Below are 56,907 nucleotides of genomic sequence, written 5' to 3' on the forward strand. Positions count from 1 at the left end.
CTTGAAGTCAACAATTATGCTCGGGAACTCAAAGAAGATTTAGTATTCACACACGGTGACTACAGCCTGCCAAACATCATCATTGCTGATGATTCTATAAGTGGATTTATTGATCTGGGGAATTGCGGGATCGCGGACCGTTATTACGATTTGGCAGTAGCGGAGAAGAGCATTGTCAGAAACTTCGGCGAGCAGTGGGTCAAGTTATTTTTTTCATCCTATGGAGTATCAGAGATTGATTATGCAAAAATAAGATTCTACCAAGTTGTAGAGCATCTGGTTTGGGCCTGATCACACAAGGAGGATACAGGGATGAGAATGCCAAGCGACAGCGAGCTGACATTGCTACTCGAAGGAGATGAGCAACAGCTTGAGCAATTTGCTTTTGCGTACAGCGTCATTGTAGATTGGAGAGAGGAGGACGAGGAGATCGTCCGGTTATTCGGTAAACGGCTTCCAGATGAAACGGTTGAGGTGATGTCTACGGACAAAGGACTGGATGTTACCTACAATGGACAACTGCATTCGATTGCGCTTACCTTTAGCGGAGATGATCGCTACATCACGATTCGCGGCTTTCAGGAGCTGATCCGGGACAAATACGAAATCCGGCTGTTTGAGGCCTCATATTTTTCGGATACGCACGAATTTTTGATTTTACCGAAGCGGCAGTGGGAAGAGCTGGATGCCCGGTATCCGGTGCGGAGTAGGGAGATATTCCGTGTCATCGATGTCGAGCTGGATTTTCCGTAAATTTTCGCCGATAGACTCGGTAAGCTGAACCGTAACGTTAATAAAGACAAGTTATTAGCGAGGATGGTAGAGACGGATATGGACATGGCAAACTGTTGTATATCAGTTACTTCAAAAAAAAATTCGTGTTGAGTCAAAAACACTGACCGTAACTGTCAGTGTTTTTTTTGTATGCTTGTCGTGTGTAAGCCAATAATGGACTGGAGGAATAGAAAATGTTTATAAGAATTGAAGACTTTGCTGCGGAATGGACTAGCGAGGCGGAATTAACCGCTACCTTACTGGATGCACTTACGCATGATTCTCTTGGACAGGAGGTTATCGAAGGCCGACGAACGCTTGGACAAATTGCCTGGCATCTGGTTCAATCGCCGCACTACATGACAGCTTTGGGGCTCACGTTCGAAGGTCCCTCGAGAGGCGAAGAGGCTCCGGATTCTGCTGCATTTATAGCTTCGGAGTATCGGCGGATCAGCAAGAATTTGCTGGATGCGGTTCGAACGCAGTGGAGTGACGAATCTTTGCGCGAGTCGGTCATGATTCACGAGGAAGCTTGGCAGAACGGAGGTTCCCTTCGTTATACGATCATGCACCAAGCGCATCATCGCGGACAGATGACCGTTCTCATGCGCCAGGCCGGACTTCGAATACCTGATGTTTACGGTCCGAATTACGATACTTGGGTCGAGAAAGGGATAGCGCCTTTAATCTAAGTTCCTTTACAATGAAATAAATGGTCTAGGGAGTGAAGAACGGTTTGTCAAAAGCAGATAATATGCTGTCCATCCTATGGTTGCTTCGTTCGGGAAAGCGGGTGACGGCAGAGCAGCTTGCAGACGAATTGGAGATTCATGTTCGCACCGTATACCGGTGCATTGATTCACTGTGTGCGAGCGGAGCCCCGATTATTGCCGATTCCGGTCCGAACGGCGGTTACTGGCTTCTCGGTGATTTCGTCGATGCTCCGCTGCTCTTCGATTCCGAAGAGCAGAAGGCACTCGTACATGCATCCGTCTTCGCACGGGAAGCGGGCTATCCGTTCACGGATGCGCTCTCTCGAGCGGTCGATAAGCTGAAGCGATACACGAATGAAGAGCAACTTGAGTGGATTAATAGACATAGCAGCGGGCTTGCCGTCATCCAGACACCCACGGACGCGAGAGAACTTGAATTGCTCAAACGGTTAGAGGAGGCCACAGCCCGGGGAGAGTCGCTGAACATGGACTATGCCAAAGGACCGGAGCTTACTCCCAGCCATCGGGTCCTCGACCCCTACGGCATCGTGCATTGGAAAGGGATATGGTACGTTGCAGGGTTTTGCCGGCTGCGGCAAGAGATCCGAAGCTTCCGGGTGGATTGCATCGTCCGCTTGGCGGCGGGGGATACCCGCTTCGAACGTCCGGCTGCCTTTTCCGCGAGGGATTTCCTCTTGCATTCTTTATTTCCGGATTCGCTCGAAGCCGAGACGCTAGTCATCGTAAGGATTCAGGGACACGAACACGCGCTTAACGAGCTGTGTAAGCATTGGCTGTTTGGTCATGCGCTGATCGAACGCAGGCAGCCCGGCGAAGCTCTTTTTAAGCTAGGAGAACCGTCGCTGCGGACATATGTTCCATACTTTCTTCTTCCGTACGGGAAGTCTCTCAAGATACTTGAGCCGCAAATACTAATCGACCGAATGGCTGGGGTCAGCCTCGAAATGTTTAAATACTACGAAGCGATGCAAATAAAATCAGAGGATAAGAAGGGATGAGGAGTAGATATGAACAAATTTGCGATGTACGGAAAATTGACGGCCAGCCCCGGGAAACGGGATGAACTCGTTTCATTACTGCTGGAAGCTTCTCGTAGCTTGAAGGATATGGTGGGCTGTGAGCTCTATATTATCAATGAATCCGAAGACGACCCCGATACGATCTGGGTTACTGAGCTGTGGAGCAATGCCGAGGCTCATGCCGACTCTCTTAAGAACGAAGACGTGCTGGCCGTCATTCAACGCGCCCGTCCTTTAATCGCAGGCGTAGAACCGGTTCGACTTCGCCCCGTTGGCGGCAAGGGGTTAGACGTATAAAGAGGCTGAATTCAGCCTCAACCCTTGCCGTTACAGACAGCGCGGTGAACCGTATCATAAGTAGTGGTAAAACGACTAGTGGAATTTATCATTAATTCAAAGTACACGATAAGACTTTGTCTCCAAATGCCTTAATATCCTCCAAGTAGTCGTACCCTGGCGGATTTGGGCCTACTTGGTTATACATTCTAACCGCGACTATCCGATGTTCAGGAATAATCAAACAGGCACAGCCAGTTAGGCCTAGCATTTGGTAAGATCCGGGTGGGACGGTGTTTCCTATTTCAGAAATAGCTCTAGGCTTATCCTGAATCCACCAAGCGAAGCCATTCCTAGGCAATGTATCATCAAGATTTGCTGGGCTCTGATTAGTTGTAGCTTGTTCTATAACCTATTTCGGAACAATTTGTTGTCCATTAACGAGTCCACGGTTCAGGTGAAGGTAACCCCAAAAAGCCAATTCACGGGCACTTACAAAAAGATTGGCGTCTCCCCCTTGGTCATCAGCATATTCTTCATTTAACCATACTAAATTGGCTTCTCTATTCTTACACCAGCCTGTCTCAATGAATTTGCAAGGTTTAAAAACATATTGTTGAAGGACCTCTGACAGGGGCGCTTCAAATAACTTTCGTATTAATCTAATGAGCATATTGATCCCTATATTGTTATATTTCCAATTCGTTCCCGGCGGAAAAAGTTTTTCATGGTTATTTTTGAGCCCGTGAGTATGCGTTAATAAATGTCTTACTCTCACCCCCTTTACAGCAGCTAGGTTTAGATCCTCTAAGTAATCTGAAATATAATCATCAATGCTTGAGAGCTTATTTTGGTATAAGGCCAAGCTGATCGCAAAGCCAATATATGACTTTCTTACTGAAGCAACATTAAACCGGGTTGACGGCATTACAGATTGTATCTTTGAATGATACTCATATGAGCCAAAGTAGCTTTCATTAACAATACTGTCATTATGGATGATAAATGTAGCGGCTGAAAAAAATCGAACGAAATATTCTCTATTGACCAATATATAGTGTAAGTCCGAAGGAGGGGGAAGGATGGAGCATCCAAAAGATTACTCTCAGCTCATTATACTTACGCTAGCCGGAAGTAGTGAAGCTTTCAATGAGCTATATGAGGCTACGATCAAGGATGTATATCAAACCGTGCATTTCCTCGTTCGCCAAAAATCCGAGGTGGATGATATTGTTCAGGAGATTTATATTCAAATGCGCAGATCCCTTGAACAATTTGACGTCAGTCGTCCCTTTAGACCTTGGCTTATGGGGATAGCAATGCGGCAGATTCATGCCTATCGAAGAAAGAGGTGGACGCAGCTCAGAATTCTCAAAAAGGCAGAGCAGGTCAACTTGGGAATGAAACCTGAATTCACAAGTGAGGTTGTGGATGGGATTTCCAATAAATCCTTACTTGCCAGTGTAGAAAGTCTCCCATATAAGCTGAAGCAGGTGATCATTCTACATTATTTAAATGAATTATCACAGGAAGAAAGTGCCGCGATCCTGGGTATCCCTCTCGGTACCGTGAAATCCCGTATTCATGCTGCACTACGCAAGTTACGTCACAAGCCAGAGAATCAATCCCTTTATAAGGGAAAGGTGGAGGATCTGCATGAATTTTAATGAAAAGTTACGAATAGTCCTGCAGGAAGAGGCAAGAAATATAAAAGCGCCACCGGAACTGAAGGAAAAAATACTAAATCAGATCATAACCGTACAAGGGGGAAGACGAATGAAAAGGAAGTGGCTCGTGGCAGTTGTTTTGGCAGCTACATTAATCATTCCAACTGGAGCTTTTGCTGGCTATCATTATTTGGCAGATGGTGTATATGGTTCTAGAGAAGCAGCAGCTACCATTGGAGTGACCCAGCAAAAATATGAGGAGTTCGAGACCAAACTGCAAAGTATGAAGCACGTTTTTAGCGAGAAAGAAATGACCAGCGCGATGTTACTATTGAAGGAATTGGGCAGTTACAATCTGTTAGCGACAGATGCCGCGGGCGTTTTTCACTTGGAACAGCTTGATCCAGAAGAACAGAAGGCATATAAGAAATTACAGACGGAGCTTGAACCCTATTTCAATAAATTGAACGAAATGGAAGTCCCCAAGGCAAGGGCATCTGATGTAGATCGGGTTGCCTTCTGGGATAACTTGCTTGAAAAAGCTGAACAGAAGCTTACTAAACAGGAGTTTAGGGAGATTAAACCAATAATCGTTGAGCTGCAAGGCTATGATGCCAAGGCAACTGATTCTGATGGAAGTGTCCATATGGACCGGCTTTCCACTGAAGAGATACAGAATCAAGAAAAGTTATTGAAGGCGCTCACCCCTTATGTTAATAAGCTGGACTTAATGATAAAATCAGGATCTTAGCACTTATGTTTCGATCACAGTGATTTAGAATGCTCGCAAATTGAGATATAACGTTTATAGATCGGGTACCTTCGTAATTTTATAAGGAAATAAGCCTGGAGTGATTAGAACATGATGAATTTATATGGAGCGGAGCATCACTTGATGGTGGTGTCTGATTCGATTGATGCGGAAGAGCACCGGCATTCTTTTTTACAGGTGACGATCTCATTAACGGGCGAATTTGACATTGAGGTGGCGGGGCAAAGCTTGAGTTGTCCAGGCATCATTATTAATTCGAACGTCGTTCATCGGTTAAAAGAGGCAGGACACCCGTTGATGCTCCTTCTGATCGACAGCACCTCTGAGCTGGCTGCGAGCTTTAAGCGGGTTCTGGAGGGGCAGAAGTACCATGTGTTTACGCAAGGAATGATGAACAGCATCCGCGAATTTGTGCAAGAAGAGTATGCCGGCGTTAAGGACCCGGACAGCTATCGTTCTTTTCTGGGACAACTCCTGATGCTATTGGGCGTACAGCAGATGAACACCGCTATTGTTGATCCGAGGATAAAAGAGTTTATTCAGCTCATCAAAGATTGCACCGACTCCGAACACTCCGTCAGTCAATACGCCCGGCAGTTAGGTTTGTCCAACAGCAGATTGTCGCATCTTTTCAAAGAAAATACGGGCATTTCCCTTAGCGGATACATGGTGCTGCACAAGCTGCAAAAGGCAACCTACTTCATTTTTGGAGGGCTCACCATTACGGATGCGGCGATGGCTGCAGGGTTTGACAGTCCGTCCCATTTCGCTGCCACCAGCAAGCAGTTGTTGGGTATGACGGCGAAGGATATCCGTAAAGATAGCGTCTTTTTAAAAGTTTCCAGCCTTCATTAACCGTAAAATGGGTGCAGGAGGTGTGTTCCATGAGTGCATACTTGAAGGAAACTGAATTGCTGAACTATTCTCACTCATTGATCCGGCAAATTGTTCACAGCCGCCAGTGGGATTCGATGTCCAGGAAGGACCAAATTCTCGGCATCTATAACTACGTCCGTGATGAAATCCGGTTCGGCTATAACCGGGCGGATGATATTCCGGCATCGGAAGTATTGCAGGATGGCTACGGTCAGTGTAATACAAAGGGTGTGCTGTTTATGGCGTTGTTAAGGGCTGTGGGCGTGCCTTGCCGTATGCATGGATTTGCCATTGACAAGAAGCTGCAAAAGGGGGCAATGAAAGGGTGGTATTACAAATTGTCCCCCCGGGAGATTATTCATAGCTGGGTTGAAGTGCTATATGAAGGCAAGTGGTTGAACATCGAAGGGTTTATACTGGATATTCCCTATTTGACCAAGCTTCAGCAGAAATTTGAACAGTGTACGGGTTCATTTTGCGGGTATGGCGTTGCCACCGATAATTTTCAAAAGCCGGATATCTATTGGAACGAAAATGATACCTACGTGCAAAAAGAAGGAATTGTGCAGGATTTCGGGATCTACGACAGCCCCGATGCCTTCTTCAGTGGTCATCCGCAAGGGCTCAGCCCGTTCAAGAAAATAATCTATAGCAGGGTGGTCCGGCATCTGATGAACCGGAACGTCGATCACATCAGGCAGGGGTAGCATGGCGAGAGTTCATACTAAGTAATATCAGATGACCATAATGTAGTTTAACTTTTGAGATTAAAGGGCAAGATACAACCGCAGGATTCAGAATTCTTTAATGAAGGAGAAGACTATGGTTGAAACATGGCTTGATGAATTAAAACAGAAATTAAACCAGATGGATGATGCCGAAATTGTTGAGCTCAGAATGGGCCCCAGTGCGTCAGTCCATCTTTTATACATAAAAACGTTAATCGATTCAGAGCGTTTAAACGAGACAATTATTCAGCCGCTTCAGCGTTCTGCTTGCAGTTCGCTTTCTTCATGCATAACCAATGCCAAAGTTTCGGAAGTTCTATCTGTCGAAGATGCTGAGCAAAAGATAATGCAAGGATGTATTCTTCTAAACGATTCCGTCAACGATCAGTGGTTAGGCGTCCAACTGGAAAACCCTCTTGGCCGGGCAGTTGAACCTTCCCAAACGGAAACCGTTATATATGGAGCGAAAGACAGCTTCAGTGAACAACTCGATAAAAACATTACAATGTTGCGCAGACGTTTGCCTATAACGACATTAAAAACGGAAAGCTTTACTATCGGTTCACTGAGTAAAACGAAAGTTGTGTTAATGTACATAGACGGATTAACTAATCCAGAATTTGTTATTCTTGCAAGAAAGAAAATTGAAAGTGTGGATTTTGATCAATTTTTAGACTCCTCTCAGCTTGCAGCTTTTATTGAAGATCATAACCATACGGTCTTTCCGCAGTTTCTACAAACGGATCGGCCGGATGCCTGTGCCTACGCCTTAGGTGAGGGAAAGCTGACGCTATTGGTTGCCAATTCACCGTTTGCTTTAATTGCTCCCATTACTTTTTTCCATCTGCTCCAATCTCCGGAAGACTACTTCCTTCGTTGGCCGGTAGCCAGTTTTTTACGTTTAATCCGGTACGGAAGTTTTATTGTTTCTTTGACGATGATCCCTTTTTATGTTGCGTTAACGACATTTCATTACCAAATGGTTCCGCTGCCGCTTCTTTACGTATTATTGGAATCGAGAAGCAAATTGCCATTTACTCCGTTTGCGGAAGGATTTTTCATGATCATAACGCTGGAAATCATCAAAGAAGCAAGTTTGCGGATGCCGACCAAAACCAGTCAAACATTGGGGGTTATCGGTGGTATCGTCATTGGACAAGCTGCAGTAGAAGCAGGCTTTGCAAGTAAAGTACTGATCGTGTTGATGGGCATATCCGCTATTGCTTTCTTTTTAGTTCCCAATTATCAAGTGACAAAATCAATGGTGCTGCTGCAAATTCTTCTTCTTATTCTTGCATCGTTTCTTGGGTTGCCGGGAATCGTGATCGGGCTAATCGGGATTCTTGCACATCTTCATGCATTAACGTCATTAGGTCAACCTTATTTAGCACCGATCGCTCCATTTTATGGGAAGGATTGGAATGACCTCTTTATCCGCGGCCCATTAATTTGGATGAAAACGCGTCCGAAATATCTAAAACCGCTACGGAAATGGCGACAGGAGATGAAGAAGTGAAAAGTATATCCTTATTTAATCGAACTTCCACTCTTGGCGGTATCTATTTCCTTCTCTTAGTGAATCGCATGCAAATGCATTATTTTATTTTGATCATGCCGGTTTATTTGGTTCATCCGTATATGGTTTGGGGAATTGTCGTGATGGGCCTACTGTCCCAGCTTAACTTGATGATGATGTCCAAATGGTTTACTTCCAGTTATGCAGCGAAAGGCTATCAAGGATTTTTACAGCTTTTCGGGAAACGGACAGTTCAAGTTTTTGCATTACTTGGATTTTTGATAATTTTGTTGAAAATTTCAATCGTCACTCTGGGATACGTTGAAATGCTTCATAATTTTATTTTTCCATCTATGGATAAAAGATGGCTGATCTTAATCATTCTTTTGATCAGCTTATATGTGGCTTCACATGGAATGGAGAATACATTGCGTTTTGTCGTCATCGCCTTTCTTTGCGGGGCTTGGATCTCAGTTATGTTTATTCCTTTTTTCTTTCAACCGGATGCAAATTACCGCGATTTGTATCCTCTCATACCCACCGAATGGTCAGGACAATCATGGCAAAGTTTGTTGTTTATTTGGTCGGCATTTTCCAGTCCGGTATATTTGGTTTTTATGGTTCCATGGTTAAGCTCCAAAAAAAAAATATCGAAATACCTGGTCATTGGAAATATGATGTCGATCATGGAATATGTATTATTGTTCGTTGCTTCGGTATTGTTTTACGGTTCGTACTACTTACGCAAGATCGATTTTCCGATAGGATATATGGGAAGCTACATTCAAACGAACGGTTTAGAACGAATCGATTACATCCTTATCTCGTTCCATATGTTTAATTATGTGTTTGACATTTCAATTCTTCTATTATGTTTTTATGGAGCCGGAAGAATCTTTATGAGAAAAATGAAAGAACGCACGACTCGGTTCGGATTATTATCGAGCTGGTTCGTCATTTTGATAAGCATCATCTTAATGGATCAGTGGTTATGGCAAACGGTTCCGGGTCAAAAGATGTTACTGAACCTTCAAATCTGGATCGGCTCATGCATTTATTTACTTATTCCTACGATCCTTTTCATTGCAGTTAAACGAAAGGAGAGTATGTAGGCATGGTACCATACAAGCACTATGGTTTATTGGCGATTGTAAGCCTTATGTGGATGGCCGGCTGTTCTTCTCCATATGTTGAGAACAATAAGATCGAAGAGATTGCTCCGGTAGTTTTCTGGTCGATTGACAAGGGGACGGAAGGAAAGTTGAAAATCAGCACTTTAGTACCACCGCTCATCCAAGAAAAAAAACGTCTTCTCTCCAAGGAAGTCAATCTGTTAAAGCAGGGAGACCAGAAGTTTAATTTGATTTATTACCGGGAATTAAAGCAGGGGCAGCTGCGAATGTTATTAATTAATGAGGAGCTGGCAAAAAAGGGAGGCATTGAAAAGCTGATCAATACCATACTGGTTGATCCCGATATTTCAATGCGTGTCTATTTGTTGATTGTCAGAGGTGATTTTGATGAATACATAAAAAATCAATTGACGAAGCAAGACAACCAAGATTATTTTCTGTATCGGATGTTAAAGCATTACGAGGAGCATAATCAAGGTGAAATGAGCATCGTCAATATTCATAAATTTATGAAGAAGGTATATTCCCCTTTTAAGGATCCGATCCTGCCGGTTTTTCATTCGGATAAGAACAATTTCGATTACGTAGGAACCGCCCTCTTCCAAAACGATAAAGAAGTAATGGTCATTCAAGACGTGGACGATAATATTTTTCAACTTCTGGATAACAATCATTTCCTAAAAGTCTTGGCCATTCCAAAGTTATCAATCAGTTTAGGACGTATTCGATCCAACGTTCGCATGAAACTATCAAGGGACTATTCATCCTTGTCTTTACATGTCGGATTGAAAGGAAGAATTGAGGAATACCAGGGAGAATTGAATATTCAAAGTGAGGAACAATTGGAACATTTAATCCATGAAATTGAGGTCTACCTTGAGGAACAAACGTCAGATTTATTAAAAAGAATGCAACGTTGGAAAGTCGATCCCTTAGAGGTCGGAACCCATTCGCTTAAGGCGTTTTCTAAAGAAATAACAGATGAGCAATGGATGAAGCATTGGGAAAATATGAAGATTAATGTTGACTACGACATTAAAGTACATCCTTTGATTAATGGAGCGGTTGATGTGTTTCAAAACAAGTAAATCGAGTACATCCCGGAATCCGATTAAAGGGATCTTCGACTTCGGCGAGGAAGCCGGTTCGGCTGTAATGGTCAAACTGATCGGCAACTTCCTTATTGTCTCCGCCGCACGCTCCATGGAAGAAGCACTAGGAATAGCTGAGCGCAGCGGTGTTGATCCCATTGCGGCGGTAAATATGCTTACCAGCACACTGTTTACCGCCCCAATCTATCAAAGCTACGGCAAAATGATTGCCGAAAAGTCAGCATCCGTATCCGCAAGCAAAATTCCGCAGAAGGATGTCGGTCTGTTGCTGTCAGAGGCGCAAAGCGTGCAATTTCCGGCTCCGCTTGCCAGTCTGTTGCTGGATATGCTGGAGAACGGAGATCAGGGCAGAGCCTAAAGCTGAGTCGCTCGGATTCATAAATGCGCCACAGCCCAAACCTCTACCCACTGTTCCGGAAAGGCCAGGTAAGTCACCCCAATCATGCTCCCGTACTTTATGCTTAGATACATTACGGTGAACAACGCGTGAGAATGGCATCTAAATTGGGTTCCTCAATGTTCTTTGGGGCGCGAGATACGCGGAGTACGTCTTCGGCCAGGCAAGGGGTTGATTCCCGCATGTTCAGGCTGAAGCCGGTGTCTGCGTGATTTGATGAATTCCCCCAATGCGGATGAAAAGTCATGGTTCTCCATACAGGCGCTGCCTCCTCTAGCGTTCCATCTTTACTGTGATATACATAGAGTATACCCGCTCAAGTAAGGGCAATGATAAGGAAAGTTTCATCAATAAACAACGGGTGTAGCTACTCTTTTACCATCCGAGAAAGTGGGCAATACAAAAGTTCATAAAATTAATTTCGACATGGGGAGAGTACCTGAAGGTATAACAAAAATAGATGTAACTCTGACAGAGGATAGTAGCACGGGATTTTCGAATGTAAAGAATTTAACCCTCAGTTGACAGAATTCTCCCATCTTCTTTAAGTGGGGGATGAATGGAAACGGTCTAATCTACATGGATTCTAACCGCCTAAGATGCTATAATAAAAGTATTCAGTCGTATCTTGGAAAGGTCAGTGAAATCAATGAAATTAGATTCGAATAACCATTCAGTGTTCTCCCTTCACTTTCACCTTATTCTAGTCATCCAGTATCGTAGGAAAGTCATTACAGATCCCATATCCGAACGTCTGAAAGAGATATTTGCATCCATTCAGACTACTTACAATGTGACTTTGCAGGAATGGAATCATGACAGGGATCACGTTCAGATCCTAATGAAAACTCATCCTAATACCGACATTTCTAAATTTCTCAACGCTTATAAGAGTGCATCATCCAGGCTGATCAAGAAGGAGTTTCCTACCCTCCGAACATCACTTTGGAAAGAGGCTTTTTGGTCACGCTCCTATTGCTTGCTTACAACGGGTGAAGCGCCAATAGACGTCATTCAAAAATACATCGAAAACCAAGGGGTGAAAGGGTGATCGCCATTGCTGAAAGCCTACAAATACCGTATCTATCCAAGCCATGCGCAACAACACTACTTCGCTAAAGTGTTCGGATGCGTTCGCTTCATCTACAACAGAATGCTTGCAGATAAAATTGAACATTACAAGCAAACGGAAACGATGCTGAGGAATACACCCGCACAATACAAAAAGGAATTCGACTGGCTGAAAGAAGTCGATAGCCTTGCCTTAGCGAATACCCAACTGAATTTAGACAAGGCTTATAAGAATTTTTTTCGGGATAAGAAAACGGGATTTCCTAAATTCAAGAGCAAGAAGACGAATAATCATAGCTTCACAACGAATAACCAAAATGGAACAGTGGCTATAGAGGATGGATATCTCAAGATTCCAAAGCTGAAAACTGGCATTAAAATCAAGCTGCACCGCCCATTCGTGGGGCTGATCAAATCATGCACAATTTCAAAAACACCAACGGGAAAGTATTATGCTTCCGTATTGGTTGAAACGGATATCGTCCAGTTGCCCAAAATACATACGAAGATTGGCGTTGATCTTGGGCTGAAAGACTTTGCTATGACTTCAAATGGCGAAATCATATCCAATCCTAAATACTTGCGTACGTCTGAAAAGCGATTAGCGAAGCTGCAAAAGGATGTATCGCGGAAGAAGAAGGGAAGCCATAACCGTCATAAGGCTAGGCTGAAAGCTGCCAAGCTACATGAAAAAATAGCGAATCAGCGTAAAGACTTCTTGCATAAAACGTCTGCCAAAATGATAAACGAAAACCAAGTTATCGTGATGGAAGACTTACGTGTAAAGAATATGATGCAGAATCACAAACTTGCAAAAGCGATTAGCGAGGTATCTTGGAGTATGTTCCGTTCGATGCTTGAATATAAGGCTCAATGGTATGGCAGAGAACTTATTATTGCCCCTAAGCACTATGCAAGCAGTCAGCTTTGCTCCTGTTGCGGTTATAAGAACGCAGAGGTGAAGAATCTCGCCTTGCGAGAGTGGACTTGTCCAGAATGTAACGTGCATCATGATCGCGATGTAAACGCTGCTCAAAACCTACTGAAACTAGCCATGTGATATTGCAATGATTGGGCTAGGGACTAGCCTTTGAGCTTGGGTAAACTTGGAGCAGTAGCTTCATTGACCAAGAAGCCGCCACCTCTTAGGTGGATGGTAGTTCACCAGCAGAGATATGTACCGAAAATACGATTATTCTTTAATTTGCCGTCTTATTGACAAAATCAATCTCATTTCTGATCCCTTTATGGGCGTCATTCCACAGGCCCTTGGTCAGGCGGATGCGCAGCAGGCATGTGTTAGGGTCCTCATCGTTATTGGCTTCGTTATACCAATCGGCGAATATTGTGCGCAGCTTGGTCATCATCCCGGCGTTTTTCTCGTCACATACCCAGCCCAGGTTTTCACCGATACCATCTGCCGTAAAGTTCTCGACGATGATACATACGGCGACTTCGGGGTTTTGGGCGATCTGCTGCATCTTGCCTGAGGTCGCGTAAGTGACGGTGTAGAACGCGCCGTCCTCATAATAGGCATCCACAATGCGGGCGGCGGGACGGCTTGTGCCATTGGCCCCCGGTTCCAGCGTGATGGTGGACAAAGAGATTAGGCCGTCCTTGTTCCCCACTTGTTCTTCCAGCAGCTTCATGGCTTCGTCGTATTTGCTCATTATATTCCCTCCCATAGTGCCATAAGGCATATTAACAAGTTTATCATTGTAAAGTCTTAGAGCATGTGAAGAATAATACGATAAAAAAATTAAATCGCCGCTTGAAGTTAATTTGGTTCAGCTGTTTTCATATCAGAATGAAGAGTTTTTGGTCACCTCAGCAGAGAGCGATATTCAGGATATCGTAAGTATGCTAATGCGGAGAAATCTTAAAATTTCCATAATCTTCTTTGCAGAGGCAGTTTTATGCATTTATCTGTCTTGGTACAATTTCGAACTCGCTAGGCTGTAAACTAACGGGATACGATATTTTAATAATAAGGAAGTTCTGTTTGAAAGCCTCACTAAAACGCTACTGACAAACCGCTGTCAGTAGCGTTTTAGTATACTGGATTCAGCTTAAGTAAAAAGGAGTTGCGTTCGGCAATGGATACGAAAGAAACGTTGCGTAAATTCGAGGATACGGAAAATGGAAGTCCTTCATATTGGATAGGGGTCGTCTCAGCGAACCACGCGCAGGGGGGCGTTAGTGGCGGCTTTGCCCAGATGTGTCACGGTAAAGCAGCGCCGTTACGCAGGATGCAGCCTGGGGATTGGCTTGTGTATTATTCTCCCCGCATGGAGATAGGAGAAGGCGAGCCGCTGCAAGCGTTCACCGCCATTGGCCGGGTTATGGACGACCGTGTATACGAATATGCGATGTCCGCGACGTTCGTACCTTACCGCAGGAATATTGCATATGTTCCCTGCCAGGAGGCGAGAATCAAGGGCTTACTTGATCGGTTGGCCTTCACACGCGGCCAGCGGAATTGGGGCTACCCCTTCCGTACCGGCCACTTCGGGATAAGCCGTGAAGATTTCTTGATTATCGCGGAAGCAATGCATGTGGCCATCCCAGTGGTGATAACTGGTATGTATCAGCAGCAATAGATCATTTAATGATATCTCTGAGTCAAACTCTGTCTGATATTCAGGATATAGTAGGCATGCTAATTAGAAACAAAAGCGCAAGCCATTGGTTTGTGCTATTTGCCGTAGCTTAAGTGTAGTTCATATTTTATGATTAATGGTGCTGAATTTGAGCGGTTATTGAAGTAGGAGGTAAGGATAATTTATGACTGAATGATTAGCTCCAGCAGGAAAAATGGATGTATATGGCAGGGCTCCTTTGATGTTTACCAAATATTGTCCGATGAAAAAATGAATCAATGCAGAATTTGCAAAACGAAGAACTAGGAGTTAAAAGATGAGCACGGAACGTTCCCTATTGTTTCCCATGATGATTGCACAATTGCACAACGACTCTCCTTAATGGGAAGACGCTTAATCTTTTAGAGGATGGTTGCAGGATGGCTACGGCCAGTGTAATACAAAAGGTACTGTCGTAAATTCCGAAATCCTGAACGATTCCTTCTTTTTGCACGTTGGTATCATTTTCGTTCCACTATAAATCCTTCAACATTCTACCATTTATCTTCATATAGCATTTCAACCCAGCTATGAATGATCTCCTGGTAGGGTGGTTCGGCATCTGATGAACCGGAACGTCGATCACATAAGGCAGGGGTAATAGATGCACTAAAGAAGACCAATAGGAGGGGAAGTCATGCAAGATCAAAAAGAAATGCTTGAGATCAACAAAGCAGGATGGGATGAAGTAGCTGATCAATATTTTGGAATACATGCTTTGCCGCAATATGGGCCATATGCACCTACAGAGGATGAATTGCATCTTCTAGGTGATGTTACTGGCAAGACAGTACTTGAGATAGGCTGTGGCAGTGGACACTCGCTCTTGTACATGGCAAGCAGAGGCGCAGGGGATATCTGGGGAATTGATTTATCGACGACTCAGGTTAATTACGCTAAGGAACTGCTCCAGGAGAACAGATTGACCGGGAACATACAACAAATGTCTATGGAAAACATAGATGACTTGCCCAGTGAATATTTTGATATCGTATTCTCTGTTTATGCATTAGGCTGGACAGTCGATATGGCACGGACAATATCTAACATCTACAAAAGACTAAAAAACGGCGGGGTATTGTTATTTAGTTGGGAACATCCCATACAAAGCAGACTGATGTATGAGGATGACAAAATAACCTATACTCAATCCTATCATTCCGAAGGACCTTATAAGGTAACTTGGCGTGGAGTACCCGTGATCATGCACCATCGAAAAGTCAGCACAATATTAAATGAACTTTCAAATGCTGGCTTTTTTATAGAACGGGTAATTGAAGAATCACGAGTTCCTGAGACAGACGAAAGTTCACCGACTACATGGTATTCGGGGATGAAGGCACGTTTAAGTCCTCCAACCATTATCATCAAATGTATAAAGAAATAAGCTAACTATTTCAATTTTATATCAATTCAATCAACTGAATGTGAATCCATCCAAAAGTGAAATATACCCCTTTTTAGGTATGTATGTGTGGACTGGAATGTAATAAAATGTCGAAGTAAGCAATGAGTATCTGAAAAGAGGAAAGGAGTGACATATATGTTTCCACCAAGAAGCGGATTTAATAACAAAGGTGGCAGGGGACCGCTACAAATTGTAGTGAACCTACTTGTGAACAGCGAGCAAGTGAGAACAGCGCCTGCGAAATAAGCATTCGGTACGGGAAGAGCTGCACCTAAGTCTTTGGACTTTCGGGCAGCTTTTTCTTGTGGGACAACATTCATCCGATAAGTAAGAAAAAGAACAGATCTACATAATGCAAGGAGTTGGAATTAATCAGATGAGCTATTACTTTCAAGTCTGCAGTTCAGAGAGCTATCAGGATAAATACATGATATTTCTATTGGAACATTACAATGAACTAAATCTGCCTTATCCTTTTTCAATCTCGCTGAGTTTTCTGGCAAGCTCTGTTCTAATGCAAAAAGAAGCTATCTTGTGCTTCAACGATGAGGATGAAGTTGTCGGGGCGATTGGTTACATTTCCGGGACTGCGGAGAACCAATACAAGGATACGCATGTGGCACAAATCCAGATTGTTTTCTTTATTGAAACGTATCGCCGAAGCCGGCTGTTCCTAGAGAGTCTGCAATTTCTGGTGCAATATATATCACAACTACCTGAGCCTATTGTTGAGCTCCGTTTTTGGGTCCCGGTCCATCTCCGGCTGCAAAGACTTCTAACCAAGCTTGCAGAGAAAACAGCGACATGGGATACACAGCAAGGTGGGATTGATGAATATCATGCCGATTTCAAGGAATGGCAAGCATACGTAATGAAGTTCAGAAATGAAGACTATTTCATTTCTCAGTGCTTGCTCTGTTGTGATTCTTGAGATAGCTAAGCTCATATGAACGATTAGGAGGTGGGGCGGTTTATGCTTGCCCATTACCGGAATTGTCAAAATGATGAAGATTATGCGCAGTTTACTTTATATTTTATCCGAAACCGAAAAGATTTTAACCGCCAATTCTCACTTGCGGATGCACTTGTACATGTGTTGGAATTCATCCCCAACTCCCACATTATATTAATAACGGACAAGATGGGGGCAATGATAGGTTGGGGGCATTATCGCTATCTCAATACTGAGAATGAATTTGATCCCAAAGGTGAAATTGTTTTTGTTAATTCTGTCATTGTCCACCCCTCCTATCGCAGCAGTCGCGTATTTATTCAGGGGTTCCGCTATTTGGTACAACAAATTGTCGCAGAGAATTGTGGCGTTAACTATCTACAATTTTGCGCTCAGATCGACAACATTTATCTAAATCGACTGTACGCGAAGTTTTCCCGCGTTATTGGGCAAAGAGAAGGCTACCATGGAATTGAAAATGTCTATTCCGCGGATTTCGGACAGCTACTTCAGTATCTGAAGCTCAGTTGAGGTATTTCCCTATCGGGCAGGTTTGTCCTGAACAAATAAATATTACAGATAACTAGACACGCAGCTGTCAGGTTCTGTGGGTTACACTAGCCTTGTATTCAAAGATTACAAAGGAGTTGATCATATGGAGCCTAATCTTAATCTGCTTCCGCAAGTTATACTAGATTTTATAGCCGCTACCAATAAACCCGATCCGGATGCTTATGTCGGCTGCTTTTCGGAAGATGCACTTGTTCTCGATGAAGGTAAAGAGTGGGCAGGCAAAGCTGCTATCAAACAATGGAGTGCCGAATATCATTTTGGAGCTAACATAACACTTGAACCCATACAGAATAAACAGCAAGGGGAAGAAAACGTAGTAGTTTTCAAGGTTGATGGGGATTTCGACAAAACCGGCCTCCCGGACCCTCTCTATTTGGATTTTTATTTTCAGATTCGCAACGATAAGATTAAGCAGCTTGCGATCCGGCTGTCTAAAGGATTGGAATAAGTAGACAAAGGCTAATCAGATAAGGAACGTGAGGAACCCAAAGATGATACTAAATCATGTGTTATTGAAGCTGAAGGACCGGAGACCGGAGCATATCGAGCAAGCTCAAACCGTTCTACTAGGCTTGAGAGGGAAAAGTTAGCTACCAATGCCTCTTCAGTCACATAACTGCGAAATATTAACAGCGCCATGTTCTTCATTAGTGAAGAGTATGGTGCTGTTTTCATTTACGTAAGGTCTTAAAAGGGTTTCATGGTTATCGATCACAGTGATTTAGAATGTTCACAGATTGTATTATTACCTGCGGTGATCCCCTCTCTTTTAAGATGGTTATCGCCAGCATCACACATTTCTTTTAATAATGGAAGGAATGTCCGGCCATAGTCTGATATTGAGTATTCCACTCTAATGGGAACCTCGTCTGCATATACCGCGCGATGCACTAATCCATCCTGCTGCATTTGCTTTAATTGTTCGTTTAAAACTTTATGTGAGACGCCTTCACAAATCTTGAGTAAGTCTTTTGTACGCTTTTGCTCATATCCTAATTGATACAGAATAATGCTTTTCCATTTACCACTAATGATATTTTGTACCACATCAAATCCTGTATTTATTGTATTCATGAGATCCTCCTTACTTTGAAGTAACCTAGTGACTATAAAGTGCAGTATTTTCAATTGTATACGCTCCAGATAATATGATTATAACAAATCTAAGATATGGGAGGCGTTAAAATGAGTCTGCAAGATATTATTTTACAAAGGAAATCAGTCAGACATTATGATCCTAACTATACGATTGAAAGAAAGGAAATACTTGATTCGATTGAACTGGCTGCCAAATCACCCAACGGAAATAACATTCAGAGTACACGTTATTTACTCATCGAAGATAAGGAGTTGCGCGCCAAAGTTAAACCAATTGCATATAACCAGGAGCAGGTTGAAACCTCCAGCTATTTGATTTTGATCTTGGGGGATTATCGTGCTTTTCATAATGAGAATATCCATGCTATTCAAGACAAGGCTTTGGAGAAAGGTTATTTTACCCAAGAGACTAAAACGTATTTAACAAATGCAGCCATTGGTTATTATCGAAACATGTCTAAGCAAGATTATTTAAAAGAGCTGGTCCGCGATGGCAGTCTGGCTGCAATGACCTTAGTCCTTATTTTGAACGAAAAAGGTTACCAGACCATCACGATGTCAGGTTATGATAAAGCTGCTCTTTTTAAAGAGCTCAATATTCCCCAGCACTATGAAGACATTATGTTATTAAGTGTGGGCAGAGGGATTCAAGAGGGTCATTCCACAGTAAGACATGATATTGAGGATATAACGTTTATAGATAGGGTACCTTCGTGATCGGATATACACACAGAGAGCTTCAAACCTCATTGTATAGAAAAGTGCCTGCGGGGGCTCTTTTTCAGCTACTATTTAATACGCCAGATGCTCATACTTATGTGAAGATGCAGTACCCTTCAACAACAATTATTCTCGGGAACTCAAAGAAGATTTAGTATTCACACATGGTGACTACAGCCTGCCAAACATCATTATTGCTAATGACTCTATAAGTGGATTTATTGATCTGGGGAATTGCGGGATTGCGGACCGTTATTATGATTTGGCAGTAGCTGAGAAGAGCATTATCAGAAACTTCGGCGAGCAATGGGTCAAGTTATTTTTTTCATCCTATGGTGTATCAGAGATTGATTATGCAAAAATAAGATTCTACCAAGTTGTAGATCATTTGGCTTGGGCCTGATCATTAAGTGAACACAAGGAGGATACGGGGATGAGGATGCCAAGCGACAGCGAGCTGACATTGCTATTCGAAGGAGATGAGCAACAGCTGCAGCAATTTGTTTTTGCGAACAGCGTCATTGTAGATTGGGGAGAGGAGGACGAGGAGATCGTCCGCTTGTTCGGTAAACAGCTTCCCGATGAAACGGTCGAGGTGACGCCTACGGACAAAGGACTGGATGTTACCTACAATGGACAAATGCATACGATTGCGCTTACCTTTAGCGGAGATGACCGCTACATCACGATTCGCGGCTTTCAGGAGCTGATCCGGGACAAATACGAAATCCGGCTTTTTGAGGCCTCATATTTTTCGGATACGCACGAATTTTTGATTTTACCGAAGCGGAAGTGGGAGGAACTGGATGCCCGTTATCCGGTGCGGAGTAGGGAGATATTCCGTATCATCGATGAGGAGTTGGATTTTCCGTAACTGGGCAAGTGGTTAACCAAGCTTCAGCAAGAATTCGAACAGTGTACGGGTTACCTGAAAAACATCTAAAACGGCTCAGGAAGGATATGCCTATGAAAATAATTACATTATGCGGTTCTACAAAATTCAAGGAGCAATTTGAACAGGCTAATGCATTTCTTACACTACAAGGAAACATAGTGATTAGTGTAGCCTTCTTTGAACAATCTGAAGGTTTTGAAATCACGGAAGAACAAGCGGAGTTACTGGGAGATCTGCATTTTAGAAAGATTGATCTTTCTGACGAAATCTTCGTGATTGATGTAAATGGCTACATTGGCAACAGCACAAGAAATGAGATTGAGTATGCTGGAAAAACGGGTAAGGCCATCCGCTACTACTCTGATGGAGAGATTCCTTCTACATTTTCAGCTAAAGAACCTCATCAGTCACGATAACAAATGTTTGGCCATACGGACGGCTGTTTGCTATTCTGATGGCATTTTTTTATTTTTCCGCACCGGCATCTGCAGATAATTGGTTGTGCATGGATTTCAATGCAGAGTTCGAAGCGGGGATCGAAAATTTAGGATGTGAATTACGTTCATCAGAGTCACGAATATGGAAAAATCTAAAACGCTACTGACATTACTCTGCCAGTAGCGTTGTTTAGTTGAACCCTCTCTCTTTTTCTTAACCAACATGCGCCACAGCCCGTACCTCTACCCACTGTTCCGGGAATGCCAGGTAAGTCACCCCGATCATGCTCCCCGCCGGCCGATGCTCTCCGACATACTTTTTGAACAGTCCGATCGCGGTTTCCCCTTGCTCCTGCGCATTCGTCAGATACAGCTCCACGTAAGCCAGATTATCCTTGGTCGCTCCGAACTCTTGTAACACGGTATCCAAATTCTTCAGCGTCTGTGTCATCTGTGCCTGAATATCGCCTGCTCCAACGAAGCTGCCCTCCGTATCATGGGAGAACTGTCCCGAGATATACAGCGTGTTGTCGACAAGGTACCCCTGCGAAATCCCGTGATCCCAGAGGGTATGGTTGTACGTTCGGATGGTTGTCATTGCTTTAGCCCCTTTACTTCAAAGTAAAGCTATTATAGACTGAGCAAAAATAAAGGGATAGTACGCACAAAGAAGTGGGCTACTATCCGAAAGGATAGCGTGAACATGGGCATTTCAGATTTGAAGGGCAAAGAGACGGTGATCCAAGACACACCATTCGGTTATACGATGTCGGTGATCGGCGGGAAGTGGAAGATGGCGATTCTGTATCTGCTGTCCGCCAAACCCTCGATTCGATTCAATGAAATGCAGAGACAGCTCGCAGCGGTGACATACAAGGTTCTCAGCGCGCAGCTTAAGGAATTGGAGGCTGACGGGCTGGTGAAGCGCGTGGAGTATCCGCAGATTCCGCCCAAAGTGGAGTATTCGCTGACACCGAAAGGGCAGACCCTGCTACCTGTGTTGGAGCAGCTGTGCGAGTGGGGAGCACAGAACCGGTGAGGTTCATACATTCACATTAGCGCCAAAAGGTAATTTCCTCGCTACCCAGGCGCACGGACTCATGGCCCTCATCTTTGGCCTTGCCGATGGATAAGATCATGACCGGAACATACCTGTGGTCGTCCAGATCAAAGGCGCTAACGATCTGATCACGTTCAAAGCCTGCCATCGGATTGGTGTCATACCCATGAGCACGGGCTACCAGCATCAGTTGCATCGCGAATAAACTTGCATCAATTTTGGCAATTTCGATCTTTAATTCTCTAGGTATTTGCGGATACATGCTCAGAATTTGCGCAACCTGCTTGTCGCGTATGTCTTTGGGCATTTTTCCTTGCTCCACAGCAGTATCATAGATTTTCTCTACATATAAATCGCTCTGCGTATCTCCCAAAATGATGAGCATCGCCGCAGATGTATCATTTTGCCGCGTATTGAACTGGACCAGAGGCCGAAGCTTGTCTTTCCCTTCAGGGGAGTGAACCACGATTATACGCCATGGCTGCATATTCGCAGAAGAGGGCGCAAGGCTTGCTTCTTGAATCATAGCGTGCAGCTCTTCCTCCGAAATTTTGACGTCCTCATCGTACTGTCGTATGGAACGGCGGCCGGTTAGAATGTTGACAAAATCATTATTTTGAATAGATTCCAGCATAAATGCACTCCTTCTGATGTAACCCATTATTTTGACAGTAGTGCTGCCCCGGGTTATCATATTTTTATTTTGAACTATGAACCTTGGTTTATAGCAAATATAAATGAATGATTGATTTAGAAGGAGCAGAATATGAGAGCGAATGAAGTTTCCAGGCTGACGGAATTACCCATATCCACCTTGCGATTCTATGAACGCAAACAGTTGATTCCTGAACAGTTTATTTCGAGGGATGAAAATAATTACCGCGTATACGATGAAGGAGTGGTCACCTATTTGCAGGATGTGAGAATGCTACTCACTTTAGGTTTAACGATCCAGGACATAGTTTTACTTATCAATGAGAGCTCGTATATTAAGAAGGAAGCATTGGTAAAGGAGAAAATCAAAGAAATCCAGGAGTTAGAAGCCAAGTTGAATGCATCCCAAAAGTTTTTGGGTGATGTGCTAGAGGGCAGAGCGCATTTTCAGACCGGATGTAAATCGCAATAATGGTGCTTATTTAAACTTTAACGGCTCTGTGAATTTCATAGATTACGTCACCACAACAACGTCCGAATGTAGCGTCAGGCTACAAAGAGAGGTATGAAGCCCTTAAGATTGACTTTGGACCGGAGATAGCCGAAGATCAGGTGCTTATTTTGTATTAGCAGTATGCCCGATAAAAGCATAGTAAAAAGAGCCGCCACTTTTATGTTAGTGAAGGCTCTATGCTACGTAGTGAGATGAAAAATAAGTTTTAATGAGTCCTTTCAAGACGACGGCCATTGATAAACCAACTTGGCACCAAAACAAGAATTGTGAGAATACATTCAATCCCAAAAACCGTTTGCAAACCGGCAACAATACTGTGTGCTCTATCTTGAATCGCAGCGGGATCAGGTGAATGGTGAAGATAACGATTGGCTCTGGATGACATGATGCCGACGAACAAAGCGATGCCAATTCCCCCGGCAATCTGTTGGAGCGTATTGTAGATGGCTGTGCCGTGGGGGACCAGGTGACGCGGAAGCTGATTCATTCCTGCTGTCTGAGCCGGCATGACGACAAACGATATGCCTAAGAATAATAGGACATGATTGAAAAGAACGGAGCCTCGGGTTGTATCGCTATCGATACCGGCAAACAGCCACAGTGATAGGGCGATCATGAGCAGTCCGGGCATTATGACGAATCTCGGCCCGAATTTATCGAACAATTTTCCCGTTACAGGCATCAGTATTGCGTTCAAAATACAGCCTGGCATCAGAAGTAACCCTGTCCCGAAGGCCGTTAACTGCATCACATCCTGCATATAGATCGGCAGCAATGTCGTGGTGGCGAATAAAACCATCATGAGCACCACTATCAATACAGCTACCAAGGAAAAAGCGGGATACCGGAATACGGAAAGATCAATCAAAGGCTCTTTAATTTTGAGTTGCCGCCAAATAAGTAAGAGCAAGAAGAGCCCGCCTATAGCAATCAAACTGTAACTCCCAGGACTAGCCCCGACACCGGTCTGGCTAAAACCGTAGGTGATAAAACCAAACCCGATGGTTGACATCACAATGGATAGAAGATCGACCCGTGGTTTTGTTATTTCTGTAACATTCTTTAAATTTATGAATGCATAAATAATTGAAAACAACACGACAGGAATCACCATGTAGAACAGCCACCGCCAGTCCAAGGTATCGATAACCAAACCTGACAAAGCCGGTCCGATGACAGGGGCGACCATGATGACAAGCCCCATGAGACCCATGGCAGCCCCCCTGCGTTCTGGAGGATAGAGGGCAAGAATTGTATTCATCATCAGCGGAATCAATAATCCTGTCCCGCAAGCCTGAACAACCCTGCCTATCAGCAAGACTTCGAATCCAGGGGAGACTGCACACAAGCAGGTACCTGCTAAAAATAACGTCATTGCGGACATAAACATCCGGCGAGTCGTGAACCATTGCTGCAGCAATGCGGTCACCGGCACCAGTATGCCGATCATCAGCATATAACCGGTAGATAACCATTGTATGGTTGAAGCGGTAACGTTGAACTCACGCATTAATCCGGGAAAAGTATTAGTAAGTAAATTTTCGTTAAGGAACGCAATAAACGCACCGATGAGCAGGGCGGCTAGCATCGCCCCACTCTTCATTCTGCTTGTCTCTTGAACCTGTTCGTTCATCTTCCACCTCCAGAGAATATTCATTACCAAATCTTCACCTGTCTGATTGTGCAGATTATCCTACACCATCACCTTCTAACAAGGAGTAGAAATTATCGCGGTCTTCATCATCAAATTTGCCAAGCGCCTGTACCCTGACAAATTGATGTCCGCCATACATATCGATCTCCTCACCATTACTATTGTAGAGCGCGATCATATGACCATCCCGATTCCGCTCTATATACCCGTAACAAGCTGCCTCGGGCTCTTCCCCGAAAAAGAGTGAAAATCTGATTTTGTCCACACTATTCATACAGATCTCCCTTCCGTATTTCTCATTAATCTGAAGACTATTTTACGTGACACCGTCTCAAATGGAAAAAGCGATATCACTCTGCATACTCGGAAATCCATTCCTATTTTAATAACATAAGGGGGTCTCCCTCGCTATGCCGCTCATTCTCAAATTATTTCTTGACGGGACGCGATTAGGGGAGTATTATAACGTGCCGGTTAACTCAACGGGGCCCTTTATAGTTTTATATCCCAAGTATTTCCTCCCTGTGTTAATATTATTGAGACAGCACGAGCCATTAAATGGATTGGAGTGGTTGGAGTGAATCAATTTCTGCAAATGGGAGCAAATACAACTTTAAGTTCCGCAAAAGGTAGCATTACGATTAGCCACGAAATCTCTACTCTGGTAGACGTTTCTTTAACAGCCTTCCTCTTAACGGATGCTGATAAGGTGCAAGGAGATAGCGGAATCATCTTTTATAATCAGCCCACAAGTTCCTCAGGTGTAGCCACGCTTTTACCAGCCGAGCAAGCCGGTAATACCAAAGTTTATAAGCTGAATTTCGACATGGATAAGGTCCCTGAAGGTATAACCAAAATAGCTGTAACTCTGACAGAGGATAACAGCACAGGATTCGCGAATGTGAAGAATCTGGAAGCAGAGATATGTACGCAAAATACGATCATTCACTTATCCCCATCCAGTTTCACGAACGAGAATGGAATTGTAGTGCTTGAATTATATCTAAGGAACGGTCAGACCAAGGTAAAATCAATCTGGCAGGGATTTGATTCGGGGCTTGAAGGGTTATGCAAAAACTATGGTGTTGAAGTAGAAGCGGATGAGCCAAGTGAGCATTCTAAACCTCAGATCATTCAAGAGCCTGTATCAAAGCAACCTGGTTCGGCTATGTCCATCAACCTTGAGAAGGTAAAGGGTAAGATCAATCTCGATAAAGGGCAGAAGCCGGTTATCATTGAGAAAACACCAGAAATTACGGCTACGGTATCTTGGGAGACTGGAACGGATTATGACATTTATGCTTTAGTCTATACAAAGGATGGAAAGCAGATTGATGTAGCTATGTTTGGTGCAACGGGAACACCTCCCCTCAAAAATTATGGTAAAGGGACAGTTGAGCATATGGGCGATGTGGGGAGAGGTAAAAAATCAAAGAAGACAGAGGTCATCAAGTTAAGACTAAGAGATGATGTTCTTGCGGTTGTTCCTGTAGTTTATTCAGCGCAATCCAATGGAACCGGTTCATTTTACAGATATAAGGTGTCCATGAGTATAGATAATCATAATGGAACCTCAGTTACGATCTCCGCCAAGAATGCAAATAATAATGATACGATCTATACCTGTGTACCCGGGATACTTCATAATACGCCAAATGGCGTAATTATTAGTCCGCTAGAGCTTTACAGTAGTCCAAATTCAGAGTATAGGCCGATTCTTAAGGTAGGGGACTCCAATATGGTAGAAGTGATAATGGATCAAGGACCTTTAAATGATTATAAATAGGTTATCGCGAAAAGCTATGACCAATCATGCCTTTTTCATATAACCTGCATTCTTTGCCCTCATGCTATACTCAGTACACTAAAAAGTTGTAAGGAGATGTAGCGATGATACCTTTTCGCAATGACCATGTAGGCAGCTTCCTGCGTCCGGCGAACTTAAGCCAGGCGCGTGAACAATATAAAGCAGGCAACATCACATATGAATCCTTAAAAGCGGTGGAAGATCAAGAGATTATCCGAATTATTGAGCAGCAGAAGGAGAATGGCGTATTCGCAGTGACGGATGGGGAATTCCGCAGAAGCTGGTGGCATTTTGACTTTCTGGGCGGCCTAGACGGCGTAGAGCTGTATGAGGAGATCGACGGGCCCAAGTTCCATAATATGCAGACCCGTAAGGGTGGCATTCGTGTGGTGGGTAAAGTAGATTTCTCCAGCCACCCCTTTATCGGGCATTTTGAGTTTTTGCTAAAGCATGCAGGTGACGCCGTAGCGAAGCAGACCATTCCAAGTCCCAACATGCTGATCTACCGGCTGGAGCCTGGGGCCAATAGTTATAACGACCGGGAGCAATTCCTTCAAGATACGATTGCGGCGTACCAAAAAGCCATTCAAGCGTTCTATGATGCCGGATGCCGGTACCTGCAACTGGATGATACAGCCTGGGCCGACCTGTTCTCCGAAGCGGGTCACGATAAGCTGCGTGCAAAGGGGCTGGAACCGGCGGAAGAGCTCAAAATCATGCAGCGCATGATTAACGAAACCTTGGCCCATAAACCGGCAGACCTAGTGGTGACGATGCACATTTGCCGGGGGAACTATAAATCCAACTATTTCTCAACCGGTGGTTATGATTATGCTTCTGAGGTCATTTTTGGAGGCTTAGACGTAGATGGCTTATTCCTGGAATTTGATGATGAGCGTTCAGGCAGCTTCGAGCCACTGAAATATGTGAACCGGCCGGATTTGAAAATCGTGCTGGGTCTGCTCACATCCAAAACAGGCGAACTAGAAGATAAAGAGCATATTAAAGCCCGGATTGCCGAAGCAGCAACCTATGTGCCCCTTGAGCAGCTGTGCTTGAGCCCGCAATGCGGGTTCTCCTCTACAGAGGAAGGCAATATTCTTACGGAAGAACAACAGTGGCGCAAGCTTCGTTATGTGAAGGAAATTGCCGAAGAAGTGTGGAAGGCAGACCAAGAGACCGTTGTTGTGGAGGCCTTCATTAATGGTCACCATGTGCCCTCCCTTTCGCAGTCAGCCAAAGAGAATCCGGCGAACCAGGCTGAAATCGTAGGCTATTTCCCTGTCACTACGAAGGAACAAGCGGTGGAAGCGATTGAAGCGGCGGCAGAAGCTTTTAAAATATGGAAGAAGACCTCGATTGATGAACGTATTACCCGGATGCGTAAGGCAATAGAGAAGATTAGAGCAGCGGAGAATGAAATTGTCCATCTGCTGTCCAGAGAGCATGGCAAGCCCCTATATGATGCCCATGGTGAGATTTATGTCTCGTTAATGTGGATGGAGTTCGCTTGTAATGAAGCTGCATCCGTTCTACAGGAAGAGGTCCAGGAGCATGACCATGGTAAAACCATCCTGTCCTATGATCCAATGGGTGTGGTGGCAGCGATCAGTCCATGGAACTATCCGATTGCGTTATCTACGATTAAAATTGCTCCTGCCTTACTTGCGGGCAATACGATTGTGCTCAAACCGAGTCCGTTTGCGCCGCTGGCGGCGGCGAAGGTAGCAGAGCTGATCGCAGGTGAGTTCCCGGCGGGTGTCATCAATGTCGTTCATGGGGATGCGGATGTGGGCGTTGAACTGACTAGTAATCCTCTTGTCGGCAAAATCGCCTTCACAGGCGGAACCGCAACAGCCAAGCACATCATCAAAGCGGCTTCGGAAACGATTAAGGATATGACGCTGGAGCTGGGCGGCAATGATGCGGCGATCTTCCTGGATAGCTTTGATGTTCAAGATGAGCGGGCCATGCGCCGGATTGTTATTTCTAACTTCCTGACGACAGGCCAGATCTGTATGATTGCCAAGCGTGTATATGTACACCGTTCTATCTATGATGGTTTTGTTGAAAAATATATCGAGGCGGCTAACCGCTGGATTCGCATCGGTGATCCCTTTGATGCCAATACGACAGTAGGTCCGGTGAATAACCTGAAGCAGAAGAATTACGTGCAGGGTCTGATTGAGGGGGCGCGCCAGCGCGGAGCTAAGGTCATTCCGCTCGGCCAAATTCTGGATCAGCAGCGGTTTGAACAAGGGTATTACCTGCAGCCTACGCTTGTTCTGGACTGCGATTACCATGATCCGATTGTGGTGGAGGAGCAGTTTGGTCCTACCGTTCCAATTCTGCCATTCGACGATGTAGAGCAGGTCATTCATCTGCACAATGAGAGCATCTATGGATTGACGAGCTCGGTGTGGGGGCGGGAAGAGGATGCCGTCTTGGTCGCACGTCAGCTCGAAGCGGGCACGACCATGATCAATACAGCTGCTGTGCAAGGGCTCGATGTCCGGTTCCCGTTCGGTGGCTTCAAGCAGTCCGGTATCGGCCGTGAATACGGCGCAGAGGGCATCCGTACGTATACAGAGCTGCATGTGATCAATGTTCCGAAGACACTGGATCTTCCTTATATCCCAGAGTGAACAAAACACCTTCAAGAGAATGAGCTCTGTCGTAAGATAGAGAGATCCTTGGAGGTGTTTTTTGCGTTGGCAACTAGAGTGAGTTACCCGGTAGACCAGCATTACGAACGATATAGGAAAGCTGCTGCAAACTGGGCGTTTGCCGTTACTAGGACAGATCTCCCAACATAGACATAAGCTGATGAGAAATGCTTATGTCATGTGTAGGGATGGTGTAATATAGATGGCACAAAAGTTGAAAAAGAGAAGTACGCGGTTAACCGGAAGGATCGTTATTCCAGGCAATCCGTCGTACAATACGGCTAGAATGGAGTTCAATAGGCGCTTCTCTAAATTTCCAAGGGTCATTGTTTTTTGCCAACGAACTCAGGATGTGATCAACGCAGTCAAATGGGCACGTGAGCGGGGCATACGGCTGCGGGTACGTAGTGGACGGCATAGCTATGAAGCCTTCTCGGCTGTAAGTGGCGGTATTATTATCGATGTGAGCGAGATGAATAAGGTTAGGGTTGATCGGAAAAACAGAGTGGCCATTGTCCAAACGGGTAATCCGCTTGCCCGTGTGTACAAAAAGCTGTGGAATAAGCGGGTGGCAATTCCGGCGGGGACTGCTCCGGATGTAGGCGTAGCGGGGCTTACCCTTGGAGGGGGCATTGGACTACTTTCCCGTAAATTTGGACTTACGTGCGATAACTTGAAGCAAGTGAAGATGGTCGTAGCTTCGGGGCGATATGGGGCAAAGACGATTGTGGCAAACAGGAAAAAGCATTCCGATCTGTTGTGGGCATCACGAGGCGGAGGGGGAGGGAACTTTGGCGCTGCTACAGAATATACATTTCGGGTTAGACCGATTTCATCAGTTTCTATATACAGTATTACGTGGAAATGGCGTGATCTTGAGAAGGTGTTCCCGGCATGGCAACGCTGGGCCCCATCTGTCACGAACCGTCTAACCTCAACCATCGAGGTGTCTGCCAAACAAGTGGGCACCATTGTATCTACCGGGCAATTGCTTGGCGGTGCAGAGGAGCTGCGCCGATTGATTAGACCGCTCTTGCGAGCAGGCACTCCGGTGAAGGTGATGGTGAAGACAGTGCCTTTTATTGAAGCGACCAAATTTTTTGCCGAAGCGGACCTGAATTTGGAACCAAAGTTTAAAATAACCGGGGCCTACGGATTCCAACCATTGCCGCCTGAAGGAGTACGAATTATACGCGACTTTTTATCTAAAGCACCCAACAGGCACTCTAGCGTGTGGAGCCAGAGCTTAGGTGGTGCAGGAAGCGCGGTGAGTCGAGTATCGCCTGCTGAAACGGCCTATCCTCACCGGAAGGCTGAGACAATCTACGAACTGTCAGCCCGGTGGAGAAACAGCAGGGAGCAGGAGCGGAATATTCAGTGGGTGGAAAGGTTCCGCAGAGCGTTGCGTCCCTTTGTTAAAGGGGATTATGTGAATTTTCCCGATTTGCAGATTAAGAACTGGCCCAAGGCGTACTATGGCGAGAACTTTGGCCGATTGAAGCAGGTGAAGCGAAAGTACGATCCTCATAATGTGTTTCGTTTTGCTCAGAGTATTCCAGTCGGTAAACAGATCAGAAAATGACAATATGTTCTCCACGGTGAGTTTAGAAAACTAATCAACAAAGATGCGGCTGGAGCGTAGTACACTAAATCGGGTCGTATCTTTGTTAATAATCATTAAGCAAACGGGCAGTTTTTTGGAGAAACATGATATCATTAAGGAGCGGGACTGCTCAAAGTACGGGTTTAAGGAGATAAAATCATGAAGAAAAAGAAGATTGCTTGTTTACACGCCCACTATTCAAATATCCAGTATATTCAAAACGCTCTTACCTCTGATGAGTTGGAATTGGTTCATTTTGTGGATCCTGGTTTGATGAGTAGAATTACATCAGATAAAAATTTCGATGAAGGACAAGCCAAAAATAAAGTCATCGAACAAATAGAATGGATATCACAAGCAAATGTTGAGGCTATTCTTATCACATGTACTAATTATATTGCTCTTCTTGAAGAAAACCGGCTTCATACATCTATTCCCATAATAAAAATTGATGAGCCTTTCTTTAGTTCGGTCTGCAGTATTACAGAACCACAAGTTCTATTATTCACTAATCCAGCAACCGTCGCAGGGACAATGAGCAGGCTTAATGAATTTGCTTCTATACAGGATAAGCCAATTCATATTGAGGCACGTGTCATAGAGAATACATTTGAGCTAATCATGCAAGGTAAAAATGAGCAATACGTTGAAGAATTATCAAAGTACATAAAGGGGATACTTGCATCAGAAAAAAACAAGAAAATTTCTGTTGCACAATTATCTATGGTGGAATCAGCCGTTAAAGTTGAGCAAGAATTAAATGTGAAAATCGGGAATCCGTTGGATTCACTGATAATACATTTCGAGAGCTTGTTGCTCAACTAACGGGGAATGTGAACATTAGGCAGACAACATTAAACCGATCAAAATCCTTAGTGGACTTTGATCGGTTTATTCCGTATTTTTCCGAAGAAAAATCGAACGAAATATTCTTTATTCCCCAATATATAGTGTAAGACCGAAGGGAGGGGTGATGAATGGAGCATCCAAAAGAATATTCTCAGCTCATTACGCTTACGCTAGCCGGCAGTCGTGAAGCATTTAGTGAGCTATATGAAGCTACGATTAGGGATGTATATCAAACCGTTCATTTCCTCGTTCGCGAAACAACTGAGGTGGATGATATCGTTCAGGAGATTTATATTCAAATGCGCAGATCTCTTGACCATTTTGACATCAGTCGTCCCTTTAGACCCTGGCTTATGGGAATAACAGTGCGACAAATTCATGCCTACCGGAGAAAGAGATGGACGCATCTCCGAATTCTTAAGAAGGCAGAGCAGGTCAATTTGGTGGTGGAGCCTGAATTCACAAGTAAGATTGTCGACAAGATCTCTAACCACTCCTTGCTTGCTAGCGTAGATAGTCTTCCGTATAAGCTGAAGCAGGTGATTATTCTGCATTATTTAAATGAATTATCGCAGGAGGAAAGTGCCGTAATCCTCGGGATTCCTCTAGGTACCGTGAAATCCCGTATTCATGCTGCACTGCGCAAGCTTCGTCAGAAGCCAGAGAATCAGACTCTTTTTAAGGGAAAGGTGGAGGATCTGCATGAATTTCAATGAAAAGCTGCGAACAGTTCTGCAGGAAGAGGCCAGAAATTTAAATGCCACACCGGAACTGAAGGAGAGAATACTAAATCAGACCGTAACCGGACAAGGGGGAAAACGAATGAAAAAGAAGTTGATCGTAGCAGGCGTTTTGGCAGCTACTTTATTAATTCCTACTGGAGCGTTTGCCGGATATCATTATCTGGCGGATAGTATGTATGGTTCGAAAGAAGCAGCTGCTACGATTGGCCTAAGCCAGCAGAAATATGAGGAGTTAGAGGCCAAGCTGCAGAGGTTGAAGCATAATTTTAGCGAGGAAGAAGCTGCCAAGGTTATGTCCTTATTGAAGGAATTAGGCGATTACAATCTGCTTGCGGCAGATTCCAAGGGGAGTTTTCACATAGAACGGCTTAATGCAGAAGATCAGAAGGCTTACAAGAAATTACTGGTGGAGCTTGAACCGTATTTCAAGAAAATGAACGAAACGGATAAATCCAAGGCAAAGGTATCTGGCACAGATCGTGGCGCTTTCTGGGATAGCTTGCTTGAGAAGGCTGAACAGAGACTCACTAAACAGGAGTATAGGGAGCTTGAATCCATAATAAATGAGTTGAAAAGCTATGATGCCAAGGTAACTGATGCAGACGGAAGTGTTCATATGGATCGGTTGTCGACAGAAGAAATACAAAAGCAAGAGAAGTTATTGGAGGTGCTCACTCCTTACGTTGATAAGATAGACACAATGATGAAACCGAGCTCTTAACCCTTACTCTCTCAGCATGGCTTAAAAATCAGTCATTATAAACCAAAACTCGCAGGAGCTTTATTTATCAGCAAACTGACCATAGAGCAGGGTAGGTCGGGAGGGTGCGTAAATGGGCTTTTGCGAGTTTTTTGTGCTACAAAATTTCTTAGCAAAAAACTACATGAAGCCGATAGATAAAGAAGAAGAAATGAGTAGGAGAGGGATACTCTTGGCTAATTTTTCATGGGGTCACCAAATGAAAATGAAGTACATCTTTTTATTCCTGGGGTTACTATTAGTTGTTCTATCAGGCTCACGCTTATTATGGATGGAGTTGTTTGGCGGTTTACAACAGGATTCGATAAAAAACGGGGAACTCCATTTGCGTAATTGGAATGCAGAAGACGGGCAGATTGTTTTGCTTGACGGGGAATGGGAATTGTATTCCTCATATTGGTTCAAGGATGGCAAAAAGCAGCAGGGCTTGGCCTTGAGTGAGCCAAGGATGATTCAAGTTCCAGGGGGATGGAACCAAGCTGTGCATCCCGGGACCTCTACTCCATATGGATTCGGCTCGTACCGCTTACGAATATATGTGAATCCGCAGCAGGATCTCAACTATAGTATTCGTGTGCCAAGTATACGCACTTCGTCGGAAGTATACGTAAACGGCCGGTTACTGGCTAAATCCGGGCGGGTAGCAGATTCAGAAGAAGTCTCTATCGCTAAGAATCTTCCGTATTCTACAACCTTTAGGGCCGACAAAGATGGTGTAATCGAATTGGTAATTCAAGCGTCCAATTATGTGGATAGCCGGAGCGGTGGCATTGTCCGGTCTATTAAATTCGGGACAGAAGAAGCAATTATCCAGGAGATGAAACTTTCGGTATCTATGCAGGTTCTGACAACGGTTATCTTTCTGATCCATTCTGCCTATGCGTTTATATTATTTGTATTGGGTAACAAGCAGACAAAGTTGCTGTATTTCTCTTTGCTGACATTCTCTTTCACACTAAGCGGTGCGTTAAGCAGTGATGAGAAGCTGTTCCATCAAATCATTTATATCGGCAACGTATGGGATTTCCGGCTATCCAATGTAGCTTTTTTAGTTGGAGCCTATGCATTATTGGAGTGTACGAATCATCGCGAACTAGCTCTTTGGCACAGAATATATCCTGTATTTAGGGCACTGATCTTGGGGACCGCAGGGATTACGCTATTGTTGGATACATATCAGTTAACCAGCATCTTCCCTGTGTATAATCTGCTAGGCGGTACTGCTGGAGTCGTTGCAACGATTGCGATCTGTAGAACAGTGGTCAAGGATATGAGAGGGAATCTGTTATTGTTGTTCTCCATCCTTGCGTTGATCCATCATGTGATCTGGATGCTCTTCTGGCGGGAGGGCGGTTATAATCTTCTCTATTATCCGTTTGATTTGATTATTTCAATGGGGTGTTTGGCCTCAGTATGGTTTAGGAATTATTTTAAAATGTACGAAAACACGAATGAGCTAGCAACAACCTTGCAAAGAATGAATGATCATAAGGATCAATTCCTGGCGAATGTTTCACATGAGTTCAAAAATCCGCTGCACAGCATGCTCAACCTATCACAATCTGTTATGAAACGGGAACAGCATGTAATGCAGGCAAGAAGCATCAAAGAGCTTGAAACTGTTTCTTCTGTAGGGCACCGGCTAACCTTGATATTAAACGATTTGATTGATGTGATGAGCCTGCGGGAAGGCAATCCCCGTATCAGCAAAAAGGTTATACCGATCCAGCCGATCGTGACGGGAGTACTTGATATGCTGCAATTGAATGCAGAGGTGAAATCTATACAAATTACAAATCAAATTCCTAAAGATTTTCCTCTGGTCCATGCAGATGAGAACCGGATTATTCAGATCCTCTTTAATTTACTTCATAATGCTGTGAAATACACAAATGATGGATTTATTTTGATTTCGGCTTATGTAAACGACGGGAGGGCTTATATCGTTGTTGCTGACACCGGAATTGGAATGGATGAGGACATGCTTAAATGCCTATTCCATCCATACGAGCAAGCCAACACAACGGAGACCATGATTGAAGGCGGCTTCGGGTTAGGGCTGAGTATAAGCAAACAACTGGCGGAGCTTCATGGGGGCACATTGGATGTAACCTCCATTAAAGGAGAAGGTTCGCAATTCAGCTTCTCTTTACAACTGGCAGGCTTGGAAGCGGAGGCGGAGAGTGCGCCGGCGAAATCTTTTGAACCGTTACCCATATCTGCTGTGGCAATTCAAGAACCTGTTCCAATGAAAATGCACAACGCAAACCCTCTGAGTGATGAGACACCGGCAAGGTTCTTCAAGATGGATTCCGACCGTCCGGTTTTATTAATTATTGATGATGATCCTGTTAACCTTCAAGTGCTTGAAGCCATACTGCCACCAGACGAATATGATACAACCATGGTAACCAGTGCCAGACAAGCGTTGGCTATTCTGGGTACGAAGGAATGGGATGTGGTAATCTCTGATATCATGATGCCGATGATGTCCGGATATGAACTGACACGAAGGATTCGTGAGCGATTTACCTTCACAGAGCTTCCTGTTCTGCTTCTTACTGCTAGAAGCCAGCCACAGGATATACATAGCGGTTTCCTGGCGGGAGCTAACGATTATGTGACGAAGCCGGTAGAAGCCATAGAACTTAAATTGCGGATACAGGCGCTAACGACGATTAAGCAATCCATTCGGGAACAGCTGCGATTAGAGACTGTATGGCTGCAAGCCCAAATTAAGCCTCATTTCTTGTTTAATGCTTTGAATGCTATATCAGCGTTAACGGATATTAATCTGGAGAAGATGCGTGATTTGCTTGATGAATTCACTAATTATCTGCGAAACAAATTTAAATTCCAGAACATTGAAAGTCTTGTTCCGGTTGCAGAAGAGCTGAGTTTAGTGCGTTCTTATTTATATATTGAACAGGTGCGGTTTGAAGAGAGGCTGCAGGTGATTTGGGAGATTGATGATCACAGGTGCATCAAAGTCCCGTTTCTTACGATTCAGCCTCTCGTTGAGAATGCAATTAAACATGGAATCATGAAGCGCAAGCGTGGAGGCAGCATTGTCATACGTATTTCCTTCGTGGAGACCCGGGCAGAGATCACAGTTAAAGATGATGGGGTCGGAATGGATGAGGTTCAATTGCAGCGATTATTGGAAAGGCGTAAAAGCAGTAGTTCCGGCGTCGGATTAATCAATACGGATCAGCGCTTGAAGCGGCATTTCGGAACAGGCCTTCATATCACAAGCTCGCTGGATGCAGGGACAACGGTAACTTTTCACGTTCCGCTCAGCAGTAATGAATAACAATGATGAGATCGGCCGGAAGGATGAAGTGGTAACGGTACCGTCCTTTAAAAGGACGGCAAAGCCGTTTCCACTTGTACAGTTTAGTTTCGTACGAAGCGTTAATGTTATCCACCTTTCGTTATCCACGCGATTTAGACTTCGGCTTCTCCAACCGGCTACGTTCACGCATAGCGTTGATTTGTCTGGCATGTCTTTCGTCCCGGCGGCCTTGTCTCGTTCGGAGTTGGCTCAGCATAACGAGCAGGCCCAGGGTGCCGAGTACATAAGAGACGATGGGATTCACTTCATTCCACAGGTTGACCCCGGCCAGAAGTAATACTGCGCCAATGATGGTGGCAATTAACCGCTGTGTATTTTTATTCTGCGTCTCGATTAATTTTTGCTCGAGGGAGCTCGCCAGCTTGACCCTTAAGCCTCCGCTATCCATTTTATCGATTGCAGACATGAACTTCTTGGTCGTTGGAAGGATGTCTTTGAGCATATTCTTGCCATCCTCTACAACTTTGGAGATAACACTTCCCCGCAGATCCCTCCGCACCACCTGTTCCACATAAGGCTTAACCGTCCCAACCAGATCAAGATCCGGGTCCAGTCCGGTACAGAGTCCGTACACGGTGCCTATGGCTTTGCCCAGGAATGTGGTATTGGCAGGTAATTGAAAAGGCTGGGAGTAGAGGAAATTACGCAGTTCTTCCACATTGTCGCCTGACGTCACAAAACTCAGATCGAACGTATCGCCGTTGATTTGTTCGAATAATAACGTAAGATTCCTGGAGAAGACCTCCAGATCTACATTGCGTCTTAAGAATCTCAAACGATTAAGAGCGTCGATAGCGCCGTGGGCGTCTTTCAAATATACGGCCAGCAGAAGGGCTACCATCTGGGTCTTCATATCACGGGCGATCCGCCCGACCATTCCAAAATCAATCAAGGCGATGGTGCCGTCAGGCTGCACGAGCACATTGCCCGGGTGCGGGTCTGCGTGAAACAAGCCATTCAATAAAATCTGTTCCACGAACATTTCGATCAGCGATGTTGCCAATTGGGTCCGGTCCACCCCCCAAACGTCGAGCTTGGCGAAATCATTGATTTTGACACCTTCCATAAACTCCATGGTCAGCACCTGCGATGTAGTACAGGACCAATGGATGTGCGGAATCACGACATCCTTCCGGTGGGCTAGCTGCTGCTTGAACTCTTCGGCATTACGCCCTTCTTGCTGATAGTCGAGCTCCTCCATAATGGTGTCATGAAACTCATCATACACGGCATCAAGATCCATGAAGTCTGTAATTAGCTTCTGGCGCTTCAATAACGAAATAGCGACCTGAATGGATTTCCAATCAATCGCGATAATGTCCTCCACCCCGGGCCGCATCACCTTCACGGCGACTTGCTCACCTGTCCGTAAGGTGGCCCGGTGGACCTGTCCGAAGGATGCTGCTGCAATAGGAGTCTCGCTGAACTCAGCATACATCTTGCTGATGGATACCCCGAGTTCACGCTCTACCTTCTGCTGGATCTCGGAGAAATCTACGAATTCTACAGAATCCTGCAGCTTGGACAATTCTTCAATAACTTCCTTCGGCAGCATATCCACCTGCGCACTCACATGCTGCCCAAGCTTGATAATTAGCCCGCCCATATCCATGGCGGTAGTCGTGAAATACGCTGCCTGCTTGCGGTATAAGGCCCGTTGCTTCGCTGCAAAGCGCCGCCTTGACATCACAACCTTCAGCTTGCCCAGCCACCAGAAATCCCAGGCGAACTTGAAAATCATCCGCATGGTTCTTCTGAACCTTGCATCCTTCATTAATTTCAGGAATTCGCTCATACTTGTTCATCTACCACAGAGTTATTATGCTGCATCCCAAATCTCTCCTTCTAATCATCCATGAGCCTAATTGTATGATATTTCATACCAGACAGATATACAATTAAAGGCTTGGGCGGCTGGCTGCTGATGACTCAGGTTCGTCCCTGAATGCCAGGCGGCCGAGCAAGCCGACCACCAAAGCCAGCGATGTCAAAACCGCCGCCAGCAGATACAGGTTGACGATCCCGAACCGTTCGGCCAGTCCCGCCATGACCAGCAGCGAGATGCAGAACACCAGATGCAGCAGCGAGGCTTGCGCCGACAGCACCTTGGGCAGCATCTGCTTACTGGTGCTGCGCTGGATGAGGGTACGCCGGTTAATCACCGACAGCTCCGCGAACGGTCCCATCAGCAGGACAAGGACCAGTGCTATATACGGCTGGGTATTCAGAGCATACACCATGGTGAGCAGGCCATAGCCCGCCATACCGATGAGCATCGCCCCCAGATAACGGTTGCCGATGAGACGCACTGCCGACAGGACCAGCAGCCCGCCGCCGACCGTTCCTGCGAAATAGGCTGCGTTAATGAAGCCCCACCATTCTTCGCCTTGCTTCAGCGCCACCTGGACGAAGGCCAGCGTGAACGCACCGACCCAGACCGAGCCTCCAAGCATGTCGATGATGTCCATGAAGGTCAGCATCCGCAGGCGGGGCATACGCCAGATGACTTGCCAGCCTTCGGTCAAGGTCTTCCACTTCGAAGAGGATGGGGGTACCGGCTCCAAGCCCGCCGGCTGCCCCTGCATCTGAGCCATTGCTTCTGCTGGCTCTCTCACGCCAAGCGTAAATGCGGCCGCCAGCCCATAGATGGCCGCTGTCAGTAGCAGCGCCGGGCTGGGCCCAAGGAATGCGACCAATAGGCCGCTCAGTCCCCAGCCCGCAAACTGCACGACCTGATCGCTGACGCTGATCAGACCGTTGGCTTGAAGCAGCCCTTCCTCCCGCGTTACGAGCCGCGGCACCAGCGCATTACGGGCTGGAACGGTCCAGCCGTCGAGGAAGGACATGACGAAGACCAGAGCAAAGACAAGTGTGAGTGAAGCAGCCGCGCCGTTAAGCTGCAGATACAGAGCCAGCAGCACAAACAGCAGGAACTGGCCTGTCTGTGAGATCAGCAGCAGCGAGGGCAGCTTGATCCGGTTGATGAGCAGCGGCGCAATGAAGCCGCTCACCATCTGGGCCGAGCTGCGCATCAGCGGCATCAGCGCCGCCGAGACAAGGGAATCCGTCCGGTCCAGCACCAGCACTGTCAGGGCCATAATATACAAGACATCGGCAGCATTCGCGGCCGTCTGGGTCGTCCAGAGATAATAGAAGGAACGTGTTAATAACTGTGGTCTCAAGAAATTCGGGGCCTCCATTTCTGCATCCATAACGTCAAATGTAAGATAAGGATAACAATAATGGAAATTTAAGATTTTGACAAACCTCACTGAGGGAATATGAAGCCGTTAGATTGTTCATTTCATATGACGGGTTAACGCCCAGAATATCAGAGCCAGAGCACTGACTGTTGCACCGAGCAAGCACACTCCGTTCCAGCCCGAGTATGCATACATACTGGTGGATGCAATCGATCCTGTGGCGCTGCCAATCGAATAGAAGACCATGTAACCGGCAGTAATTCTGCTGCGGGCTTCCGGGCGCAGATGAAGGATCATGCTCTGGTTGGTGACGTGTACGGCTTGTACGGCCAGGTCAAGAAGGATAATCCCAATGATTAACGCGAGCAGCGAATGCGGAGTATAACTGATTGGCAGCCATGAAAGAAGCAGCAGAGTCAATGCCACGCCGGTGGTCTTTTGCCCCAAACCCCGATCGGCCAGACGGCCTGCCCGCGCTGCTGCTAACGCCCCGGTAACTCCGGCGAGACCAAACGCTCCAATCGCGGTATGTGACAGGGACAGCGGCGGAGCGCTGAGCGGCAGCACCAGGGAAGTCCACAAGATACTGAATGCGGCGAAAATCAGCAGGCATAACACAGCACGGATTCGCAGCAGCCGTTCTTGTGCGAACAGCGTGAACAGTGAACGGAGAAGCTGCGGATAGGATAAGGATTCTCTCCGGGGCTCAGACTGCGGCAGCACCCTGAACAATACACCTGCCATGATTAACGTGAGTCCTGCGGAGACAAGGTAGACCGAACGCCAACCGGCCAGATCCGTTAACGCGCCGGCGAATGTCCGCGCCAGTAGAATCCCAATGACAATTCCGCTGGTCACCACACCGACCGTGCGCCCGCGTTCGGCCGGGGCAGCCAGAGTTGCTGCGAATGCAACAAGCGTCTGTGTCACTACCGCAAGCAGTCCGACCGTAGCTATGCCTATGAATAACACCATGCTGGTGGGGGCAGTGCCCACAACAACCAAAGCCAGCACGGATACCAGCATCTGTCCGGCGATCAGCCAGCGCCGACCCAGCAGATCGCCCAGCGGCACCAGCAACAGTAGTCCAAGGGCGTAACAAATCTGAGTCACTGTAATCACGATGCCGACGGAAGAATGCGTAATCCCGAATTCGCTGGAGATCGCGTCCAGTAAGGGCTGGGCGTAATAAATGTTGGCTACCGCCAGTCCGCAGGTGATGGCAAATAAGAGCGCAACCTTACGGGTCATTGAAGATGCAGGCGTTGGCCCGGATGGTGCGGTAATGGCTTGCGGTTCTTTTACAAAGTTAACCAGAGATAACGCCTCCTTCGATATATGGATATAATAATATACTGAACGGTATGAAATAATTCCTGATAAATATACCGCTAACCAAAATTAATTGTCAAGGGGAAAGCGGGAAGAGTCGGATATAAATTGCTCTAATTGACAGGGGCTACTTAGTCAAATACAATCGTAATATACCATTCGATACGAAATGAGGGAGATCTATGGCCCGGCCGCGTGAATTTGATGAGGACAAGGCGCTGGATGCAGCGCTGCATGTATTTTGGGAAAGAGGGTTCGAGGCTGCCTCCTTAAGCGACTTAACCGCAAGAATGGGCATTCAGCGTCCAAGCCTATACTCTGCCTTTGGAGATAAAAAAGGATTATTTGAAGCTGCCTTGCGAAAATATACAAGTTCCCATGCCGCCTATGTCCGGGGCAGTCTGCACAAGCATTCTTCGGTGAAAGAGGCATTCCGTACTTTTTTTGAAGATGTGGTGTCCAAAGAATATGAGAAAAGCCCGAGCACGGGGTGCTTCTGCATCAATTCAATGGTGGAACTAGCTCCCCATGATGAGAAATTTGAGATCCTGACCAGGGAACATCAGATGTACCTCTCGGTCATCTTCCAGGAAACGATTGAACGGGGCTTGCGGTCAGGGGAGCTAGCTGCCGGGATTAATGCCAAGAATCTGGCGCAGACACTGGTCATTTCGTTAATAGGACTTACGGTGTTCCTGAAGTCCCGTCCTGACAGAGCAGTTGTTGATACTTTTGTAAAAGAGATACTTAACTTATTAACCATATCCTAATCAAAAGAGGAAAGGTGATGACCATCTTCATGGAATCAACTAAAGAGAGGGAGCTCTCCTTCGATATCCGCAGAACCCTTATCTTGGGTGCCTATATGCGGGAGTGGCAGATGCCGGAATACCGGGTCATTCTGAAGAAGCCTGAAACAGGAGCCTATGTTGAGATCTATTATTTTCCTGCAGTGGAGGGGGAAGAGATTGCGAGGTTTGCAACAGTAGGGTTATCCGCGACTCACCGCCTAAATGGGCAAGCTGTGGGTACAGAGTGGGTGATGGCTCTGACCTCTGACTTAGGCGGAGAGTCTATGGACCGGATATTTACCTATCTCAGTGATCTTATCGCCCATCATATAGAGGGCGCAGGTGATTCACGGATACCTAGAGTGATGGAAGAGAGTCCGCTGGCCCCGGCTAACTGGACAACCACTGCTTTTCTGCTGGATGAGCTGAGGGGAGAAAGTGAAGAGCTGGAGGAGATTCAGGTCGGGAGCGAGAAGGCTGAGATCGTATGGGCGCTACCAGTCACGGCGCAGGAGGCCGCATTAATCTTAAGTGAAGGCGTGGAGGCCTTTGATTCCTACATCGAAGAGATCGAGCATTCTATTATTGATCCGCGGCGCTAGTCAGACTCCAGTTCGCCGATACGTTCAGCACCATATAACTGGTTCAGATGCTCGATGTGGGTGACTCCCCAATCATTCATGGCCTGCATGATGCCGGACAAGCTTCGTCCGTATTCCGTGATGGAATACTCCACTTTCGGCGGGATCTGGTGGTAAATCTCACGGTGAACAATATTATGGTATTCCAGCTCACGCAATTGTTGTGTGAGCATTTTTTTGGTGATCTCAGGAATGGCGCGCTGTAATTCGCTGAATCTCATAGCTCCGTTATTGAACAGGCGCAGCAGAATGACGGGCTTCCATTTCCCCACGAAGATTTCTAATGCGGACTCGAATTTGCAGTAGGTCATATCGCTGCCCCCTTGATTCACGTAAGGTATCTTTGAAGTAACTAGGTTTAATTAAAGTGTCTACTTCTCATGGGAAACCCTTCATATTATTATGCAGCTAAGGTTTCTGTAGCGCAAGAAGAACCGCCTGCCCGAGTGGAGGGCCCGGATGCGGCTTGCGTAAACATATGAGAAGGAGTGACATTGTATATGAATTTCGTGTTATGGGTCTTACAGATTGTTCTAGGTGCGGGGTTCTTGTATTCGGGTTGGCTGAAGGCATTTCAGTTGGACTCGGCCCGGGCGGCCTGGAGCTGGGTGAATGATGTGCCGCAGGGGTTGGTTATGGGTATCGGCATCGCTGAGCTGCTGGGGGTCTTGGGGTTAATTTTGCCGATGGCTCTTCGCATCCAGCCGCAGCTTACCCCGCTCGCCGCTATGGGTCTGGCTGCTGCCGCAGGCTCCGGTCTGGTCTTCCATCTATTGCGGGGCGAACCGAATGTGTGGATCAACATCATCTTTATAGTACTGGCGGTCATTATTGCTGCCGGCCGATTCCGGCTGTTGCAGGGAGGCTAAGCCCCGTCCCTTGACCATACTAAATGGATTACTACAGCTATCATTATTAATGATACTCACCTTCTCTTCTAGTCATTTTACCTAACCGCTGGAACAGCCTACACTTTGTATGAAGCCACTATAGCGTAACAGGAGGATATGAAGATGAAGGCAATTACACTTGGACCGCAGGGTCTGCAATATACGGATCATCCGGACAAGCGTCCTGAACAGGGACAGGTCAAGGTAAGGTTAAAGACAGCCGGACTCAATCACCGGGATTTATTCATTATAGCTGCTGCTTCTGCTACAGAAGGTGCACCGGGTCCGATTCATCCTTGTGTGCTGGGTTCAGACGGGGCTGGTGTTATTGAAGAGACGGGTGAAGGGGTAAGCGGCCTGGCTCAGGGGATGGAAGTCATTATTAATCCATGTCTCGGATGGAATCGGGCGGATGAGGTACCTGTGGTTCCTGACATATTGGGTTACCCTGCAGACGGGACTTTTGCGGAATATGTGATTGTGCCTGAGCAGAATGTTGTGCCTAAGCCAGTGTATCTGTCCTGGGAGGAAGCGGGTGTCTTACCCTTAGCGGCACTTACTGCGTATCGGGCGTTATTCACTAGAGGGGGCCTGAAGTGGGGCGACCATGTACTGATTCCGGGCATTGGCGGCGGAGTGGCTACGTTTGCTGCTCTTATGGCGGCAGCGGCAGGGGCGCGGGTTACAGTTACGTCCAGAAGTGAAGCGAAGCGTGCAGAGGCCCTGCAATTACCGGTTACTCAGGTTATAGACAGCAACACCCGTTGGAGGGAAGAACTCGGGAACCATCCTGTAGACCTGATCCTGGATAGTCTAGGTCCAGCCACATTCGGGCAATACTTCGAGGTCATCAAGCCGGGCGGGAGAATCGTCATGTTCGGCGCAAGCTCGGGCGATGATCTCACCATTCCGGCCAGAGCGATCTTCTTCCCGCAGCTTCAGTTGCTTGGAACATCCATGGGCAGCCATGAAGAGTTCACCGCGATGCTTCGGTTCATGGAGCAGCATCAGATACACCCTATCATGGATAGCGTGTATTCCTTAGCGGAGACCCCGCTTGCCCTTCAGCGGATGGAACGTGCGGAGCAGCTCGGGAATATTGCCCTGAGAATAGGCTAAGGGTAGAGATACAGGACATGCAGGCGCTACTGATTCGGCCCGATTGCCTTGCACCCGCTGAATGTGATCGGTTTTTCGATTACATTTGGAGCGGATAACCTTTCGTCAGCCGAATGTGATCGGTTTTTCGTCTACATTAAAAACGCTACTGACATAACGTTGTCAGTAGCGTTTTTTTATCATTAGACATGTACACATTCAAGAGAGGATGAACACTTATGAATTTCGCTTCGATACGCATCATTACTGACGACATCGATCGTCTGGTTGAGTTCTATGAGCAAGTGACAGGGGGGACGGCAGAGCGGCCCGCTCCGGTATTTGCCGAATTCGTTATGCCCACATGTACTCTGGCCATCGGCCACTCCAAGACAGCACAGCTATTCGGCGCAGATGCTGTAGTGGCGGGAAGTAACCGCACGGTTATTATGGAGTTCCGCGTTGACGATGTTGAAGCGGAGTATGCACGCTTGAAGCCAGCTGTTGAGGATTGGGTACAGGAGCCAACCACGATGCCGTGGGGGAACCGCTCGATGCTGTTCCGTGATCCCGACGGCAACCTGGTGAACCTTTTTCAGCCGGTGACGGAGGATGCGGTTAAACGGTTTGAGGGCAGGTAATAACAGAGGTGCAGGCGGGTTAGATCATAACGCTCCTGCATCTCTTGCCGTATAGAACGTCGGATAGATCGGGCGGTAATGCAGTTCGTCTCTGATCCGCGAGGTATCGACAATCATGTCCCATGGATCATATGGCTGCTGCAGAGCTTCAGGCGCGGGTTCGGCCTGATGAAGCTGAAGCATCTCGGCCACGGAGATCGGTGCATCATCAGCCACATTATAGATGCGTCCGTCGATGCCCGGCGTGAAGGCGGCGAGCATCAGTGCCTGGCTGATATCCGCATGATGGGCCATATGGATGCGTCTGGCCGGATTCCATTGGCTGAAATAAGGCAGTACCTCCGCGATATGGGGGTCGCGCTCACCGTAGACGAAGGGAAAACGTACAATACGCAGCCCTAAGCCCTGTTCACGGTGAAGTGCCAGCAGCGCCGCTTCAGCTTCCGCCTTACTCTGGGGATAGGCAAAAGCAGGCCGGAGGTCATCCTCCTCCCGGCTGGGCCGGGAATGACCTCCTGGTCCGTAGACGTGGTTGGTGCTTGCGAATACGAACCTTGGCACATCCGCATCCAGCGCTGCACGGGCCAAAGCCACAGCGCCGTCAATATTGGCTATTCGGGTGGTCTGCTCATCCACGCCGCGGAACTGGGCGGCTAAGTGAACCACAACGCCAATGTCCCGCAGTGCCTCAAGATATCCTTCCGGCTGCAGAAGATCGCCTTCTACGCATTCAGCCCCTTGCTGGCGAAGCTCCTCCACCCTGGCAGTATCCCTGACCAAGAGTTTAACCTGATGGCCGCGCTGGAGCAGACGCGGAACCAGACGGCTTCCTACCTTACCTGTTGCTCCAGTTACAAAAATCTTCATCCTCAGATCCTCCTAAGTTGTTAAGTCATAGGAGGAGTATAATGGGACGCGCGAATAGCATCCTTCCTGCCTTTATCGTATGATTGGGAGTGTCAGGATAAGGAGGCGATTCTATTCTATGGAGAACGTTTCTTCCAAAATATCATTGGGTGAATTTCTGCGTACGCGCCGGGAACGCCTTACGCCGGAGGATGTGGGGTTGAAATCTTATGGGCGACGGCGGATTACAGGGCTGCGCCGGGAAGAAGTAGCCCAGCTTGCCCATATCGGAACCTCGTGGTACACCTCCCTGGAGCAAGGCCGGAACGTCAATCCATCGGAGGAAGTGCTTAATAATATAGCCAGAGCCTTGCGGTTAACAGAGGATGAACGCCAGCATCTGCATCTTCTTGCCAGACCGGTACAACAGGACAGGGAAGCGGATCTGCACATTCCTGCGGGCATTGAACGGATGATCCAGGCGCTAGGTCCGCATCCGGCATTTGTGCTGGGGAGATATTGGGATATGCTGATGTGGAATCAGGCGGCTGAGCTTGTGTTCCGGTTACCTTCGTGTGCGGATGCGGTGCCGGAGAGAATCAACTGGGTCAGATATCTTTTGACAGGGCTGTGGCCATCCGTAGAGGGTTGGGGAACTGGAGCCAAAGTCCTGATTGCCCAGTTCCGTGCGGATTACGCGCGCTTCCCTGATGATGCGAGGTTTAAGCAGCTCATCGAAGAGTTCATGCAGAACAGTCAGCTCTTTCGCGAGATCTGGCCGCTTCATGAGGTTCAGGCCGTAGCAGACCACCACAAACAGAGATATGATCCCCGGATCGGCGAGATGGAGTTTGAGCATGTGACCCTGCAGCCTCCGGGTAATCCGGATCTGAAGGTAATGATCTACACAGCTTCAACAGAGACAAGTGAGCGGCTGCAGCGTATGCTGGAGACTCTTGGGGCACAAGTGAAATAGATAAAAAGCTGGAGGCCTCCAATGGGGCCTCCAGCTTTTTTGTACATAAATCGGACCTAGTAGGGGTAGTCCTAATTGCAATTTGTACAACTAAATCGCCGGATGTGCCGCCAAATCTCTTTTTAGATGTATTTCGTGCAATTAAAATGCCTCTAGTTCTGGATTTTTGCCCATCCAGTCAAATTTAGTTGTACAGACTACAATTAGAAGAAGATGGACTTCCGTTTCACTGTTTTTAGTTGCACAGAATACACTTACCCCTGTTTTTTCGCTACAGATACAGCCTCATCCCTTACCGCATTTATGGACTGAAATCACTTGATTAATTAGGATGGTCTTTTACCCTTGAGAAGGGAAAACGGGGCGGTTAACAGAAATGGTATATGTACAGGAAATCAGCGAAACGGAAGGATAGAGCCATGAGTAACTTAATCCTGAAGCATTGGACGGAGGAGTGTGAGCTGCCCGGGATCAATTGTATTGCTTGGGCAGATGGCAGCATTACGATTCTGAATATTGAGACCTGTTACGACCCGAATACCCGTCAGCGTACAATGCGCTGTTCCCCCTTGTGTGACACAACGATTGAGAGCATTGTGAAGCATAACGATGATCCTTGGACCATTGTTGATGCATGGACGAGTCTGGATTATGAGGGCGGTACAATCTACGGCGGGGACGGGCAGATGGGGAATGAGGGCTTCATTGCCTGCACCGATGCGGGCGGCAATATGGTTTGGGCTTTTTTCTCGGATGTCACCAATCCTATCAAGCAATTAAGTATTGAAGACCGGACATTAATCGCGATGAATGAGCATGATGAGCTGAGGATCGAGATCAATCTGGATCATCTTACAGAGATGAGGCTGATCCCATGCCGCAAGTAGAATCAAGAAATGCCTTTTCCAGTATTCTAGAATGAACATAGAGCGGTTGGAACGAGGGGGTGAGCGGACGGTGTACGAGTGGCACAGGCAGATCCAGATCATTGTCGATGATATGGACCAAAGCATTAAGCAGCATAACAGTGAGGCCATAACACTGCAATCTCTTGCTGACAAGCTGGGTTATTCGGAGTTTCATACTACGAGGAAATTCAAAGAGATATCCGGGATGCAGCTTAGGGATTACCTTCGCCACCGGAAGCTGGCTTTTGCACTGAAGGAGGTGCGGGACAGCGGAAAAAGCATTCTGGATATTGCGCTCGACTATGGATTCTCCTCCCATGAAGCCTTTACGCGCGCGTTCAAGGTGACCTATGGTGTAGCCCCAAGCGAGTACCGGAGGCACCCGTACCCTGTCGTCCTGCGGACCAAAATCAACCCGTTTGACCGCTACTTTTTCGGACTAGGAGAGGTTGGCATGGTGAAATCTACAGAAGAGGTTAAGATTTATTTCGTAACCATTCCCGCGCACAAATTCCTGCACATTAAGAACTACGAGAGCAACGGGTACTGGGATTTCTGGCAGAAGCAGAGCCTGATTCCAGGGCAGGACTGCGAAACCATCAGCGGCTTGCTGGATAGTATCAAGGGGAAGCTGGATGATGACGGCGGAAGCGATACGAACAGCGGCAACGGCCAGATTATGGCGTATATGAATGACCCGGACGGCAGGCTCTGCGATTGGGGATTTCCGCGTACAGAGTGTTATGGTGTGCGTCTCCCTTATGAGTATGAAGGTGAAGTCCCCGCGCAGATGCTGATGGCGGATGTCCCCGAGGCCGAGTATATCGTATTCGAGCACGGGCCATTCGATTATGAGCAGGAGAACCGCAGTGTCGAGGAACGGATGGAGCAGGCGATGGCTGCTTTTGACTATACAGGCACTGGCTACTGCTTCGATCTCACCCCCGGCCGGATCATCTACTTCTATTTCAACCCGGATCGGTACTTCAAGTATGTCCGGCCTGTGCGGAAGTCTTAACCGCTGCCAAGCACCTGCTGCATGAACGCAGCGGGTGCTTTCCTTTTCAATAGAACTAGGCGCATGACATACAGCACTGAGAACATCCATAATCTGTGATTAACTTGTAAAAAGTTGATGAAGAAAGGTTGATCCTGGTTATGAGTGCGAAAAGCTCCAATAAATATGGTAGTGTAATAGTTCTAATGGTCATACTCCTGCTTAGCAGCCTTACAGCCTGCCGCAGCAACTTTTCTGGGGGTGAAGAGGCCAGTTCAACATCGCAGCCAGCCAAGATAACAGGCGAGGCAACCTCTGAGGCAACCCCCGTGGTGACGAGAGCAACCGGCCAGATTTATCTGTATGGTGAAGCCCATGGCGTTGCCAAAATTATGGACAAGGAATATGAACTCTGGTCTGATTATTATCACAACAAGGGCATGAGGCACTTGTTCGTGGAACAGTCCTATTTCGCTGCGGAATTCTTGAATCTGTGGATGAAGGCGGACAATGACGACATTCTGGAGGCGCTTTACCAGGACTCGGAAGGGACGGAGAGTCACACGCCATATACGAAGACGTTCTATAAGAAAATAAAGAGCGAATGCCCGGAGACTATTTTTCATGGTACCGATGTTGGGCATCAAGGGGATACAACCGGTAAGCGGTTCTTGTCTTATCTTGCCGACAACAATCTCACCGGATCGGAGATGTATACCTTAACTGCCGAGGCGATTCAACAAGGGCAGAGATATTACAGCAGTTATGATGGTGTATACCGGGAGAATAAGATGGCGGAGAATTTCATCCGTGAATTGGAGAAATTGGGTAACGAGAGCATTATGGGTATTTACGGCTCAGCGCACACCGGAGTCAATGAAATGGATCTTTTTACCAAGTCTGTTCCTTGCATGGCCAATCAATTACATAAGCACTATGGAGGCAACCTGCACTCCGAGGATATTAGCTGGATGGTGAAGGATATTGAACCGCTCAGAGTAGAAGAAATCACTATGCAGGGTAAGAAGTATGCAGCATCGTATTACGGGAAGCAGGACATGAGTGGATTCAGGGATTATGTTTACTGGGAGTTTTGGCGATTAGAAGATGCTTACGAAGATGCCAGCAAGCTGACACAGACGGGTAATGTTCTTCCGTATGATCAATACCCGATGCAAATCGCAGAAGGTCAGGTATTTGCCATTAGTTTTACCAAAACAGATGGGTCGGTGGAAAGAGAGTACTATGTGGCTAACGGTAAGCAGTGGGAAGGCAGGGAGGCAACGTGGCAGCTTAAGGTAAAGGAATGATCTGCTGTATGTAAGCAGCCCTGCGGAAATGGTATATTAGTGTGGTAGTTTCCATTTCTTAAGCAGATGGGCGGGTGTATCTTTTGGACACGAATAGTGGAAAAGGAAAAGCTCTTATCAGGGAATTTATGACTTGGGCGGAGGAGCAGGGCTGGGAGATAAAGAGGAAATCCGGTTCTCAGCTACATTTAGATAGCGGGATTACTTCCCGATATCAAGGACTACCCGATGAGTATTTAGAATTTCTAAAGATAGTTGAGACCTGCGTTGCACCGGATGAGCAAACCTGGTTTATATGTGAAGCAGAATTCAATCATAGCGCGGAAACCGAATTCCGGTGGAATGAATTTGAAATGCTTAGTGTGGAGGCGGCAGCAGGTGATCCAGCTTGGGAGTCCGAGATCATAGCCTGGTGGGATCATCACTTGCCAATCGTAATGTCTGTGGGGGACGGATATTCCTTCTACGCCATTGACTTAACGATAGACAGCGGGGCTATTGTCCGTGGAGCTGAGCCTGAATTTGAAGAGGTTGAGAAGGTAGCCGATTCGTTCGGGGAATTCCTGGCCTGGATGATGTCGGATTCGAGTAGATAGATTGTAAGATGCGAGAAGATCAGAACCTGAGAGAATAGGTTCTGATCTTTTTTATTGATTAGGAGATTATGACTTTCGTCCGATGTGGATAAGTTGTGCATAAAGTTGGGGGTAAGTGTCTTGGAGCATCGGCAGGATGACTATATTCTGGTTCAGTAATAGGAATGACTTCCTGATTTCACCGAACAGCCGGATATGGTCGAAAAACCGATCACATTCGGTGCGGCGGAGGCGTGTGGGCCGGATGTGGTCGAAAAACCGATCACATTCGGTGCGGCAGAGGCGTGTGGGCTGGATATGGTCGAAAAACCGATCACATTCGGTGCGGCAGAGGCGTGTGGGCCGGATATGGTCGAAAAACCGATCACAATGGGGATGCCGCAGGCATTTTATGCTTGGATAGAGCTAGAGAGTTGTTTCATTCCTGCTCCCGGTCTCTGTCATACTCAAGTTCAATCAATTTAATGAAGAAGGAGGGAGTAATCTTTAAACCTCTGCAAAGCTCAAATATTTTGGTGATGGATGGCTCGTTGCGGCCGACTTCGATCATAGAGATATAGGAACGATCTACGTTACATTTGTGAGCAAGGTCCTCTTGGCTCAAGCCTTGTTTGATTCGTATCGCTTTAACGGTTTTTCCGATAATTTGTTTAAGTGTGTTGGGTGTATCGTTCAAGGAAAATACTCCTTTTATCATTATCTATCTCTGCCCCACCATCTCCAAAAACCTGGACATTGCACTGGAAAGCACGGAGTTGCGGCGGTATATTAACCATACCTCTAGCTTCCGGTATTCTTCGGGGAGGCGGTGGGAGATAATTCGTCCGGCCTCTTCTGCCTTGCGGATCGAGGACTTAGGCAGCAGCGATACGCCGAGTCCGGCAGATACTCCGTGTAGTATCATTTCCAGCGTGCCGAATTCCCGGATTTGAACCGAGTGCATGCCGCTCTCGCTCAGGAAGCGCTCCGCTTTGACCCGGTGCGTGCAGCCAACGTCGAAGAACAGCATGGGCTTGTGCAGCAACTCATGCAACTCAGTTGTCCCCGGTTCAGCAATGAGCACCAGTTCCTCCTCGTAAGCCGCAACATGCCCGATATCCGGCTGGTCTATGGGTCCATAGACGAAGGCGCCATCCAGTTTGTAATCTAGCAACTTGTGCAGAAGATCATGCGTTTCGCCTGTGATGAGAGACAGATGGACATCGGGGTAGCGGGAATGGTAATCGGCGATCATCGTCGTCAGATGAATAACCGCTGTCGTCTCAATGGAGCCAATCCGCAGCGGGCCGGCCGGGTGCTCAGAGTATTGTGTTGATTGGACAGCCTCGTCCATTAGCATCAGTATGGCATTCGCGTATTCCAGCAGGTTCTCACCCGCAGGCGTTAGCTTCATTCCCCGGTTGGACCGGTGGAACAGCGGGACCTTCAGCTCGGCCTCCAGGAACTGAATCCGGCTGGTCACATTGGACTGAACATAGTTCAAGGCTTGCGCAGCCTTCGTAATCGTACCCTCACGGGCAACAGCCTGAAAAATCCTCAAATCTCCACTTTCCATTGCGGTGTCACCTTCTGTATATCATAATCTATGGTAGTACCTTCCGATGCTGATCATTGTACTGAATTCCATCCTTGATGACAAATCCGGCACCCGTAAGGGCCGCCTGGATTAACGATCTTTTACAGGGAGTGAGCAGATGGAGCACAGCAAATTAATAAATGCGTTCAACAAAGAGATTCGTACCCTCCAGAAGAGAACCGTATCCGAAGATGAACTCAGAGAATGGTATACGTTAATTAAGGAAAGTATCCAGGACGATATCAAAGACGGATACAAAGAGACCATCGCCAGAAACCTGACGCTTGGAATTGGTGTACATGGCGGAGATTATCCGAAAAGCCTGATTCTGAACGGGGAACAGGAAGGATGGAAGTATGTTACCCGGTTTCTGTATTGGGAGAAGCATATTCTGCGGAGGCTGTTCAAATATAAAGAGGTCTCTTCAAGAACGATAGGCAGTATTATAGGGCTGGCCTTGCTATGGGATATGAAGGAGCTGGCACAATTGGCCAGGGATTATTTCCAGATGATTTTTGAAGAGGATGCGCAGCGCTATACCCGCAACGAGACACATCATTTGTTCATGGCGTTGTTACATGACTTATTCGTCACGGAGCAGATCAATCAGAAGCTGTATTCGGTGCTGCCGGAGCAGCATGTGTACCGGAGAGTTCTCGACCATTGCTACACCACCGATGAAGAGCTGCTGAGCAGCCTGATGAGTGAAATCAGCGATTACCATATCCACAGCTCACTGGATCTTCCCCATAAATTCGCAGAAATTCTATGCTTGAATTACATCCCTTATGAAATCCGGCTCATCCAAAATATGAGACAGGCCGAGGGACTCAATAACGTTTCAGTAGACCATCCACTGCTAACCACCCCGCTTGCTCAGATTCCAGAAAGCAAAGTAGAGTGGGATTTAGCGGGTGATGAAGTGTATCAATTTTTATTAAAAAGGGAAGCCGGGAGCTAGAGCTGCTGGCCGAAAGGAGACCCGTATGGCATATGACCGGATCGATTGGCATTCCGGGGGAGATTATCCTGCAGATCTGCCGGAAGAGAATGGCGGGATTCATATCGGCATGTTCCTGGCCTGGGCCTTGGGCCGCGGTATGGCGGGGGGAATACACCTTGAGGAGTCGGCGGAGGCGCTGAAGCGGCTGAAACGCCGTGAGCTTACAGGGCTGGAATACCTGCTGGAGTACTGTGACGGGAAGTTCTGGGATGAGGATCTGGACGAGCGCGGCAATGCCTTCGCCGCCGATTATTATGACGGTCAATCGGCGTTCGCCACACAGTATGGAAGCTATCTCAGTGATTACTGTGAGGTGTTCAACCGCCTGGCGGCTGAACAAGGCCGTGAATATCCAAGCATCTATTATGTAGAGAACAGCTGGGAGAATTACGACCGCCTGAAGCCCATGCTGGATGACCGTTTTGCCCAGTGGGAGGTCTGGTCTGAAGGCCCTTCTAACCGTAAGCTTGATCCCAAAGCTCAATTCCTTCAGGCCTGCCAGCAGACCGGGCAGCAGTTCATCCAGGCAGAGGGCTTCAAATCCAATAAGGCGGGTACGGTATGGAAAAAAACAGCGGCTGACAAAGATACCGTATTCGAGCTCTCTTTCCAACCGCAGTCTTACAACACCCGCACCGATGTACGGATGACCGTGAACCTGCGGATTGCCAGCAAGTCCGTCAAAAAATGGCTTGCCGGACAAACCGGCAGAGGGGACGATACCGTTCTGTTCGGCTCGCTGCGCAGGCCGCAGAAATCGTCAAGCGCTATCGTCTGGCAGGTCGCCCCCTCACAACTGGATTCCTCCCGGCAGGAGATAGGTCAGCTGATTGGGGAACGTGTCCTGCCGCTGTTCGAGCTGTTCGCAGACCGTCCCCGCGCACTGGAGCAGCTTGCCGCCTGCGGCGCAGGATTCCCCGGCATCTGCGATGCTGAATCCAGTCCGCTGGCCTATCTGCTGTGCTTCGGCACACAAGAGCAGGCGCAGCGCTTCTTTACGATTTATTTCAACAGCCGGCCGTCGCCTTGGCGCCGGAATATTCATCAGACCTACAAGCGGCTGCAGGAGGGAGAATCCTGGGACTATTCCGCTTATGTCCGTGAGAATGATGTCAAACTGGCGTTCAAGAACGGCCTGGTTATCCCTTGATGCTATAGACAGGCCGCAGGGATGTTACCACACCCCGAAGCCCGGATCATACTCCCGGATGGCCGAATAAATCGCCTCCACTATACGGGGAAGGTCTTCTTCCGGGTAGCCATAGTCCTCGGGCATGGCCTGCGGGTGAACAATAGCAGATACGCTGCCGGGGTACAGCTCAATCTTATGCTTTTCCATCCCAATCTCGAAAGAATCCTTGAATGTCAACCCGTCATGGGCCAGAAAAAAGTACAGGTCGTGTATATCATCCTCTTCAACGATGAGCACACCTTGTTCGTTCAGCTTCATGCGGCTAACCCCCTGCTCGAATAGTGTTGTATCTATTATACCGGATCGGGCGGAGGCTGAGAATGAATTCAAGCCAGCTATCCCATTCATCTTCCCCTCAATGTCTGTCCTTAAGTGCAGCACGGTAGGACAGGGGAGTTGCCGACTCGTATTTCTTGAAGATCTTAATGAAATAACCGGCATCGCAAAAATTCAAGTGATTGCTGATCTCGTTGACTGACCAATCCGTTGTTGCCAGCAGCTCCTTCGCCCACCCGATCTTCATGCGCGCAACATATAGGGAGAAATGCTCGCCCATCTCCCTGGTGAACAAGCGGCTGAAGTAGCTAGGGCTGATATGGCATAGCTGCGCCAGCGATTTCAGCGAGAAATTCTCCTCCCGGTGGCTTAGCATATAGTCCAAAGCAGGCTGTAGCGTAGGACTTATGCATTCCGTCTTGTATGCGCTTCCCGAAAAGACCGGAGTCTTGGGAGCCGAAGGCGGCTCTACAGGCAGAGGCGGCAGTTCAAGCTGGAGCTTGGACTCCTGCAGGTTCAAAGCCTCATGCTGCCGGTTCCTCTCCAGCAGCTCATGCTTCAGGATCGATTCCTTGACCACATAGTTGCACAAATGATAGAGCATATCGGCGGTGGCTACGACCTCCTCATACGTCATGACGGGCAGCAGCTCGTACTTGCGGGCCCGATCCTCCGTCATGGCGTCCTGGTGCGGACGGGACACAATCTGCTCCAGATTCGGACCGCTTCCCTCCGCCAGCCGGATCTGTCCGGCCATCAGCGCACCGATGTACTGATTATCGACAATGATAGGGATAGCAATGTCGAGAATATCGAAGTGGCAGCGGTAGATATAGGGCCGGCTCAGCCGCACAGCCTCCAGACCTCCGCGCGCGTCACATTTTTGACAATAGGCTGAGAATTCCTTGTCGCTGCGCACGGTCTGGCAGAAGGCCTGACAGCGGCTATGTGCCGTAACCGGCACGCCTTTATAATCGACCATAATGATGGCCATGCGTGTCACCAGGGACAACGATTCCTGAAGCTTGCCCCATTCATCCATATCAATGATATATTTCAAATCGAATTTGGATTGCATTCGGCTCACCCCTTCCATCTACAGTGACAATGAGAACAAGATAATTATAATTCAGATGCTGACAACATAATAATACTATTTTGCAGCATATTAATTCGTTTGCTTTGTCCCATGCGCCCCGCTATCCACTTGTCTATAATGGGGACATACGACTCGAGGAGGAATGAAAGAATGAGAAGAACCTTTATCAGCCCGGCTAAATACACACAAGGTGAGGATGAGCTGCTTCAATTGGGATACTTCGTCAGTACTTTCGGCACATCGGCTCTGCTGATTGCGCACCCGGATGATGTGAAGCGTGTGCAGGCCAAGCTCGATGCCACCAGCAGTCAATTCGGCATTACCCTCGTGAAGGGGGATTTCCAGGGCGAATGCTCCAGGCAGGAGATTTCCAGACTACAGGAGCTGGCCCGTGAGCACAAGTGTGCTTGTACAATCGGTCTTGGCGGAGGCAAAGCGATCGACACGGCCAAATGTGTGGCAGAAGGCGATGCGCTGATTATCGTTCCTACCATTGCGGCCACCGATGCACCCACCAGCCATTCCGCTGTGATTTACACTTCTGAAGGCGCTTTCGAGGATTATGCTTACTTCAAAGCCAGTCCTTCGGTGGTGCTGATTGATACGACTGTTATTGCGCAGGCTCCTACCCGCTTCCTGGTATCCGGGATGGGCGATGCCCTCTCCACCTACTTCGAGGCCAGAGCTACTGCGGCATCCTATTCCAATGTCAATGCGGGGCTTCCTTGCGGAGTGCATGCAGGCGTGATTACGGAGGCCAAAGGCACCAAAGCCGCGCTGGCCCTTGCCCGCTTATGCTACGATACACTGCTCGAGGATGGCGTCTTAGCCAAGCTGGCTTGCGATCAGAACGTGGTGACACCGGCGCTGGAGAATATTATCGAAACGAACATCCTGCTGTCGGGACTTGGCTTCGAGAGCAGCGGTCTGGCTGCCGCACATGCCATCCATAACGGCCTGACGGCGCTTGAAGGCACCCATCATTATTACCATGGCGAGAAGGTGGCCTTCAGCACAATTGCACAGCTCGTTCTGGAGAACGCGCAGCAGGCAGAGATCGATCAGGTGTT

62 protein-coding genes and 2 pseudogenes (2 of these 64 only partly in view) are annotated in these 56,907 nt (G+C 47.0%); 48 read left to right on the forward strand and 16 right to left on the reverse strand.

Translation table 11 applies throughout. The features are described 5' to 3' along the window. The 5 genes from MKY64_RS27835 to MKY64_RS27855 all read left to right on the forward strand — a co-directional run. Positions 1–291 carry the 3' portion of an APH(3') family aminoglycoside O-phosphotransferase gene (locus MKY64_RS27835; protein ID WP_036723013.1) on the forward strand. 507 nt of this gene lie to the left of the window's left edge, so 291 of the gene's 798 nt are visible here — the last part of the coding sequence; the start codon falls outside the window, past its left edge; its stop codon occupies positions 289–291. 21 nt (positions 292–312) lie between these two features. Continuing rightward, positions 313–753 (forward strand): hypothetical protein, encoded by a 441-nt coding sequence (locus MKY64_RS27840; RefSeq protein ID WP_036723012.1) that lies wholly within the window; start codon positions 313–315, stop codon positions 751–753. 215 nt (positions 754–968) lie between these two features. After that, on the forward strand, positions 969–1,466 hold the full coding sequence (locus tag MKY64_RS27845; RefSeq protein ID WP_340957005.1) for a DinB family protein: 498 nt from the start codon (positions 969–971) through the stop codon (positions 1,464–1,466). Positions 1,467–1,510: 44 nt separating this feature from the next. Continuing rightward, complete coding sequence (locus tag MKY64_RS27850; protein ID WP_340957007.1) at positions 1,511–2,506, forward strand: helix-turn-helix transcriptional regulator; 996 nt, start codon at positions 1,511–1,513, stop codon at positions 2,504–2,506. 9 nt (positions 2,507–2,515) lie between these two features. Then, positions 2,516–2,824 carry a putative quinol monooxygenase gene (locus MKY64_RS27855; protein ID WP_036723008.1) on the forward strand — a complete coding sequence of 103 codons (309 nt, stop codon included), beginning with the start codon at positions 2,516–2,518 and terminating at the stop codon, positions 2,822–2,824. 391 nt (positions 2,825–3,215) lie between these two features. On the opposite strand, the gene MKY64_RS27860 is transcribed toward MKY64_RS27855, so the two are convergent. Then, positions 3,216–3,854, reverse strand: a complete 639-nt coding sequence (locus MKY64_RS27860) for a serine hydrolase domain-containing protein (RefSeq protein WP_162174665.1) — start codon at positions 3,852–3,854, stop codon at positions 3,216–3,218. Between the two features lie 31 nt (positions 3,855–3,885). Between MKY64_RS27860 and MKY64_RS27865 the strand changes: the two genes are divergently transcribed. The 10 genes from MKY64_RS27865 (at position 3,886) to tnpB (ending at position 13,135) form a co-directional block, all read left to right on the forward strand. Next, complete coding sequence (locus MKY64_RS27865; RefSeq protein ID WP_036723007.1) at positions 3,886–4,470, forward strand: sigma-70 family RNA polymerase sigma factor; 585 nt, start codon at positions 3,886–3,888, stop codon at positions 4,468–4,470. Next, complete coding sequence (locus MKY64_RS27870) at positions 4,460–5,221, forward strand: DUF3600 domain-containing protein (RefSeq protein WP_036723006.1); 762 nt, start codon at positions 4,460–4,462, stop codon at positions 5,219–5,221. Before MKY64_RS27865 ends, MKY64_RS27870 begins: the two co-directional genes overlap by 11 nt. Positions 5,222–5,332: 111 nt before the next feature. Next, positions 5,333–6,097, forward strand: a complete 765-nt coding sequence (locus MKY64_RS27875) for a helix-turn-helix domain-containing protein (RefSeq protein WP_036723004.1) — start codon at positions 5,333–5,335, stop codon at positions 6,095–6,097. Between the two features lie 29 nt (positions 6,098–6,126). After that, positions 6,127–6,825: a transglutaminase-like domain-containing protein gene (locus MKY64_RS27880; RefSeq protein WP_036723003.1), complete on the forward strand. Its 699-nt coding sequence runs from the start codon at positions 6,127–6,129 to the stop codon at positions 6,823–6,825. A gap of 115 nt (positions 6,826–6,940) precedes the next feature. Next, positions 6,941–8,362 (forward strand): spore germination protein, encoded by a 1,422-nt coding sequence (locus tag MKY64_RS27885; RefSeq protein WP_235191784.1) that lies wholly within the window; start codon positions 6,941–6,943, stop codon positions 8,360–8,362. Next, entirely contained in the window at positions 8,359–9,474 is a 1,116-nt protein-coding gene (locus MKY64_RS27890; RefSeq protein WP_036723001.1) for a GerAB/ArcD/ProY family transporter, read from the forward strand. Before MKY64_RS27885 ends, MKY64_RS27890 begins: the two co-directional genes overlap by 4 nt. A gap of 2 nt (positions 9,475–9,476) precedes the next feature. After that, positions 9,477–10,583 (forward strand): Ger(x)C family spore germination protein, encoded by a 1,107-nt coding sequence (locus MKY64_RS27895; RefSeq protein ID WP_036722999.1) that lies wholly within the window; start codon positions 9,477–9,479, stop codon positions 10,581–10,583. Continuing rightward, positions 10,564–10,965: an NAD-binding protein gene (locus tag MKY64_RS27900; protein WP_235191782.1), complete on the forward strand. Its 402-nt coding sequence runs from the start codon at positions 10,564–10,566 to the stop codon at positions 10,963–10,965. Before MKY64_RS27895 ends, MKY64_RS27900 begins: the two co-directional genes overlap by 20 nt. Before the next feature lie 688 nt (positions 10,966–11,653). Further along, entirely contained in the window at positions 11,654–12,055 is a 402-nt protein-coding gene (tnpA, locus tag MKY64_RS27910; RefSeq protein WP_036722998.1) for an IS200/IS605 family transposase, read from the forward strand. A 6-nt stretch (positions 12,056–12,061) separates the two neighbouring features. Continuing rightward, positions 12,062–13,135: an IS200/IS605 family element RNA-guided endonuclease TnpB gene (gene tnpB / locus MKY64_RS27915; protein ID WP_036722997.1), complete on the forward strand. Its 1,074-nt coding sequence runs from the start codon at positions 12,062–12,064 to the stop codon at positions 13,133–13,135. Positions 13,136–13,274: 139 nt separating this feature from the next. On the opposite strand, the gene MKY64_RS27920 is transcribed toward tnpB, so the two are convergent. Continuing rightward, a complete protein-coding gene (locus MKY64_RS27920) occupies positions 13,275–13,745 on the reverse strand; it encodes a pyridoxamine 5'-phosphate oxidase family protein (RefSeq protein ID WP_340957020.1) in 471 nt (156 codons plus the stop codon). A 426-nt stretch (positions 13,746–14,171) separates the two neighbouring features. Here MKY64_RS27920 and MKY64_RS27925 point away from each other — a divergent pair, with 426 nt between their 5' ends. From MKY64_RS27925 to MKY64_RS27945, 5 genes are all read left to right on the forward strand, one after another. Then, positions 14,172–14,675, forward strand: a complete 504-nt coding sequence (locus MKY64_RS27925) for an EVE domain-containing protein (protein WP_051477825.1) — start codon at positions 14,172–14,174, stop codon at positions 14,673–14,675. A gap of 676 nt (positions 14,676–15,351) precedes the next feature. Beyond that, entirely contained in the window at positions 15,352–16,101 is a 750-nt protein-coding gene (locus tag MKY64_RS27930) for a class I SAM-dependent methyltransferase (protein ID WP_036722994.1), read from the forward strand. Between the two features lie 448 nt (positions 16,102–16,549). Continuing rightward, positions 16,550–17,053: a hypothetical protein gene (locus MKY64_RS27935; RefSeq protein ID WP_235191781.1), complete on the forward strand. Its 504-nt coding sequence runs from the start codon at positions 16,550–16,552 to the stop codon at positions 17,051–17,053. A 42-nt stretch (positions 17,054–17,095) separates the two neighbouring features. Beyond that, positions 17,096–17,605 (forward strand): N-acetyltransferase, encoded by a 510-nt coding sequence (locus tag MKY64_RS27940; RefSeq protein WP_036722991.1) that lies wholly within the window; start codon positions 17,096–17,098, stop codon positions 17,603–17,605. A 124-nt stretch (positions 17,606–17,729) separates the two neighbouring features. Beyond that, on the forward strand, positions 17,730–18,095 hold the full coding sequence (locus MKY64_RS27945) for a nuclear transport factor 2 family protein (RefSeq protein ID WP_036722990.1): 366 nt from the start codon (positions 17,730–17,732) through the stop codon (positions 18,093–18,095). 263 nt (positions 18,096–18,358) lie between these two features. Here the strand turns inward: MKY64_RS27945 and MKY64_RS27950 are convergent, their stop codons facing one another. Then, the gene (locus MKY64_RS27950) at positions 18,359–18,721 is read right to left on the reverse strand and encodes a winged helix-turn-helix transcriptional regulator (protein ID WP_339252514.1); all 363 of its coding nucleotides are present in this window, start codon (positions 18,719–18,721) and stop codon (positions 18,359–18,361) included. Between the two features lie 111 nt (positions 18,722–18,832). Here MKY64_RS27950 and MKY64_RS27955 point away from each other — a divergent pair, with 111 nt between their 5' ends. From MKY64_RS27955 to MKY64_RS27970, 4 genes and pseudogenes are all read left to right on the forward strand, one after another. Continuing rightward, positions 18,833–19,462, forward strand: coding sequence for a nitroreductase family protein (locus MKY64_RS27955; protein WP_340957025.1), 630 nt, complete (start codon positions 18,833–18,835; stop codon positions 19,460–19,462). Positions 19,463–19,610: 148 nt separating this feature from the next. After that, positions 19,611–19,868 (forward strand): annotated as a pseudogene (locus MKY64_RS27960) (phosphotransferase); the annotation flags it as partial. Between the two features lie 30 nt (positions 19,869–19,898). After that, positions 19,899–20,339: a hypothetical protein gene (locus MKY64_RS27965; RefSeq protein ID WP_340957028.1), complete on the forward strand. Its 441-nt coding sequence runs from the start codon at positions 19,899–19,901 to the stop codon at positions 20,337–20,339. Between the two features lie 92 nt (positions 20,340–20,431). Continuing rightward, on the forward strand, positions 20,432–20,776 hold the full coding sequence (locus MKY64_RS27970; RefSeq protein WP_340957030.1) for a hypothetical protein: 345 nt from the start codon (positions 20,432–20,434) through the stop codon (positions 20,774–20,776). Between the two features lie 235 nt (positions 20,777–21,011). Here MKY64_RS27970 and MKY64_RS27975 read toward each other — a convergent pair whose 3' ends face one another. Next, positions 21,012–21,395, reverse strand: a complete 384-nt coding sequence (locus tag MKY64_RS27975; RefSeq protein ID WP_340957032.1) for a RidA family protein — start codon at positions 21,393–21,395, stop codon at positions 21,012–21,014. 105 nt (positions 21,396–21,500) lie between these two features. On the opposite strand from MKY64_RS27975, the gene MKY64_RS27980 reads away from it, so the two are divergent. Next, positions 21,501–21,836 carry a winged helix-turn-helix transcriptional regulator gene (locus MKY64_RS27980; protein ID WP_340957034.1) on the forward strand — a complete coding sequence of 112 codons (336 nt, stop codon included), beginning with the start codon at positions 21,501–21,503 and terminating at the stop codon, positions 21,834–21,836. A 16-nt stretch (positions 21,837–21,852) separates the two neighbouring features. On the opposite strand, the gene MKY64_RS27985 is transcribed toward MKY64_RS27980, so the two are convergent. Further along, positions 21,853–22,491 carry a nitroreductase family protein gene (locus MKY64_RS27985; protein ID WP_340750679.1) on the reverse strand — a complete coding sequence of 213 codons (639 nt, stop codon included), beginning with the start codon at positions 22,489–22,491 and terminating at the stop codon, positions 21,853–21,855. A gap of 132 nt (positions 22,492–22,623) precedes the next feature. Between MKY64_RS27985 and MKY64_RS27990 the strand changes: the two genes are divergently transcribed. Beyond that, positions 22,624–22,983 (forward strand): helix-turn-helix domain-containing protein, encoded by a 360-nt coding sequence (locus tag MKY64_RS27990; RefSeq protein WP_340957036.1) that lies wholly within the window; start codon positions 22,624–22,626, stop codon positions 22,981–22,983. A gap of 247 nt (positions 22,984–23,230) precedes the next feature. Here MKY64_RS27990 and MKY64_RS27995 read toward each other — a convergent pair whose 3' ends face one another. Both MKY64_RS27995 and MKY64_RS28000 read right to left on the reverse strand, forming a co-directional pair. Next, on the reverse strand, positions 23,231–24,658 hold the full coding sequence (locus tag MKY64_RS27995; protein WP_340957037.1) for an MDR family MFS transporter: 1,428 nt from the start codon (positions 24,656–24,658) through the stop codon (positions 23,231–23,233). A gap of 55 nt (positions 24,659–24,713) precedes the next feature. Further along, complete coding sequence (locus MKY64_RS28000; protein ID WP_076085696.1) at positions 24,714–24,953, reverse strand: hypothetical protein; 240 nt, start codon at positions 24,951–24,953, stop codon at positions 24,714–24,716. Positions 24,954–25,256: 303 nt separating this feature from the next. Here MKY64_RS28000 and MKY64_RS28005 point away from each other — a divergent pair, with 303 nt between their 5' ends. The 8 genes and pseudogenes from MKY64_RS28005 (at position 25,257) to MKY64_RS28040 (ending at position 36,420) form a co-directional block, all read left to right on the forward strand. Beyond that, entirely contained in the window at positions 25,257–26,465 is a 1,209-nt protein-coding gene (locus MKY64_RS28005) for a TerD family protein (protein ID WP_340957039.1), read from the forward strand. Between the two features lie 104 nt (positions 26,466–26,569). Next, positions 26,570–27,652 (forward strand): annotated as a pseudogene (locus MKY64_RS28010) (5-methyltetrahydropteroyltriglutamate--homocysteine S-methyltransferase); the annotation flags it as partial. Continuing rightward, a complete protein-coding gene (locus MKY64_RS28015) occupies positions 27,644–29,131 on the forward strand; it encodes an aldehyde dehydrogenase family protein (RefSeq protein ID WP_340958188.1) in 1,488 nt (495 codons plus the stop codon). The pseudogene MKY64_RS28010 and the gene MKY64_RS28015, both read left to right, overlap by 9 nt. Positions 29,132–29,354: 223 nt before the next feature. Beyond that, positions 29,355–30,734 (forward strand): FAD-binding oxidoreductase, encoded by a 1,380-nt coding sequence (locus tag MKY64_RS28020; RefSeq protein WP_036722975.1) that lies wholly within the window; start codon positions 29,355–29,357, stop codon positions 30,732–30,734. A 177-nt stretch (positions 30,735–30,911) separates the two neighbouring features. Further along, entirely contained in the window at positions 30,912–31,580 is a 669-nt protein-coding gene (locus MKY64_RS28025) for a hypothetical protein (protein ID WP_155991243.1), read from the forward strand. Positions 31,581–31,732: 152 nt separating this feature from the next. Continuing rightward, positions 31,733–32,320: a sigma-70 family RNA polymerase sigma factor gene (locus MKY64_RS28030; RefSeq protein WP_036722972.1), complete on the forward strand. Its 588-nt coding sequence runs from the start codon at positions 31,733–31,735 to the stop codon at positions 32,318–32,320. Then, positions 32,307–33,068, forward strand: coding sequence for a DUF3600 domain-containing protein (locus tag MKY64_RS28035; RefSeq protein ID WP_340957042.1), 762 nt, complete (start codon positions 32,307–32,309; stop codon positions 33,066–33,068). Before MKY64_RS28030 ends, MKY64_RS28035 begins: the two co-directional genes overlap by 14 nt. 238 nt (positions 33,069–33,306) lie before the next feature. Further along, positions 33,307–36,420, forward strand: coding sequence for an ATP-binding response regulator (locus MKY64_RS28040; protein ID WP_340958189.1), 3,114 nt, complete (start codon positions 33,307–33,309; stop codon positions 36,418–36,420). Between the two features lie 121 nt (positions 36,421–36,541). Here the strand turns inward: MKY64_RS28040 and MKY64_RS28045 are convergent, their stop codons facing one another. The 3 genes from MKY64_RS28045 to MKY64_RS28055 all read right to left on the reverse strand — a co-directional run bounded on the left by MKY64_RS28045 (position 36,542) and on the right by MKY64_RS28055 (position 40,916). Then, entirely contained in the window at positions 36,542–38,257 is a 1,716-nt protein-coding gene (locus MKY64_RS28045; RefSeq protein WP_340957044.1) for an ABC1 kinase family protein, read from the reverse strand. A 103-nt stretch (positions 38,258–38,360) separates the two neighbouring features. Then, the gene (locus MKY64_RS28050) at positions 38,361–39,644 is read right to left on the reverse strand and encodes an MFS transporter (protein ID WP_340957045.1); all 1,284 of its coding nucleotides are present in this window, start codon (positions 39,642–39,644) and stop codon (positions 38,361–38,363) included. 117 nt (positions 39,645–39,761) lie between these two features. After that, positions 39,762–40,916, reverse strand: coding sequence for an MFS transporter (locus MKY64_RS28055; protein WP_340957047.1), 1,155 nt, complete (start codon positions 40,914–40,916; stop codon positions 39,762–39,764). A gap of 263 nt (positions 40,917–41,179) precedes the next feature. Between MKY64_RS28055 and MKY64_RS28060 the strand changes: the two genes are divergently transcribed. Both MKY64_RS28060 and MKY64_RS28065 read left to right on the forward strand, forming a co-directional pair. After that, positions 41,180–41,767, forward strand: coding sequence for a TetR/AcrR family transcriptional regulator (locus tag MKY64_RS28060; RefSeq protein ID WP_339252483.1), 588 nt, complete (start codon positions 41,180–41,182; stop codon positions 41,765–41,767). Between the two features lie 29 nt (positions 41,768–41,796). Continuing rightward, positions 41,797–42,390, forward strand: coding sequence for a suppressor of fused domain protein (locus tag MKY64_RS28065; RefSeq protein WP_339252481.1), 594 nt, complete (start codon positions 41,797–41,799; stop codon positions 42,388–42,390). Here the strand turns inward: MKY64_RS28065 and MKY64_RS28070 are convergent. Beyond that, the gene (locus MKY64_RS28070) at positions 42,387–42,740 is read right to left on the reverse strand and encodes a winged helix-turn-helix transcriptional regulator (protein WP_339252479.1); all 354 of its coding nucleotides are present in this window, start codon (positions 42,738–42,740) and stop codon (positions 42,387–42,389) included. The genes MKY64_RS28065 and MKY64_RS28070 overlap by 4 nt on opposite strands. Before the next feature lie 189 nt (positions 42,741–42,929). Here MKY64_RS28070 and MKY64_RS28075 point away from each other — a divergent pair, with 189 nt between their 5' ends. From MKY64_RS28075 to MKY64_RS28085, 3 genes are all read left to right on the forward strand, one after another. Continuing rightward, complete coding sequence (locus tag MKY64_RS28075) at positions 42,930–43,298, forward strand: DoxX family protein (protein WP_339252477.1); 369 nt, start codon at positions 42,930–42,932, stop codon at positions 43,296–43,298. Positions 43,299–43,442: 144 nt separating this feature from the next. Continuing rightward, positions 43,443–44,438 (forward strand): zinc-binding dehydrogenase, encoded by a 996-nt coding sequence (locus tag MKY64_RS28080; protein ID WP_339252475.1) that lies wholly within the window; start codon positions 43,443–43,445, stop codon positions 44,436–44,438. Positions 44,439–44,656: 218 nt separating this feature from the next. Next, positions 44,657–45,058 (forward strand): VOC family protein, encoded by a 402-nt coding sequence (locus MKY64_RS28085; protein WP_339252474.1) that lies wholly within the window; start codon positions 44,657–44,659, stop codon positions 45,056–45,058. A gap of 24 nt (positions 45,059–45,082) precedes the next feature. On the opposite strand, the gene MKY64_RS28090 is transcribed toward MKY64_RS28085, so the two are convergent. Continuing rightward, a complete protein-coding gene (locus MKY64_RS28090) occupies positions 45,083–45,925 on the reverse strand; it encodes an NAD-dependent epimerase/dehydratase family protein (RefSeq protein ID WP_339252473.1) in 843 nt (280 codons plus the stop codon). 118 nt (positions 45,926–46,043) lie between these two features. Here MKY64_RS28090 and MKY64_RS28095 point away from each other — a divergent pair, with 118 nt between their 5' ends. The 6 genes from MKY64_RS28095 to MKY64_RS28120 all read left to right on the forward strand — a co-directional run bounded on the left by MKY64_RS28095 (position 46,044) and on the right by MKY64_RS28120 (position 51,156). After that, positions 46,044–46,880, forward strand: a complete 837-nt coding sequence (locus tag MKY64_RS28095; protein WP_339252472.1) for a helix-turn-helix transcriptional regulator — start codon at positions 46,044–46,046, stop codon at positions 46,878–46,880. A gap of 419 nt (positions 46,881–47,299) precedes the next feature. After that, positions 47,300–47,767, forward strand: coding sequence for a hypothetical protein (locus MKY64_RS28100; RefSeq protein WP_339252471.1), 468 nt, complete (start codon positions 47,300–47,302; stop codon positions 47,765–47,767). A 70-nt stretch (positions 47,768–47,837) separates the two neighbouring features. Beyond that, positions 47,838–48,806: a helix-turn-helix transcriptional regulator gene (locus MKY64_RS28105; protein ID WP_340957054.1), complete on the forward strand. Its 969-nt coding sequence runs from the start codon at positions 47,838–47,840 to the stop codon at positions 48,804–48,806. A gap of 140 nt (positions 48,807–48,946) precedes the next feature. Then, positions 48,947–50,095, forward strand: coding sequence for a hypothetical protein (locus MKY64_RS28110; RefSeq protein WP_340957055.1), 1,149 nt, complete (start codon positions 48,947–48,949; stop codon positions 50,093–50,095). Between the two features lie 83 nt (positions 50,096–50,178). Then, positions 50,179–50,691, forward strand: a complete 513-nt coding sequence (locus MKY64_RS28115) for an SMI1/KNR4 family protein (RefSeq protein WP_340957056.1) — start codon at positions 50,179–50,181, stop codon at positions 50,689–50,691. Between the two features lie 195 nt (positions 50,692–50,886). Then, a complete protein-coding gene (locus MKY64_RS28120) occupies positions 50,887–51,156 on the forward strand; it encodes a hypothetical protein (protein WP_340958233.1) in 270 nt (89 codons plus the stop codon). Here MKY64_RS28120 and MKY64_RS28125 read toward each other — a convergent pair. Continuing rightward, on the reverse strand, positions 51,110–51,388 hold the full coding sequence (locus tag MKY64_RS28125; RefSeq protein WP_340957058.1) for a helix-turn-helix domain-containing protein: 279 nt from the start codon (positions 51,386–51,388) through the stop codon (positions 51,110–51,112). The genes MKY64_RS28120 and MKY64_RS28125 overlap by 47 nt on opposite strands. 3 nt (positions 51,389–51,391) lie before the next feature. Then, positions 51,392–52,246: a LysR family transcriptional regulator gene (locus tag MKY64_RS28130; protein ID WP_340957060.1), complete on the reverse strand. Its 855-nt coding sequence runs from the start codon at positions 52,244–52,246 to the stop codon at positions 51,392–51,394. A gap of 139 nt (positions 52,247–52,385) precedes the next feature. On the opposite strand from MKY64_RS28130, the gene MKY64_RS28135 reads away from it, so the two are divergent. Both MKY64_RS28135 and MKY64_RS28140 read left to right on the forward strand, forming a co-directional pair. Further along, positions 52,386–53,228, forward strand: a complete 843-nt coding sequence (locus tag MKY64_RS28135; RefSeq protein WP_036722951.1) for a hypothetical protein — start codon at positions 52,386–52,388, stop codon at positions 53,226–53,228. A gap of 25 nt (positions 53,229–53,253) precedes the next feature. Further along, positions 53,254–54,420 (forward strand): DUF7832 domain-containing protein, encoded by a 1,167-nt coding sequence (locus tag MKY64_RS28140; RefSeq protein WP_340957063.1) that lies wholly within the window; start codon positions 53,254–53,256, stop codon positions 54,418–54,420. A 24-nt stretch (positions 54,421–54,444) separates the two neighbouring features. Here MKY64_RS28140 and MKY64_RS28145 read toward each other — a convergent pair whose 3' ends face one another. Next, positions 54,445–54,720 carry a hypothetical protein gene (locus MKY64_RS28145; protein WP_340957066.1) on the reverse strand — a complete coding sequence of 92 codons (276 nt, stop codon included), beginning with the start codon at positions 54,718–54,720 and terminating at the stop codon, positions 54,445–54,447. Positions 54,721–54,817: 97 nt separating this feature from the next. After that, a complete protein-coding gene (locus tag MKY64_RS28150) occupies positions 54,818–55,816 on the reverse strand; it encodes a PocR ligand-binding domain-containing protein (RefSeq protein WP_340957069.1) in 999 nt (332 codons plus the stop codon). Between the two features lie 171 nt (positions 55,817–55,987). Between MKY64_RS28150 and MKY64_RS28155 the strand changes: the two genes are divergently transcribed. Next, positions 55,988–56,907, forward strand: the 5' portion of a protein-coding gene (locus tag MKY64_RS28155) for a glycerol dehydrogenase (RefSeq protein WP_340957071.1). It continues 223 nt past the right edge of the window; only the first 920 of its 1,143 coding nucleotides appear in the window; the start codon lies at positions 55,988–55,990; its stop codon lies beyond the right edge, outside the window.

Origin of the sequence: Paenibacillus sp. FSL R7-0210 (genome assembly GCF_038009085.1) — a bacterium.
Lineage (GTDB): Bacteria > Bacillota > Bacilli > Paenibacillales > Paenibacillaceae > Paenibacillus_AQ > Paenibacillus_AQ silagei.

Coding starts and splice junctions, on each gene's coding strand:
- MKY64_RS27965 (WP_340957028.1), top strand. CDS start 19,899: ATGAGGATGCCAAGCGACAGCGAGCTGACATTGCTATTCGAAGGAGAT.
- MKY64_RS28060 (WP_339252483.1), top strand. CDS start 41,180: ATGGCCCGGCCGCGTGAATTTGATGAGGACAAGGCGCTGGATGCAGCG.
- MKY64_RS27920 (WP_340957020.1), bottom strand. CDS start 13,745: ATGAGCAAATACGACGAAGCCATGAAGCTGCTGGAAGAACAAGTGGGG.
- MKY64_RS27855 (WP_036723008.1), top strand. CDS start 2,516: ATGAACAAATTTGCGATGTACGGAAAATTGACGGCCAGCCCCGGGAAA.
- MKY64_RS27970 (WP_340957030.1), top strand. CDS start 20,432: ATGAAAATAATTACATTATGCGGTTCTACAAAATTCAAGGAGCAATTT.
- MKY64_RS28130 (WP_340957060.1), bottom strand. CDS start 52,246: ATGGAAAGTGGAGATTTGAGGATTTTTCAGGCTGTTGCCCGTGAGGGT.
- MKY64_RS28055 (WP_340957047.1), bottom strand. CDS start 40,916: ATGACCCGTAAGGTTGCGCTCTTATTTGCCATCACCTGCGGACTGGCG.
- MKY64_RS28020 (WP_036722975.1), top strand. CDS start 29,355: ATGGCACAAAAGTTGAAAAAGAGAAGTACGCGGTTAACCGGAAGGATC.
- tnpA (WP_036722998.1), top strand. CDS start 11,654: ATGAAATTAGATTCGAATAACCATTCAGTGTTCTCCCTTCACTTTCAC.
- MKY64_RS27845 (WP_340957005.1), top strand. CDS start 969: ATGTTTATAAGAATTGAAGACTTTGCTGCGGAATGGACTAGCGAGGCG.
- MKY64_RS27925 (WP_051477825.1), top strand. CDS start 14,172: ATGGATACGAAAGAAACGTTGCGTAAATTCGAGGATACGGAAAATGGA.
- MKY64_RS28030 (WP_036722972.1), top strand. CDS start 31,733: ATGGAGCATCCAAAAGAATATTCTCAGCTCATTACGCTTACGCTAGCC.
- MKY64_RS28065 (WP_339252481.1), top strand. CDS start 41,797: ATGGAATCAACTAAAGAGAGGGAGCTCTCCTTCGATATCCGCAGAACC.
- MKY64_RS28135 (WP_036722951.1), top strand. CDS start 52,386: ATGGAGCACAGCAAATTAATAAATGCGTTCAACAAAGAGATTCGTACC.
- MKY64_RS27840 (WP_036723012.1), top strand. CDS start 313: ATGAGAATGCCAAGCGACAGCGAGCTGACATTGCTACTCGAAGGAGAT.
- MKY64_RS27875 (WP_036723004.1), top strand. CDS start 5,333: ATGATGAATTTATATGGAGCGGAGCATCACTTGATGGTGGTGTCTGAT.
- MKY64_RS28035 (WP_340957042.1), top strand. CDS start 32,307: ATGAATTTCAATGAAAAGCTGCGAACAGTTCTGCAGGAAGAGGCCAGA.
- MKY64_RS27885 (WP_235191784.1), top strand. CDS start 6,941: ATGGTTGAAACATGGCTTGATGAATTAAAACAGAAATTAAACCAGATG.
- MKY64_RS27945 (WP_036722990.1), top strand. CDS start 17,730: ATGGAGCCTAATCTTAATCTGCTTCCGCAAGTTATACTAGATTTTATA.
- MKY64_RS27930 (WP_036722994.1), top strand. CDS start 15,352: ATGCAAGATCAAAAAGAAATGCTTGAGATCAACAAAGCAGGATGGGAT.
- MKY64_RS28150 (WP_340957069.1), bottom strand. CDS start 55,816: ATGCAATCCAAATTCGATTTGAAATATATCATTGATATGGATGAATGG.
- MKY64_RS28125 (WP_340957058.1), bottom strand. CDS start 51,388: ATGATAAAAGGAGTATTTTCCTTGAACGATACACCCAACACACTTAAA.
- MKY64_RS28145 (WP_340957066.1), bottom strand. CDS start 54,720: ATGAAGCTGAACGAACAAGGTGTGCTCATCGTTGAAGAGGATGATATA.
- MKY64_RS28095 (WP_339252472.1), top strand. CDS start 46,044: ATGGAGAACGTTTCTTCCAAAATATCATTGGGTGAATTTCTGCGTACG.
- MKY64_RS27985 (WP_340750679.1), bottom strand. CDS start 22,491: ATGCTGGAATCTATTCAAAATAATGATTTTGTCAACATTCTAACCGGC.
- MKY64_RS28085 (WP_339252474.1), top strand. CDS start 44,657: ATGAATTTCGCTTCGATACGCATCATTACTGACGACATCGATCGTCTG.
- MKY64_RS27990 (WP_340957036.1), top strand. CDS start 22,624: ATGAGAGCGAATGAAGTTTCCAGGCTGACGGAATTACCCATATCCACC.
- MKY64_RS27980 (WP_340957034.1), top strand. CDS start 21,501: ATGGGCATTTCAGATTTGAAGGGCAAAGAGACGGTGATCCAAGACACA.
- MKY64_RS28120 (WP_340958233.1), top strand. CDS start 50,887: ATGGTCGAAAAACCGATCACATTCGGTGCGGCGGAGGCGTGTGGGCCG.
- MKY64_RS28040 (WP_340958189.1), top strand. CDS start 33,307: ATGAAAATGAAGTACATCTTTTTATTCCTGGGGTTACTATTAGTTGTT.
- MKY64_RS28090 (WP_339252473.1), bottom strand. CDS start 45,925: ATGAAGATTTTTGTAACTGGAGCAACAGGTAAGGTAGGAAGCCGTCTG.
- MKY64_RS28070 (WP_339252479.1), bottom strand. CDS start 42,740: ATGACCTACTGCAAATTCGAGTCCGCATTAGAAATCTTCGTGGGGAAA.
- MKY64_RS28140 (WP_340957063.1), top strand. CDS start 53,254: ATGGCATATGACCGGATCGATTGGCATTCCGGGGGAGATTATCCTGCA.
- MKY64_RS27955 (WP_340957025.1), top strand. CDS start 18,833: ATGAGTCTGCAAGATATTATTTTACAAAGGAAATCAGTCAGACATTAT.
- MKY64_RS27935 (WP_235191781.1), top strand. CDS start 16,550: ATGATATTTCTATTGGAACATTACAATGAACTAAATCTGCCTTATCCT.
- MKY64_RS28045 (WP_340957044.1), bottom strand. CDS start 38,257: ATGAGCGAATTCCTGAAATTAATGAAGGATGCAAGGTTCAGAAGAACC.
- MKY64_RS27895 (WP_036722999.1), top strand. CDS start 9,477: ATGGTACCATACAAGCACTATGGTTTATTGGCGATTGTAAGCCTTATG.
- MKY64_RS28000 (WP_076085696.1), bottom strand. CDS start 24,953: ATGAATAGTGTGGACAAAATCAGATTTTCACTCTTTTTCGGGGAAGAG.
- MKY64_RS27950 (WP_339252514.1), bottom strand. CDS start 18,721: ATGAATACAATAAATACAGGATTTGATGTGGTACAAAATATCATTAGT.
- MKY64_RS28080 (WP_339252475.1), top strand. CDS start 43,443: ATGAAGGCAATTACACTTGGACCGCAGGGTCTGCAATATACGGATCAT.
- MKY64_RS27940 (WP_036722991.1), top strand. CDS start 17,096: ATGCTTGCCCATTACCGGAATTGTCAAAATGATGAAGATTATGCGCAG.
- MKY64_RS28100 (WP_339252471.1), top strand. CDS start 47,300: ATGAGTAACTTAATCCTGAAGCATTGGACGGAGGAGTGTGAGCTGCCC.
- MKY64_RS27995 (WP_340957037.1), bottom strand. CDS start 24,658: ATGAACGAACAGGTTCAAGAGACAAGCAGAATGAAGAGTGGGGCGATG.
- MKY64_RS27975 (WP_340957032.1), bottom strand. CDS start 21,395: ATGACAACCATCCGAACGTACAACCATACCCTCTGGGATCACGGGATT.
- MKY64_RS27870 (WP_036723006.1), top strand. CDS start 4,460: ATGAATTTTAATGAAAAGTTACGAATAGTCCTGCAGGAAGAGGCAAGA.
- MKY64_RS27900 (WP_235191782.1), top strand. CDS start 10,564: ATGTGTTTCAAAACAAGTAAATCGAGTACATCCCGGAATCCGATTAAA.
- MKY64_RS27865 (WP_036723007.1), top strand. CDS start 3,886: ATGGAGCATCCAAAAGATTACTCTCAGCTCATTATACTTACGCTAGCC.
- MKY64_RS28110 (WP_340957055.1), top strand. CDS start 48,947: ATGAGTGCGAAAAGCTCCAATAAATATGGTAGTGTAATAGTTCTAATG.
- MKY64_RS27880 (WP_036723003.1), top strand. CDS start 6,127: ATGAGTGCATACTTGAAGGAAACTGAATTGCTGAACTATTCTCACTCA.
- MKY64_RS28075 (WP_339252477.1), top strand. CDS start 42,930: ATGAATTTCGTGTTATGGGTCTTACAGATTGTTCTAGGTGCGGGGTTC.